General features: G+C 73.1%; 40 protein-coding genes. 36 read left to right on the plus strand and 4 right to left on the minus strand.

The genetic code is table 11. The features are described 5' to 3' along the window. Positions 1-41: 41 nt before the first annotated feature. Positions 42-2,438: an immune inhibitor A domain-containing protein gene (locus tag ACFUC1_RS07450; RefSeq protein WP_379118206.1), complete on the minus strand. Its 2,397-nt coding sequence runs from the start codon at positions 2,436-2,438 to the stop codon at positions 42-44. Positions 2,439-2,700: 262 nt separating this feature from the next. Here ACFUC1_RS07450 and ACFUC1_RS07455 point away from each other — a divergent pair, with 262 nt between their 5' ends. The 11 genes from ACFUC1_RS07455 (at position 2,701) to ACFUC1_RS07505 (ending at position 16,206) form a co-directional block, all read left to right on the plus strand. Further along, entirely contained in the window at positions 2,701-4,251 is a 1,551-nt protein-coding gene (locus tag ACFUC1_RS07455; RefSeq protein WP_379118208.1) for a phytoene desaturase family protein, read from the plus strand. Positions 4,252-4,304: 53 nt separating this feature from the next. Next, the gene (gene glnA / locus ACFUC1_RS07460) at positions 4,305-5,642 is read left to right on the plus strand and encodes a type I glutamate--ammonia ligase (RefSeq protein WP_379118210.1); all 1,338 of its coding nucleotides are present in this window, start codon (positions 4,305-4,307) and stop codon (positions 5,640-5,642) included. A 47-nt stretch (positions 5,643-5,689) separates the two neighbouring features. Further along, positions 5,690-8,719 (plus strand): bifunctional [glutamine synthetase] adenylyltransferase/[glutamine synthetase]-adenylyl-L-tyrosine phosphorylase, encoded by a 3,030-nt coding sequence (locus ACFUC1_RS07465; RefSeq protein ID WP_379118212.1) that lies wholly within the window; start codon positions 5,690-5,692, stop codon positions 8,717-8,719. Between the two features lie 18 nt (positions 8,720-8,737). After that, positions 8,738-10,141, plus strand: coding sequence for an MFS transporter (locus ACFUC1_RS07470; protein ID WP_379118214.1), 1,404 nt, complete (start codon positions 8,738-8,740; stop codon positions 10,139-10,141). Between the two features lie 44 nt (positions 10,142-10,185). Then, positions 10,186-11,517: a histidinol dehydrogenase gene (hisD, locus tag ACFUC1_RS07475; RefSeq protein WP_379118216.1), complete on the plus strand. Its 1,332-nt coding sequence runs from the start codon at positions 10,186-10,188 to the stop codon at positions 11,515-11,517. Then, positions 11,514-12,650 (plus strand): histidinol-phosphate transaminase, encoded by a 1,137-nt coding sequence (locus ACFUC1_RS07480; RefSeq protein ID WP_379118218.1) that lies wholly within the window; start codon positions 11,514-11,516, stop codon positions 12,648-12,650. Before hisD ends, ACFUC1_RS07480 begins: the two co-directional genes overlap by 4 nt. Continuing rightward, entirely contained in the window at positions 12,647-13,261 is a 615-nt protein-coding gene (hisB, locus tag ACFUC1_RS07485) for an imidazoleglycerol-phosphate dehydratase HisB (protein WP_379118220.1), read from the plus strand. Before ACFUC1_RS07480 ends, hisB begins: the two co-directional genes overlap by 4 nt. Further along, the gene (locus ACFUC1_RS07490) at positions 13,258-13,881 is read left to right on the plus strand and encodes a hypothetical protein (protein WP_379118222.1); all 624 of its coding nucleotides are present in this window, start codon (positions 13,258-13,260) and stop codon (positions 13,879-13,881) included. The genes hisB and ACFUC1_RS07490 overlap by 4 nt, the downstream gene beginning before the upstream one ends. Next, a complete protein-coding gene (gene hisH / locus ACFUC1_RS07495; protein ID WP_379118224.1) occupies positions 13,881-14,519 on the plus strand; it encodes an imidazole glycerol phosphate synthase subunit HisH in 639 nt (212 codons plus the stop codon). The genes ACFUC1_RS07490 and hisH overlap by 1 nt, the downstream gene beginning before the upstream one ends. A 107-nt stretch (positions 14,520-14,626) precedes the next feature. Continuing rightward, positions 14,627-15,364 carry a bifunctional 1-(5-phosphoribosyl)-5-((5-phosphoribosylamino)methylideneamino)imidazole-4-carboxamide isomerase/phosphoribosylanthranilate isomerase PriA gene (gene priA, locus ACFUC1_RS07500; RefSeq protein ID WP_379118226.1) on the plus strand — a complete coding sequence of 246 codons (738 nt, stop codon included), beginning with the start codon at positions 14,627-14,629 and terminating at the stop codon, positions 15,362-15,364. Further along, a complete protein-coding gene (locus tag ACFUC1_RS07505; protein WP_379118228.1) occupies positions 15,361-16,206 on the plus strand; it encodes an SseB family protein in 846 nt (281 codons plus the stop codon). Before priA ends, ACFUC1_RS07505 begins: the two co-directional genes overlap by 4 nt. A 15-nt stretch (positions 16,207-16,221) precedes the next feature. Here ACFUC1_RS07505 and ACFUC1_RS07510 read toward each other — a convergent pair whose 3' ends face one another. After that, complete coding sequence (locus ACFUC1_RS07510) at positions 16,222-16,560, minus strand: DUF952 domain-containing protein (protein ID WP_379118230.1); 339 nt, start codon at positions 16,558-16,560, stop codon at positions 16,222-16,224. 76 nt (positions 16,561-16,636) lie between these two features. Beyond that, positions 16,637-18,226: a catalase gene (locus ACFUC1_RS07515; protein ID WP_379118233.1), complete on the minus strand. Its 1,590-nt coding sequence runs from the start codon at positions 18,224-18,226 to the stop codon at positions 16,637-16,639. Between the two features lie 190 nt (positions 18,227-18,416). On the opposite strand from ACFUC1_RS07515, the gene ACFUC1_RS07520 reads away from it, so the two are divergent. From ACFUC1_RS07520 to ACFUC1_RS07530, 3 genes are all read left to right on the plus strand, one after another. Continuing rightward, positions 18,417-19,637, plus strand: a complete 1,221-nt coding sequence (locus ACFUC1_RS07520) for an MFS transporter (protein ID WP_379118234.1) — start codon at positions 18,417-18,419, stop codon at positions 19,635-19,637. Between the two features lie 10 nt (positions 19,638-19,647). Further along, on the plus strand, positions 19,648-20,457 hold the full coding sequence (locus ACFUC1_RS07525) for a GNAT family N-acetyltransferase (RefSeq protein ID WP_379118236.1): 810 nt from the start codon (positions 19,648-19,650) through the stop codon (positions 20,455-20,457). A 125-nt stretch (positions 20,458-20,582) separates the two neighbouring features. Continuing rightward, positions 20,583-21,188: a carboxymuconolactone decarboxylase family protein gene (locus tag ACFUC1_RS07530; RefSeq protein ID WP_379118238.1), complete on the plus strand. Its 606-nt coding sequence runs from the start codon at positions 20,583-20,585 to the stop codon at positions 21,186-21,188. Between the two features lie 15 nt (positions 21,189-21,203). Here the strand turns inward: ACFUC1_RS07530 and ACFUC1_RS07535 are convergent, their stop codons facing one another. Beyond that, the gene (locus ACFUC1_RS07535; protein ID WP_379118240.1) at positions 21,204-21,572 is read right to left on the minus strand and encodes a DUF1844 domain-containing protein; all 369 of its coding nucleotides are present in this window, start codon (positions 21,570-21,572) and stop codon (positions 21,204-21,206) included. A 293-nt stretch (positions 21,573-21,865) separates the two neighbouring features. Here ACFUC1_RS07535 and infC point away from each other — a divergent pair, with 293 nt between their 5' ends. The 22 genes from infC (at position 21,866) to tyrS (ending at position 43,613) form a co-directional block, all read left to right on the plus strand. Further along, positions 21,866-22,525 carry a translation initiation factor IF-3 gene (gene infC / locus ACFUC1_RS07540; RefSeq protein ID WP_379118279.1) on the plus strand — a complete coding sequence of 220 codons (660 nt, stop codon included), beginning with the start codon at positions 21,866-21,868 and terminating at the stop codon, positions 22,523-22,525. A gap of 64 nt (positions 22,526-22,589) precedes the next feature. Then, positions 22,590-22,784, plus strand: a complete 195-nt coding sequence (gene rpmI, locus ACFUC1_RS07545) for a 50S ribosomal protein L35 (protein ID WP_310157820.1) — start codon at positions 22,590-22,592, stop codon at positions 22,782-22,784. Positions 22,785-22,866: 82 nt separating this feature from the next. Beyond that, positions 22,867-23,244, plus strand: a complete 378-nt coding sequence (gene rplT / locus ACFUC1_RS07550) for a 50S ribosomal protein L20 (RefSeq protein WP_310157819.1) — start codon at positions 22,867-22,869, stop codon at positions 23,242-23,244. A gap of 32 nt (positions 23,245-23,276) precedes the next feature. Next, on the plus strand, positions 23,277-24,089 hold the full coding sequence (locus tag ACFUC1_RS07555) for a TrmH family RNA methyltransferase (RefSeq protein WP_379118244.1): 813 nt from the start codon (positions 23,277-23,279) through the stop codon (positions 24,087-24,089). 10 nt (positions 24,090-24,099) lie between these two features. Next, positions 24,100-25,218, plus strand: a complete 1,119-nt coding sequence (locus ACFUC1_RS07560; protein WP_379118246.1) for an ATP-binding protein — start codon at positions 24,100-24,102, stop codon at positions 25,216-25,218. Positions 25,219-25,508: 290 nt separating this feature from the next. Beyond that, complete coding sequence (gene pheS / locus ACFUC1_RS07565; protein WP_379118248.1) at positions 25,509-26,615, plus strand: phenylalanine--tRNA ligase subunit alpha; 1,107 nt, start codon at positions 25,509-25,511, stop codon at positions 26,613-26,615. Next, on the plus strand, positions 26,615-29,152 hold the full coding sequence (pheT, locus tag ACFUC1_RS07570; protein ID WP_379118250.1) for a phenylalanine--tRNA ligase subunit beta: 2,538 nt from the start codon (positions 26,615-26,617) through the stop codon (positions 29,150-29,152). Before pheS ends, pheT begins: the two co-directional genes overlap by 1 nt. Continuing rightward, complete coding sequence (locus ACFUC1_RS07575) at positions 29,149-29,880, plus strand: SDR family NAD(P)-dependent oxidoreductase (protein ID WP_379118252.1); 732 nt, start codon at positions 29,149-29,151, stop codon at positions 29,878-29,880. Before pheT ends, ACFUC1_RS07575 begins: the two co-directional genes overlap by 4 nt. A gap of 117 nt (positions 29,881-29,997) precedes the next feature. Then, positions 29,998-31,038, plus strand: a complete 1,041-nt coding sequence (argC, locus tag ACFUC1_RS07580; RefSeq protein WP_379118254.1) for an N-acetyl-gamma-glutamyl-phosphate reductase — start codon at positions 29,998-30,000, stop codon at positions 31,036-31,038. Then, a complete protein-coding gene (locus tag ACFUC1_RS07585; protein WP_379118256.1) occupies positions 31,035-31,445 on the plus strand; it encodes an ACT domain-containing protein in 411 nt (136 codons plus the stop codon). Before argC ends, ACFUC1_RS07585 begins: the two co-directional genes overlap by 4 nt. After that, a complete protein-coding gene (gene argJ / locus ACFUC1_RS07590) occupies positions 31,442-32,593 on the plus strand; it encodes a bifunctional glutamate N-acetyltransferase/amino-acid acetyltransferase ArgJ (RefSeq protein ID WP_379118258.1) in 1,152 nt (383 codons plus the stop codon). Before ACFUC1_RS07585 ends, argJ begins: the two co-directional genes overlap by 4 nt. Then, positions 32,590-33,549 (plus strand): acetylglutamate kinase, encoded by a 960-nt coding sequence (gene argB / locus ACFUC1_RS07595; protein WP_379118259.1) that lies wholly within the window; start codon positions 32,590-32,592, stop codon positions 33,547-33,549. Before argJ ends, argB begins: the two co-directional genes overlap by 4 nt. After that, positions 33,549-34,814 (plus strand): acetylornithine transaminase, encoded by a 1,266-nt coding sequence (locus tag ACFUC1_RS07600; protein WP_379118261.1) that lies wholly within the window; start codon positions 33,549-33,551, stop codon positions 34,812-34,814. Before argB ends, ACFUC1_RS07600 begins: the two co-directional genes overlap by 1 nt. Beyond that, complete coding sequence (argF, locus tag ACFUC1_RS07605; RefSeq protein WP_379118263.1) at positions 34,811-35,749, plus strand: ornithine carbamoyltransferase; 939 nt, start codon at positions 34,811-34,813, stop codon at positions 35,747-35,749. Before ACFUC1_RS07600 ends, argF begins: the two co-directional genes overlap by 4 nt. Before the next feature lie 43 nt (positions 35,750-35,792). Next, positions 35,793-36,308, plus strand: a complete 516-nt coding sequence (locus ACFUC1_RS07610) for an arginine repressor (protein ID WP_379118265.1) — start codon at positions 35,793-35,795, stop codon at positions 36,306-36,308. Continuing rightward, complete coding sequence (gene argH, locus ACFUC1_RS07615) at positions 36,305-37,729, plus strand: argininosuccinate lyase (protein WP_379118267.1); 1,425 nt, start codon at positions 36,305-36,307, stop codon at positions 37,727-37,729. The genes ACFUC1_RS07610 and argH overlap by 4 nt, the downstream gene beginning before the upstream one ends. 156 nt (positions 37,730-37,885) lie before the next feature. Beyond that, positions 37,886-38,176, plus strand: a complete 291-nt coding sequence (locus ACFUC1_RS07620) for a hypothetical protein (RefSeq protein WP_379118269.1) — start codon at positions 37,886-37,888, stop codon at positions 38,174-38,176. 1 nt (position 38,177) lies between these two features. Further along, positions 38,178-38,990: a hypothetical protein gene (locus ACFUC1_RS07625; protein ID WP_379118270.1), complete on the plus strand. Its 813-nt coding sequence runs from the start codon at positions 38,178-38,180 to the stop codon at positions 38,988-38,990. An 8-nt stretch (positions 38,991-38,998) separates the two neighbouring features. Further along, a complete protein-coding gene (locus ACFUC1_RS07630; protein ID WP_379118272.1) occupies positions 38,999-40,909 on the plus strand; it encodes a fumarate reductase/succinate dehydrogenase flavoprotein subunit in 1,911 nt (636 codons plus the stop codon). After that, a complete protein-coding gene (locus ACFUC1_RS07635) occupies positions 40,906-41,658 on the plus strand; it encodes a succinate dehydrogenase/fumarate reductase iron-sulfur subunit (RefSeq protein ID WP_379118274.1) in 753 nt (250 codons plus the stop codon). The genes ACFUC1_RS07630 and ACFUC1_RS07635 overlap by 4 nt, the downstream gene beginning before the upstream one ends. Continuing rightward, positions 41,622-42,293 carry a DNA-3-methyladenine glycosylase gene (locus ACFUC1_RS07640; RefSeq protein ID WP_379118275.1) on the plus strand — a complete coding sequence of 224 codons (672 nt, stop codon included), beginning with the start codon at positions 41,622-41,624 and terminating at the stop codon, positions 42,291-42,293. The genes ACFUC1_RS07635 and ACFUC1_RS07640 overlap by 37 nt, the downstream gene beginning before the upstream one ends. Positions 42,294-42,350: 57 nt before the next feature. Continuing rightward, positions 42,351-43,613 carry a tyrosine--tRNA ligase gene (gene tyrS / locus ACFUC1_RS07645; RefSeq protein WP_379118277.1) on the plus strand — a complete coding sequence of 421 codons (1,263 nt, stop codon included), beginning with the start codon at positions 42,351-42,353 and terminating at the stop codon, positions 43,611-43,613. The last annotated feature ends 525 nt before the right edge of the window (positions 43,614-44,138 follow it).

Genomic DNA, 44,138 nt, shown 5'->3' on the forward strand with positions numbered 1-44,138 from the left:
GTGCGTGCCGGCGGGGCCCTCCCTCTGCTGGTCGGACTCGGTTACTTCGGCGCCACCGTGATGTTGAGGTGGCCGCCGCTGGCCTTGCCGTTGACGGTGACCGTGGTCCCCGTCCTCGGCACGTCGACGCCGTACCAGCCCGGCTCGTACCGGCCCGCGTGGGCACCGGTGCAGGCGTGCTCGTCGCAGTTGCTCCACCACGACTTCGTGTCGTCGAAGACGCTCACCGCCGGCTTGGAGGCGATGCTGCCGGCGACACCGTTGTTGTGCAGCGTGACCGGGTCGGTCGGCTCGACACCGAAGGTCGAGTCGTAGGACAGGATCCGGTTGCGCATCAGCGTGCCGTCCGGCCAGTGGCTGAGCTGCGGGTGGGCGTCGACCGGCAGGACGAGCCCGCCGCCCGGGTGGTCACCGACGTTGTTGTCGCTGAACGAGTCGTCCCAGTACGACACGAGCAGGCCGTCCTGGTAGGGGTAGGACTCGACCCAGTCGGGACGGGTGTTGAGGGACCCGAAGTTGTACGCCGTCCTCAGCGAGGCGTCGTACCCGTCGTACTGCCGGTTCTCCAGCACGTAGGCATTGAAGAAGAACTGGTCCTCCGACCCGGTGGTCGAGACGAACCCGTCCAGCGTCCACGCGGAGTCGGCGATCGTCGTGCCGCCCACCGCCACGGCGTCGACCTGGAAGCCGGACTCGACCGCGGCCGCATCCGTCTCGTAGTGGAACCGCATCCGGGTGGTACCTGCCGGCAGGGTGGCCGTCAGGTCGACCCAGCTGCCCGCCGTGGAGCCCGTGATGCCGGTGCCGGAGTCGTTGAAGCCGCTCTGGTTGTGGCCGGTGTGCGGGCCGGTGTCGGAGCGGTTCGTCGGGACCTTGGTCCACGTGGTGCCGTCGGGCGACGCCTCGAGGAAGGCGTAGTCCCAGTCCTGCTCGATGGCGTACCGGACCTTGGCCGTCACCGCGGTACCGGCGACGAGGGCGGTCATGTACGTGTTGAGGTCGTTGCCGGCCGTCGACCAGAAGAAGGTCGAGCCCTCCGCCGGTGCGCCCAGCTGGAGCGGGACGTTCTTGTCCGGCAGGACGACGAACACGGCCTGCGGCGACTTCGTGGCGGGGGTGTTCGGCCCGAGCTTGTGCGTGGACTTCTGGCCGGCCCTCGCCACCTCGTAGAAGGGTCCGGTGTCACCCTGCGGCGAGAGCCACCCGAGCTGGAACCTCTCCCAGACGCCCATGTCGGTCGGTGCGTCGCCGATGCCGTCGGGGCCGCCGTCGCCGATGTTCGCGCCGGACGACATCAGGGTCCAGAACGCCGTGTTGTTCTCCGCGCCGCCGGTGTTGCCGGACGTGTCGTAGAGGTCCGGCAGGCCGAGGTCGTGGCCGAACTCGTGGGCGAAGACTCCGAGGCCGCCGTTCTCCGGCTGGATCGTGTAGTCGCCGACCCACACGCCGGTGGGGTTGTTCGGCACCTGCGCGCTGGACACGAGCCCGGTGTTCGAGCCGATGTTCACGCCCGGCAGGCCGCCGGGGCCGCCACCCTGCAGGTTGGCGTAGGAACGGTGGCTCCAGATCGCGTCCGACCCCTGGTTCGGGTCACCGGCGGCCTGGTCGCCACCCGCGTGGACGATCTGGAAGTGGTCGATGAAGCCGTCGGGCTCGGCGAAGTTGCCGTCGCCGTCGACGTCGTACCGGTCCTGCTGGTCGAACGTGCGCAGGTACGCCTGCACCTGCGCCATCGTCATGCCGCTGTCCAGCTGGTTCCGCGTCCACACGGCCAGGGCGTCGCGGATCAGCGCCTTGCTCGTGTTGCAGACGATGTCACCGCAGTAGTCCCGGCCGTACAGCGCCTCGTTGAAGGGGACCCTCACCCACTCGGTGACCGCACCGTCGACGGAGTACCGCCCCGAGGACTGGGCCTCGTAGTACTTCCGCATCCGGTTGAAGTACATGTCCTGGTAGTGCGCCCGGTCGTAGTCCGGCTGCCACAGCGTCGAGTTGTCGACGGAGCGGTCGGGGGCCGGGATCTCGTTGCGCCGCGGGCCCGTGACGTCGGTGGCGCTCCCGTCCGGCGGAGGCCCCTGGAACCTGGGGTCTGGATACTGCTGGTCCCCGAACTCCGCGAGCACGACGAAGATCTTGTCGGTGCCCTCGTTCTCGAGCTTGACGTACTGGCCGTTGCCGACCTTGGCGACCTTGCCCTGCATGGCCTTGTCGCCCTCGAGGCGTCGCTGGAGGGCGGCTTCCTTCTGGGCCGCCTTCTTCTGCGCGATGGGCAGCGGGTGGGGCCGGTTGTCCGACCCGCCCTTGCCCGTCCCCGCGGCCGTGTCCGTCGGTGGGACGGCGCTGGCCGGGCCGGTGGTGAGGAACGCCCCCACCACCAGCGAGCTTGCGGCGAGCAGGCTGTAGACCCGCCGCCGTCGTGCGCGGACTGCTTGTGTCACGTGGACCGTCCTTGTGTCGCTGGAACTCCTCCTGGTGACTCGGTCGGCCCCGTCGATCAGGTGCGGCTGACCGGGACGGGGACAGTGAACGCCCCGCAGCCACCGCTTGTGATCACCCGACAACCGTTTCGTTATGCACTCGTGACCTGCGATGCCGTCGTCCCGCACGGCGGATGGCGCACGGGCACCGACCCATGACATCGGTCATGGGTCCCGGTGCGCCGCCCGTGCCGCCCTCGCGCCCGCCCGTAGGCTTCCGGCCGTGGACTACGACGACGTCGTCATCGGTGCCGGGCACAACGGGCTCACGGCCGCGGCATACCTCGCCCGGGCAGGGCGACGCGTCCTCGTCCTCGAGGCGGCCGACCACGTCGGCGGCGCGGCCGTCTCGGCGCAGGCCTTCGCCGGGGTCGACGCCCGCCTCTCGCGCTACTCCTACCTCGTCTCGCTCCTGCCCCGGCAGGTCGTGAGCGACCTCGACCTGGACCTGCGGCTCATCCGGCGCCGCTTCTCCTCCTTCACGCCCGTCCCCGCCGACCCGGCGCGCGGGCTGCTGGTCGACAACGGCGACGACGCGGCGACCGCCGCCGGGTTCGCGTCTCTCACCGGCGGGCAGCGCGAGCACGCCGCGTGGCAGGACTTCTACGGACGCGTGCAGGCCCTGGCGGAGAGGGTCTTCCCGACGGTCCTGGAGCCGTTGCGCACGGAGGCCGACCTCGCCGCCCTCGTGGGCGACGACGAGCTCTGGGAGGCCCTCGTGCGGCGGCCGCTCGGCGAGGTGCTCGAGGAGCGCTTCGGCGACGACACCGTGCGCGGGGTCGTCGCAACCGACGCCCTCATCGGGACCTTCGCCGACCTGCGCGGCGACGACCTGCGCCAGAACGTCTGCTTTTTCTACCACCTCATCGGTGGCGGTACCGGTGACTGGGACGTCCCCGTGGGCGGCATGGGTGCGGTCACCGAGGGGCTGGCCCGCGCGGCCACCGCTGCGGGCGCCGAGATCCGCACCGGGACCAGGGTGCTCGCCGTGGACCCGGACGGCACGGTCGAGTGGCCCGGCGGCTCCGCCCGCGCCTCGAGCGTCCACGCAGCCTGCGCGCCGACCGTCCTGAACCAGCTCCTCGCCGCGGCCGGCGCCGACCCGGTCGAGACCGAGGCGCAGCCCGAGGGGGCCCAGCTCAAGGTCAACATGCTGCTCTCGCGCCTGCCCCGGCTGCGCGACGAGGCCGTGGACCCGCGCGCCGCCTTCGCGGGGACGTTCCACGTCAACGAGGGCTACGCCCAGCTGCAGGAGGCGTATGCCGCGGCCGCCGACGGGCGCGTGCCGCAGGTCCCGCCGTGCGAGATCTACTGCCACAGCCTGTCGGACCGGTCGATCCTGGGGCCGGGGCTCGCGGAGTCGGACGCGCAGACCCTCACCCTCTTCGGGCTGCACCTGCCCGCGCGGCTGTTCCGCGGCACGCAGGAGGAGCACGACCGGGTCAAGGACCTCGCCCTGGCGCGCACCCTCGAGTCGCTGAACTCGGTGCTCGCCGAGCCGGTCCAGGACGTGCTGCTGCGCGACGGCGACGGCGGCTACTGCCTCGAGGCGCGCACCCCGGTCGAGCTCGAGGCCGACCTCGGCCTGCCCGGCGGCAACATCTTCCACCGGTCGCTGCAGTGGCCCTGGGCCGAGCGGCCCGAGGAGGTCGGCACGTGGGGTGTCGAGACCCGGCACGAGCGGGTGCGGCTCGCGGGCGCCGGCGCGCGCCGCGGGGGCGGCGTGAGCGGCATACCGGGGCACAACGCGGCACGGTCGGTGCTCGAGGGCTGAGCGGCCCGCGGCAGGTAACCCCGGCGAAACACGACTAGGGCAGGATTCGTCACATGGATCGTCAGCAGGAGTTCGTCCTCCGCACCATCGAGGAGCGCGACATCCGCTTCGTGCGGCTCTGGTTCACCGACGTGCTCGGCACGCTGAAGTCGGTGGCGGTCGCGCCGGCCGAGCTCGAGGGGGCGTTCTCCGAGGGGATCGGCTTCGACGGCTCCGCGATCGAGGGCTTCGCCCGCGTGTACGAGGCCGACATGCTCGCCAAGCCGGACCCCTCCACGTTCCAGGTGCTGCCGTGGCGCGGCGAGAACCCCGGCACCGCCCGCATGTTCTGCGACATCACCCTGCCCGACGGCTCGCCGAGCTTCGCCGACCCGCGGCACGTGCTGCAACGGGCGCTGGGCAAGGCGGCAGACCTCGGCTTCACCTTCTACACGCACCCGGAGATCGAGTTCTACCTGCTCAAGCAGGGCTTCGCGCCGGGCGAGGTCCCCGAGCCCGTCGACCAGGCCGGCTACTTCGACCACGTTCCCCACGGCACCGGCCACGACTTCCGCCGCGCCGCCATCACCATGCTCGAGTCGATGGGCATCTCGGTGGAGTTCAGCCACCACGAGGGGGGTCCGGGCCAGAACGAGATCGACCTGCGCTACGCCGACGCGCTCTCGACCGCCGACAACATCATGACCTTCCGCACGGTCATCAAGGAGGTCGCGCTCGAGCAGGGCATCTTCGCCTCCTTCATGCCCAAGCCGTTCGCCCAGCACCCGGGGTCGGGCATGCACACGCACATGTCCCTGTTCGACGGGGACAGCAACGCCTTCCACGAGCCGGGCGCGCCGTACCAGCTGTCCAAGGTGGGGCGGCAGTTCATCGCCGGCCTGCTGCGGCACGGTGCCGAGATCACCGCGGTGACCAACCAGTGGGTCAACTCCTACAAGCGGCTCTGGGGCGGCGGGGAGGCCCCGGCCCACCTGACGTGGGGGCACAACAACCGCTCGGCCATGGTCCGGGTGCCGATGTACAAGCCCACCAAGGGGCAGAGCAGCCGGGTCGAGGTGCGCACGCTCGACGCCGCGTGCAACCCCTACCTCGCGTTCGCGCTCATGCTCGCCGCAGGCCTCAAGGGCATCGAGGAGGACTACCCGCTGCCGCCCGAGACCGAGGACGACGTGTGGGGCCTGACGTCGGGGGAGCGGCAGGCGATGGGCATCGAGGCGCTGCCCACCTCCCTGCACGAGGCGATCCGCGTCATGGAGCGCAGCGACCTCGTCGCCGAGACGCTGGGGGAGCACGTCTTCGACTTCTTCCTGCGGAACAAGCGCGCGGAGTGGGACGACTACCGCGGCGAGATCACCCGGTTCGAGCTGGAGCGCTACCTCCCCGGCCTGTGAGTGGACGCACCCCGCTGACGGGGGGAGCGCTCACTTAGGGTGGGCGCGTGAGCACCGGTCGGCCGTCGTCGCAGGCCGGCACGCTGGCCAGGCTCGGGTTCGCCGACGCCCAGCGGGCCGGGCAGCTGCTCGCCGACCCCGCGCTCGCCGGCCTCGTCGACCCGCTCGACGACGTGTTCCGCGACGGCCTGCCCGACGCCCTCGGCGCGGTCGCCGACCCCGACCTCGCCCTGCTGTCGCTCGTGCGGCTCATGGAGTCCCTGCGCGCCAGCGAGCCGCGCCGCCGCGACGAGGAGGACGGTCCGGGTGCCGAGGTCCGCGGCCTGCTCGCGGCCATGCGCCACCCGGGGCCCGCCCGGGACCGGATGCTGGCCGTGCTCGGCGCCTCGACCGCGCTCGCCGACCACCTCGTCGCCCACCCCGAGCACTGGCGCAGCGTCGCGCACGCGGCCCCGGTCGAGGCCGCCGACCGGGTGCGGGACGTCGTGGCCGCCGTCCGCGACCACGGCGCGGACACGGCATACGACGCCCTTCGCGTCGCCTACCGGCGGCACCTGCTGGGCATCGCCGCGCTGGACCTCACCGCGCCGGACGCGGTCGAGGAGCTGCCCCGCACGGCGGCGGCGCTGGCCGACCTGGCCCAGGCCGCCCTCGAGGGCGCCCTCGCCATCGCGCGCGAGCAGGTGGGGGAGCAGGCCGACGCCTGCGACTTCGCCGTCATCGGCATGGGCAAGACGGGCGGCCGCGAGCTCAACTACGTCAGCGACGTCGACGTGATCTTCGTGGCCGAGCCGCGCGAGGGCGTCGAGGAGGCCGTGGCCATGGCCGCCGGCACCGCGCTGGCGACCCAGCTGATGCGGGCCTGCTCGACGTCCACCGGCCAGGGCACCCTCTGGCCGGTGGACGCGGCCCTGCGCCCGGAGGGCAAGAACGGGCCGCTGGTGCGGACGGTGGAGTCGCACCGCGCGTACTACGAGCGCTGGGCCAAGACGTGGGAGTTCCAGGCGCTGCTCAAGGCGCGCGTCGTCGCCGGCGACCACGAGCTGGGGGAGGCCTACCTCGCCGCGGTCCGGCCGATGGTGTGGCAGGCCGCCTCGCGCGAGAACTTCATCGAGGACGTCCAGGCGATGCGACGACGGGTGGAGCAGCACGTCCCCGCCGCCGAGGCCGACCGCCAGCTCAAGCTCGGGCCGGGCGGGCTGCGGGACGTCGAGTTCAGCGTGCAGCTGCTCCAGCTCGTCCACGGCCGCACGGACGAGACGCTGCGCTCCGGGACCACCCTCGAGGCGCTCGACGCCCTGGCTCGCGGCGGCTACGTGGGCCGGGACGACGCGGCGGTCCTCGACTCCAGCTACCGGCTGCTGCGCACCCTCGAGCACCGGATCCAGCTCTACCGCCTGCGCCGGACCCACCTCATGCCCACCGGTGAGGCCGACCTGCGCCGCCTGGGACGTGCCCTCGGCCACCGGTCCGACGCCGCCAAGGCTGTCGAGGACCAGTGGCAGCGGCAGGCGCGCGAGGTCCGGCGCATCCACGAGCGCCTCTTCTACCGGCCGCTGCTCGCCGCCGTGGCGCGGCTCAGCAGCAGCGACGCACGGCTGGGTCCCGAGGCGGCGCGCGACCGGCTCTCGGCGCTCGGCTTCCGCGACCCGGCCGGGGCGATCCGTCACCTCGAGGCCCTGACGTCGGGCGTGAGCCGCCGGGCCGCGATCCAGCGGACCCTGCTGCCGGTCATGCTCGGGTGGTTCGCCGACGAGGCCGACCCCGACGGCGGGCTGCTCGCGTTCCGGAAGGTGAGCGAGGAGCTGGGCTCCACCCACTGGTACCTGCGCCTCCTGCGCGACGAGGGCTCGTCCGCCGAGCGGCTCGCGCACATCCTCGCGCGCAGCCGGTATGCCGCGGACCTCCTCGTGGGGGCGCCCGAGGCGGTGGCGATGCTCGGCGAGGCGGGCGGGCTGCGGCCCCTGCCGCGCGAGGACCTCGTCCGCCGGATGACCGCCGCGGCCGGTCGCCAGGACGACCCGGACAAGGCGGTCCGCACCGCGCGCGGCCTGCGGCGGCAGGAGCTGTTCCGGGTCGCGGCCGCGGACCTGCGCGGCGAGCTCGACCTGCAGGAGGTGGGGCTGGCGCTGACCGACCTCACGGCGGCGCTCGTCGAGGCTGCCCTCGCCGTGGCCCGGCGCGTCGTCGAGGAGCGGCACGGCGACCTCGTGACCCGGATCCTCGTCGTCGGCATGGGGCGCCTGGGTGGCCGGGAGGTGGCGTACGGCTCGGACGCCGACGTGCTCTTCGTCCACGAACCCCTCCCGGGCGCCGACGAGGGCGTGGCCCAGGACCAGGCCCTCGAGGTCGTGCAGGAGCTGCGCCGGCTGCTCGGCTCGGCCGGCCCGGACCCCCAGCTCGGGCTCGACGCCGACCTGCGGCCCGAGGGCAAGAACGGCCCGCTCGTGCGCAGCCTCGCCAGCTACCGCGCCTACTACGAGCGCTGGTCGCTGACGTGGGAGTCCCAGGCACTGCTGCGGGCCGACCCGATCGCCGGCGACACCGAGCTGGGGGAGGCGTTCGTCCGGCTCGTCGACCCGCTGCGCTGGCCCAGCGAGGGGCTCAGCGAGTCCCAGGTCCGCGAGATCCGCACCCTCAAGGCCCGGATGGAGGCCGAGCGGCTGCCGAGGGGCGCGGACCCCAAGGCCCACTTCAAGCTCGGCCGGGGCGGCCTCAGCGACGTCGAGTGGACCGTCCAGCTGCTGCAGATGAAGCACGCCCACGAGCTGCCCGGCCTTCGCACCACCAGCACGCTGCCCGCGCTCGCGGCGGTGGAGGAGGCCGGCCTGCTCCCGGCGGACCACGTGGCGGCGCTGCGCGAGGCCTGGACGCTCGCCTCGCGGCTTCGCAACGCGGCCGTGCTCTACCGCGGCAAGCCGGTCGACAGCGTGCCCTCCGACCTTCGGGTCGCCGACGGTGTGGGCCGGATCCTGGGCCTCGAACCCGGGTCCGGCGCCGAGCTCGCCCAGACGTACCGCAGGGTGGCGCGGCACGCCCGGACGGTCACCGAGCTCGACTTTTACGGGACCCGGTAGCGAGGTACGGTCGAGCGCATGGTCAGGGGCAGGGATGGCGCTGTCGTGGTGCCCTCGTACGCCGAGGTGCTCCGGGCTCCGTCGTTCCTGCCGATCTTCGTCGCCTCCACCCTGTCCACCTGGGGCGACTACATCGCGCGCATCACGATCGCGGCCGTCGTCTTCGGCTGGACCGGCTCGGCGCTGGCGACGGCGGCCACGTTCGCCGTCTCCCTCGTCCCCACCATCCTCGGGCGGGGGCTCCTCGGGCCGTTCTGCGACCGCTTCCCCCCGAGGCTGACCCTGATCGGCGCCCACCTCCTGCGGGCCGTCATCGTCGGCCTGCTCATCCTCACGGTCACCACGACCCGCTCGGTGGCCCTCGTGCTCGTGCTGGTGTTCGCGCTCGAGTTCGTCGGCGGTCCGGCCGCGACCGCGGGACAGATGCTCCTGACCGACGTCTTCCCCGACCGCCGCCTGTACGCCCGCGCCTTCGGCCTCAACACCCTGGCCACCCAGATCAACCAGGCGATCGGCCTCGCCGTCGGCGGCGCCGTCGTGGGCGTGCTCGGCGACACCAAGGCACTGCTGCTGGACCTGGCGACCTTCGTCGTCGGGGCCGCCGTCCTGGCCAGCATCCGGCCCCGGACCTCGGGGGTGGCGCGGGACGACACCTCGTTCGTCCGGGACCTCGTCGCCGGCTGGCGGCAGATCCGGGGCAACCGCGTCCTGACCCGGCTGCTGGCCCTCTCGCTCGTCAGCGGGCTCGGCATCGCCGCGCCCGAGGCGGTCGCCCTGCCCTACGCCAGCAGCCACACCGGCTCCTCGGCCTGGGGCGGACTGCTCATGGCCGCGCCGATCGTCGGGGCCGTGGCCGGGCTGCTGCTCATCGGCCGGTTGCCCGCGGAGCGCCAGTCGAGCCTCATCATGCGGCTCGCCCTGCTGATGCCGCTGCCGCTGCTCGTCACGGTCTTCGAGCCGCACCTCGGCGTGGTCTGGGTGGCGTGGTTCGTGTGCGGCGCCCTCCAGAGCTACATGCTGCCGCTGCAGGCGGCGTTCACGCTGCTCGTCCCCACCGCGATGCGTGGGCGCGTCTTCGGCCTCGCGGGTGCGCTGTCGGTCGGCGTCACGGGTCTGTGCTTCCTGGCCGCCGGGTGGGTGTCGGAGAAGACCTCACCCGCCGCGTCGGTCGGGGTCTGCGCCGTGGTGACGTTCGGCGCGCTGGTGCTGCTCGCCGCGCGCTGGCCGCGCGACGAGGTCGCCGGCCGCATCCACGACACCTTCGCCGGACCGGACGACCACGAGGCGGCGCACGAGGTGGTCGACACGACGACGCCGCCCACGAGCGCGCCCCCCGCCCGCATCGTCCTGGGCGACGCCGAGGAGGGGCCGGCAGCGAGCGCCGCGTCCGAGCGGCGCACCGGCACGGTTCCCGGGGGCTGAGACCGCCGCAGGGGCCCGTCGGCGGGCTCCGTAGAATCGTGACCATGATGGCCACGATCGACCTGCGCGGACGCGCGCTGGGAGCCCGCGAGCTGCGGGACCTCCTGCCGCGGGCGGACTTCGACGTGGCGGCCGCCGTCGAGACGGTGCGGCCGCTGTGCGAGGACGTGCGCCATCGCGGTGCCGAGGCCCTCTACGACCTCGGCCAGCGGTTCGACGGTGTCCGTCCGCCGCGCCTGCGCGTCCCCGCGGAGGTGCTGGCGGCTGCGCTCGAGCAGCTCGACCCGCAGGTCCGCGAGGCCCTGGACGAGGCGGTCCGCCGCACCCGCAAGGTGCACGAGCGCCAGCGCCCGACCGGGACGACGGTCGACGTCGTCGCCGGCGGCCGCGTCGAGAACCGCTGGCTGCCGGTCGACCGGGTCGGCCTGTACGTGCCGGGTGGCCGTGCGGTGTACCCGTCCAGCGTCGTCATGAACGTCGTCCCGGCGCAGGTCGCCGGTGTCGGCTCGCTGGCGGTGGCCAGCCCGCCGCAGCGGGAGAACACCGGCGTCTTCGAGGGCTACCCGCACCCGACCGTGCTCGCCGCGTGCGCGCTGCTCGGTGTCGACGAGGTGTATGCCGTGGGCGGCGCCCAGGCGGTGGCCGCCTTCGCGTTCGGCTTCACCGACGGCGAGGACTCCTGCGAGCCGGTCAGCCTCGTCACCGGACCGGGCAACATCTACGTCGCGGCGGCCAAGCGGTACCTCAAGGGCGTCATCGGCATCGACTCCGAGGCCGGTCCCACCGAGATCGCCGTCCTCGCCGACGACACCGCCGACCCCGTGCACGTCGCGTCCGACCTCGTGTCGCAGGCCGAGCACGACCCGCAGGCGGCGTCCGTCCTCGTGACCCCGAGCGCCGAGCTCGCCGAGGCCGTCACGGCCGAGGTCGAGCGCCGCGCGGCTGAAACCAAGCACTCAGGCCGCGTCACGGAGGCGCTGTCCGGCCAGCAGTCGGGCGTCGTCCTCGTCGACGACCTCGACGCCGGCCTCGCGGTCGTCAACGCCTACGGCGCCGAGCACCTCGAGCTCCAGGTCGCCGACGCCGAGGCGGCCAGCCGCATGATCCGCAACGCGGGCGCCGTCTTCGTGGGTCCCTTCTCGCCGGTGAGCCTCGGCGACTACCTCGCGGGGTCCAACCACGTGCTGCCGACGGGGGGCTGCGCCTGCCACAGCAGCGGCCTGTCGGTGACCTCGTTCCTCCGCTCGGTCCAGGTGATCTCCTACGACGAGGAGGCCCTGCGCGAGGTGGCGGACCGGGTCGTGGTGCTGGCCCAGGCCGAGGACCTGCCCGCGCACGGCGAGGCGGTCTCGGCCCGGTTCGGCGAGCGCTCGTGACCGGGCTGCAGGAGCTGCTGCGCGAGGACCTGCGCGGCAGCACGCCCTACGGCGCGCCGCAGCTCGAGGTCCCGGTCCGGCTCAACACCAACGAGAGCTCCTACCCGGTGCCGCCGGAGGTGGTCACCGAGATCACCTCCGCGGTCGCCGCGGTGGCGCCGGACCTCAACCGGTACCCGGATCGCGAGTTCACGGCGCTGCGGACCGAGCTCGCGGCATACCTCACGCGCACGACCGGCACCGCCGTGGACCCGGCGCAGGTGTGGGCCGGCAACGGCTCGAACGAGGTGCTCCAGCACGTCGTCCTGGCGTTCGGCGGCCCGGGGCGCACGGCGCTCGGCTTCACCCCTGCGTACTCCATGCACCCGATCATCAGCCGGTCCGTCGGCACGACGTGGGTCGACGGCCTGCGCGGGCAGGGGAGCAGCCAGGCGTTCGACCTCACCCCCGAGTCGGCGGTCGAGCAGGTGCGCGCGCACGACCCGCACCTCGTCTTCCTCTGCTCGCCCAACAACCCGACCGGCACGGCCCTCGGGCTCGACGTGGTCGAGCGCGTGTACGACGCCGCGCAGCGTGCGGTGGTCGTCGTCGACGAGGCGTATGCCGAGTTCGCCCGGCAGGGGACGCCAAGCGCCCTCGGGCTGCTCGACGGCCGGCCGCGGCTCGTCGTCACGCGCACCATGAGCAAGGCCTTCGCGTTCGCCGGTGGCCGGCTCGGCTACCTCGCCGCCGACCCGGCGTTCGTCGACGCGCTGCGCCTCGTACGGCTGCCGTACCACCTGTCCTCGCCGACCCAGGCGGTCGCGCTGGCCGCCCTGCACCACGCCGACACCATGCTGGCGACCGTCGAGGCCATCAAGCACGAGCGCGACCGGATGGTCCAGGGGCTGGCCGCGTTGGGGCTCGAGCCGGTGCCGAGTGACGCGAACTTCGTGCTGTTCGGCGGCCTCGCCGACTCCCGGGCGACCTGGCAGGCGCTGCTCGACCGGGGTGTGCTGGTCCGGGACGTGGGCATCCCGCACTATCTTCGTGTCACGGCCGGGACCCCGGCCGAGACCGACGCGTTCCTCGCCGCCATGGCGCAGGTCGTCGGTCAGGACGGTTTCGGGACGGACGACGGGAGCACGCGGTGACCGCAGGGGACCGCACGGCGACACTGAGCAGGACGACCTCGGAGTCCAGCGTCGAGCTCGAGCTGAACCTCGACGGCACGGGGCAGGCGGACGTCGACACCGGCGTCCGCTTCTACGACCACATGCTGGCCTCGCTGGCCAAGCACGCCCTCCTCGACCTGCGGGTCAAGGCCACCGGTGACGTCGACGTCGACGTGCACCACACCGTGGAGGACGTCGCGATCGTCCTGGGCGACGCGCTGCGCCAGGCGCTCGGCGACAAGAGCGGGATCGCGCGCTTCGGCGACGCCACCGTGCCGCTCGACGAGGCGCTGTGCCAGGCGGTCGTCGACGTGGCCGGTCGCCCCTACGTGGTCCACACCGGTGAGCCCGAGGGACAGCAGTACGCCCTCATCGGCGGCCACTTCACCGGCTCGATGACCCGTCACGTCTGGGAGTCCTTCGCCGGACGGGCCGGGATCGCCCTGCACGTGCGGGTGCTCGCCGGTCGCGACCCCCACCACATCGTCGAGGCGCAGTTCAAGGCCGTGGCTCGGGCGCTGCGGGCCGCCGTGGCCCGCGACCCGCGGGTGGTCGGCGTCCCCAGCGCGAAGGGCAGCCTCTCCACGTGAACGAGCGGTGGCAGCCGGCGCGGGAGATGCGCGGGCTGCTCCTGGTGCGGGCCGAGCCGCCCGCCGTGACGAAGTGGGTGCGCGGGGGCCTCGTGGCCTGCCAGCTCGTCCCGCTCGCGTCGTGGACCGCCGTCCTCCCGGTCGAGCCCGCATCCAGGGCCCAGGCGCCGTACGACGGTGCCACCTCCGTCCTCGTGGGGCGTCCGCTGCCGAGGCGGCTGCGTCCAGCCCTGGGCTTCGTGGTCGCCGACCACCGCGCTGCGGTCGTCGTCCGCTCGCGGGGGCTGCGCGACTCCCCGCGCTGGCTCCTCTGGGAGCCCGGCCGGGGCCCGGTGCGGACCCGCGAGCTCCTGCAGGCGGGGCCGCGGGAGCTCGCGGCAGCAGCCGGTCACCCGGCCGCAGCCCGTCAGGTAGCCGACGTCGTGCGCGACGGCTCGGGGGACGCCCAGCGGCTCATCACCGACCTGTTGACGGTGCTGGGCCTGCCGGGTGCCGACCTCATCGGGCCGCAGGTCGGCCTGCGCGGGCAGGTCGTCGCACCCACGGCCCAGGCCGTGGCGCGCTTCGACCGCCGGATGGCCGAGATCGCCCGCCACCACAGGGAACTGGAGGACCGCTGATGACACGGGTGGTCGTGTTCGACTACGGGAGCGGCAACGTCCGCTCCGCCGTCCGCGCGCTCGAGCACGTCGGCGCGCAGGTGGAGCTGACGGGCGACCGTGCGCTCGCGCAGGAGGCCGACGGCCTGCTCGTGCCCGGCGTGGGCAACTTCCACGCGTGCATGGCGGGGCTGCGCGCTGCCGACGGTCCCCGGGTCATCGAGAGCCGGCTCGCCGGCGGCCGCCCGGTCCTCGGGGTGTGCGTGGGCATGCAGGTCCTCTTCGAGGGGTCCGACGAGCCGGGCGGCTCGGTCGCGGACGGCATGGGCGAGTGGCCCGGGCGGGTCGAGCGGCTCAAGGCCGACGTCGTGCCGCACATGGGCTGGTCGACGGTCGAGCCAGGCGCCGGGTCGCGGCTGTTCGCCGGCGTCGAGGGTGAGCGGTTCTACTTCGTGCACTCCTACGCCGTGCAGGACTGGGTGCTTCCCGACCCGCACGGGCCCATGTCCGTGATGACGCCGACGGTGACGTGGGCCGAGCACGGCGGTCGCTTCGTCGCCGCGGTCGAGAACGGGCCCCTGTCCGCGACCCAGTTCCACCCCGAGAAGTCCGGTGACGCCGGCCTGGCGCTGCTGGAGAACTGGGTGCGCTCGTTGTGACGCCCCATCACGACCACGACCCCTGCACCTGCCCCGGACGCCCGCACCGACCCTGACGACCCACCCGTCCCGACCCCGACGCCGTACCCCGAGGAGAGAGCTTCCCCATGACCCAGACCCCCCGTCTCGAGCTGCTGCCCGCCGTCGACGTGCAGGGCGGCCGCGCCGTCCAGCTCGTGCAGGGCGTGGCCGGCAGCGGTGGCGAGTTCGGCGATCCGTGGGAGGCAGCGCTGGCGTGGCAGGAGCAGGGAGCCGAGTGGCTGCACCTCGTCGACCTCGACGCCGCGTTCGGCCGGGGATCGAACCGCGAGCTGCTCGCCGACATCGTCGGCCGGCTCGACATCAAGGTGGAGATGAGCGGCGGCATCCGCGACGCCGCGTCGCTCGAGGCGGCCCTCGCGAGCGGCTGCCGGCGGGTCAACCTCGGCACCGCGGCACTGGAGGACCCGGAGTGGACGGCTGCCGCGATCGCCGAGCACGGTGACCGGGTCGCGGTGGGTCTCGACGTCCGGGGCACGACGCTCGCGGCGCGGGGCTGGACCAAGGACGGCGGCGACCTGTGGGAGACGCTGGCCCGGCTCGACGCCGAGGGCTGCGCGCGCTACGTCGTCACCGACGTCAACAAGGACGGGATGCTCAAGGGTCCGAACCTCGAGCTGCTCCGCGAGGTCTGTGCCCGCACCGAGCGCCCGGTCGTCGCCTCCGGTGGCGTCTCCACGCTCGAGGACATCGCCGCGATCCGCGAGCTCGTGCCGCTCGGCATCGAGGGCGCGATCGTCGGGTCCGCCCTCTACCGGGGCGCGTTCACCCTGCCCGACGCCCTCGACGTGGCGGGCCGCCCGTGACCGGCCCGGCGAACCCGACCGGCGGTCCGGCGGATTCCGCAGGCGGCCACGCCGACCCGACAGGCGGGCACACCGAACACGCCGACCCGACAGGCGGGCACACCGAACACGCCGACCCGACAGGGGGCCACGCCGACTCCGCCGGCATCCCGTTCGGCGGCCGCGAGCTGACCGGCACGGGCTTCGACGGCGACACCGGTGCCGCAGACGCGGCCCTGGAGCAGGCCCTCCGTGACACGGGCGACGAGACCGCCCTGGTGTCCGCCGTCGCTTCGGCTCGGCTGCTCGTGCCGGTGGTGGCCGAGCCCGCCGAGGTCGACGAGACCGGCGCCCTGGCCGTCGAGAAGCAGACCGACATGGCCGCAGTCACGCTCGTGGCACCGGACGGCACCCGTGCCCTGCCGGTGTTCACGTCGATGGCCTCCCTCGCGTCGTGGGACCCCGCCGCGCGCCCTGTCCCGGTCACGGCGGCCCGGGCGGCCCAGGCTGCCGTGTCCGAGCGCTGCGACGTCATGGTCGTCGACGTGGCCGGCCCCACCACCGTGGCGCTGCGCCCGTCGATGGTGTGGGCGCTGGCGCAGCAGCGCGACTGGGTGCCCGCGCACGCGGACGACGTCGTCGCACGCGCGGTCGCGGCGGCTGTCCGGGAGCAGCCCGACGTCCTGGGCCACGAGCTGTCGGCGGGGGAAGCCGGTCAGGGCGTCCTGCGCGTCACCCTCGAGCTCACCCCGGGCCTGACGGCCGAGCGGGTTCAGGCGGTGGCGACGGCCGTGGGGGAGTGCCTGGCCACCGACGGCGAGGTCCGCGCCCGGATCGACGGGCTCGCGTTCTCGATCCGCTGACGCCCTGCCGGGGCGTTAGTCCCGCGCGGCGTGGGGCGGCAGCAGCTCGGTGACGCCGACGACGGCCGACACCGGCAACGGCCGATACAGGTGCGGGAACGTCTCACCGGTCTGCGGGTTGCCGACCTCCACCACTGGCGGCTCCGGCAGCAGCGACTCGTCGACCTCGAGCAGCAGCAGCGGGGTCGCGACGTCGGCGTAGAACGACCGCCGCACCAGCGGCCACTGCGCCGCCGAGGAGCAGTGGATGAACCCCTCGTCCTCGAGGGTCCGGCCCCGGGTCGACTGCGTGTAGCTGCCCGTCTCCCGGGCCCGCTCCCAGTGCTCCGGCTCGGCGAGGTGGTAGATCGTCACGGGGCCGAGCGTATGCCGCGTGCCCTGGCGCCGTGGCACGCGGCACACGTCGGGGCACGCGGCACACCGGATGCGGCTAGATGCCCGCCTGCGTGCGGGTCTCGACCACGGGCTCGTGCAGGTCCTTGGCGTCGTCCGCCTCCCCGCCGGGGTTGGTGCCCCCGGCGCCCGCGCGCACGGCCTCCTCGATCTGCTTGCCGGTGTCGGCGTCGACGTTCTTCCAGTACTCGAAGGCCCGCTCGAGCACGGGGCTGCGCACCCCGCCGAGGAGGTGCCCGGCGACCGTCTTGACGAACTGCTCGCGCTGGGCGTCGTCCCACACCTCGCGCACCAGTGTGCCGGCCTGGCCGAAGTCGTCGTCGTCCTCGCGCAGGGTGTACGCCTGGCGCACCATCGCCCCGTCCGACTCCCAGCTCTCCTCCGCCTCACCGACCTGGTCGGCGTAGCCGCGGCCCTCGCTGTTGGGCGCGTAGACCGGCTGGTCGCCGTGGTGGTCGTAGGCCATCGGCCCGTCCTGGACGTAGGTGTTGAGCTCGGCCACCGCCTTGGGCCGGTTCACCGGGAGCTGGTGGTAGTTCGGGCCGATGCGGTACCGGTGCGTGTCGGCATACGCGAACGCCCGCCCCAGCAGCATCTTGTCCGGCGAGAAGCCGATGCCCGGCACCAGCGCCGACGGCTCGAAGGCCGCCTGCTCGACCTCGGCGAAGAAGTTCTCGGGGTTGCGGTCGAGGGTCATCGTGCCGACCTTGATGAGCGGGTAGTCCGAGTGCGGCCAGACCTTGGTGAGGTCGAACGGGTTGAGGTGGTAGGTCCTGGCGTCCTCGTAGGGCATCACCTGGACCGACAGCGTCCAGCTCGGGTACTCGCCGCGCTCGATCGCCTCGTAGAGGTCGCGGCGGTGGAAGTCGGCGTCCTGCCCGGCGATCACCGCGGCCTCGTCGCCGGTCAGGCCCTGCACGCCCTGGTCGCTGCGGAAGTGGTACTTGACCCACGACTTCTCGCCGGCCGCGTTGACCCACATGTAGGTGTGGGAGCCGTAGCCGTTCATGTGCCGGAACGAGCGCGGGATGCCGCGGTCGCCCATGAGGTAGGTGACCTCGTGGGCCGACTCGGGGTTGAGGCTCCAGAAGTCCCACTGCATGTGGTTGTCGCGCAGGCCCGACCCGCCGCGGCGCTTCTGGCTGCGGATGAAGTGCGGGAACTTCATCGTGTCGCGGATGAAGAAGACCGGGGTGTTGTTGCCGACCAGGTCGTAGTTGCCCTCGGGCGTGTAGAACTTCAGCGCGAAGCCGCGCGGGTCGCGCCAGGTGTCGGGCGAGCCCTGCTCACCCGCGACGGTGGAGAACCGGGCCAGCATCTCGACGGTGCTGCCCTTCTGGAACAGCGCCGCCTTGGTGTGTGCCGAGACGTCCTCGGTGCACTCGAACGTCCCGAAGGCGCCTGACCCCTTGGCGTGCACGTTGCGCTCGGGGATGCGCTCGCGGTTGAAGTGGGCCATCTGGTTGAGGAAGTGCACGTCGTGCAGCACGATCGGGCCGTCGGGTCCGATCGTCAGGCTGTTGCGGTCGCTGGGCGCCGGGGCGCCGGTGTCGGTGGTCGAGCCGAGCCCGGCCTCCTCGCTGGGGGCGGTCGGGATGGACTCCCGGCTGGTCTGCTGGTCCGTCATCGCTGCTCCTTCGTGGTCGTGGGTGCGTCTCTCGTCCGGTCGTGGGCGCGAGCAGCCCTCCCACCCTCTCCCCGCGGGGGCCGGGGCGCATCCGCACGAACCGGGCGATACCGGTCGGGGCCGCCGACGTCCGTTCCGGCGCGCCGATATCGGGTCGACCAGCGTCGGTGGCCGCTGCGACAGTGGGGTGGTGCTCACCCGCTACCGCCGCGTCCTCGTCGTCCCCGCCCTGCGCCGGGCGCTGGTCCTCGGGTTCCTGGTGCGGATGCCGATCTTCGCCGGGGGCGTCGTCATCACGCTGCACGTCGTGGGCCACCTGCACCGGTCCTACGGCGCCGCGGGGCTGGTGTCGGCGGCGGCCACCGTGGCGATCGCGATCAGCGGTCCGTGGCGGGGGCGCCTGCTCGACCGGCACGGGCTGCGGCGCGTGGTCGTCCCGTCGATCGTCGTCGCCGCGCTGTGCTGGTCGGTCGCGCCGTTCGTCGGCTACTGGCCCCTCATGGCGCTCGCGGCGCTGGCCGGCCTGTTCGTGATCCCGTCGTTCGCGATCATCCGCCAGGCCATCATCGCCGCCGTGCCCCAGGACGACCGGCGCACGGCGATCTCGCTCGACTCCGTCGCCGTGGAGCTGTCCTTCATGATCGGCCCCGCGGCCGGGGTCTGGGCCGCCACCACGTGGTCCACCGACTGGGTCCTGTTCGCCATCGAGATGCTCGGCGTGGCCGCGGGCGTCCTGCTCTGGTTCGCCGACCCCGTGCTGCGCGAGGCGCCCGACGAGGACGACACCGATGGGGAGGTGGCCACCCCCGTGACCCGGGGGCAGTGGTTCCGGCCCGCCTTCGTCGTCGTGTGCGTCGGCGCGGCTGCCACGACGTTCGTCCTCGGCGGCACCGACATCGGGATCGTCGCCGCCCTGCGCGACTTCGACGCCCAGTCCTCGATCGGCTGGGTGCTGGCGCTGTGGGGCTTCGGCTCCCTGCTCGGCGGCCTCGTCTACGGCGGGCTGCACCGGTCGGTGTCCGCCTTCTGGCTGCTGGGCGCCCTCGCGCTCGTCACCGCCCCCATGGCCTTCGGCGGGGGCCCGGTGTCGCTGGGGGTGCTCGGCTTCGTCGCCGGCCTCTTCTGCGCGCCGACGATCACCGCCACCGTCGACCAGGTCAGCCGCGTCGTGCCGTCGGCCGCGCGGGGCGAGGCGATGGGGTGGCACGGCTCGTTCATGACCGCCGGCATGGCCGTCGGCGCTCCGGTGGCGGGGTTCGCGATCGACCACCGCGGGTGGTCCAGCGGCTTCGTAGCCGTGGCGGTGGTCGGGGCACTGGTCGCGGTCGTCGGCGGCATCGGCACCTCGGCGCGGGCGCGGGAGCGCCGGGCCAGGGCGGTCGTCCCGCACGAGGTCCCGGCCGGGCGATAGCCTCCCGCCCGTGCCGACCCGCCCCGATCCCGCCGACCCTGGTCCCGACGGGCGTGCCGCGGCGACCACGCGCGACCCTGGCACCGGCCCACGCCACACCAACGAGTTCGGCCAGCCCGTCGGGCGGCCTGTGCCCGGCTGGGTCCCACGGCCGCCGGTGGCGCCCGTGACGCTCGTCGGCCGCACCTGCCGCCTCGAGCCGGCTGCCGCGCACGCCGAGGGCCTGCACCGGGCCCTGGACGTGGAGAGCCACCCCTCGACCTGGGCGTACTACCCCCAGGGGCCCCTCGAGGACGCGTCGGCCATGGCGGCGTGGGTGTCCTCGCTGGACGCCTCGCCGACCTCGGTCCCGCTCGCGGTGCTCGACCCGGACGGGACCGCCCTGGGCATCGCGAGCTACCTGCGGATCGACCCGCCGAACGGCTCGGTCGAGGTCGGCGGCATCGTCCTGTCCGACGCGCTGCAGCGCACCACCGCCGCCACCGAGGCCATGTACCTCATGATGAGGCACGCCTTCGACGACCTCGGGTACCGCCGGTACGAGTGGAAGTGCGACTCGGCCAACGGGCCCTCGCGTCGCGCCGCCGGCCGGCTCGGCTTCTCCTACGAGGGCACGTTCCGCAACGCCGTCGTCTACCGCGGCCGCAACCGCGACACCGACTGGTACTCGATCACCGTCGAGGAGTGGCCGGCGATCCGGGCCGAGCTCGAGCGCTGGCTCGAGGCCGGCAACTTCGAGGCCGAGGGCAGGCAGCGCACGCGGCTCGACACGGCAGCGGCGCTCGGCCACGACCCGGTGCGGGCGCCGCAGGACCGCTGAGCCCGGGCACCCCCCGGGGCAGGAGCGACAGGGCCGGGACACCGGTCGGCGGTGCGGCCTCCGTCGAAGGGCCGAGCCCACACCGGCGGTACGGCGGGCATGCTGGGCCGCGGAGGTGGACCGCCATGTCCTTCATCGAACCAGCGGCGGCGGGGGAGTCCGACCCGCAGGTGGCCGCGATGTATGCCGACGAGCGCGCCTCGTGGGGGTACCTGCCCAACTACGCGGAGCTGTTCAGCCACGAGCCGGCGGTGATGGCCGCCTGGCGCCAGCTCGTCGGCTCGATCCGGGGCAACCTGGACCGGCGCCGGTTCGAGCTGGTGACGCTGGCTGCGGCGCAGGCCCGTGGGTCGAGCTACTGCTCGCTGGCCCACGGCAAGTTCCTCGCCGACCTGTTCCACTCGCCGGACGAGGTCGCCGGGCTGGCCGGGGCCGCCGACGAGCCGGTCCCGGCCGACGAGGTCGACCTGGCCCTGATGGAGCTCGCCCGGCACGTCGCGCAGGACCCCTCCACCGTGGACCGGTCGGAGGTGCGCCGGCTGCAGGAGCTCGGGCTGGAGGACCGCGAGATCTTCCTCGTGGTGGCCGCCGTCGCCGCGCGGTGCTTCTTCGCCACCGTCCTCGACGGGCTGGGGGCGGAGCCGGACCGGCAGCTGGGCGCCCTGCCCCAGCCGATGCAGGCGGCCCTCACCGTCGGTCGCCCGGTCGCCGGAGCCCGGTTCGAGGAGTGAGGCCGCCTCGCCGGGTCAGACGACCGAGCCGGTGAGCTTCTCGCCCGGCCCCTGCCCGGGCGGGTCCGGGATGACCGAGGCCTCACGGAAGGCGAGCTGCAGCGACTTCAGCCCGTCGCGCAGGGGGGCGGCGTGCTGGCTGCCGAGGTCGGGGGCCGAGGCGGTGATGAGGCCGGCGAGGGCGTTGATCAGCCTGCGGGCCTCGTCGAGGTCGAGGTGCTCGGCGGCGTCCGGCCCCTCGGCGAGCCCGCACTTGACCGCGGCCGCCGACATGAGGTGGATGGCGGCGGTGGTGATGACCTCGACCGCCGGCACCTCCGCGATGTCGCGGGTGGCCTGCTCGGTGGGGTCGGCGCCGTCGGGATTGGGAGATTGCGTGCTCACGCTGGTAGCCTTGCAGATCGACCGGCCGTACCCAGCGCCGGGGGACTCCGACGGAGGCCTCCACGAGGGGGACGGTGTGCAAGTGAAGCAGCACCTGCTTCCACCCGCGACGACCACCAGGTCGCCGGGTTCCCGAGGTCGCCGAGGCGTGTGCCGCGGGGCGCGAGCTCCACGGCATACCGGCCCTTGGTGGACCCCGAGACCGATCAGGTGAGGCTTCCCGCGCAACGGCGACGGGAAGCCTTTCTCGTTGTCGCGGACACGACCCTGGATCCCAGCACAAGGAGACACCCATCAGCGAGCCTCGCATCAACGACCGCATCCGGGTACCGGAGGTGCGGTTGGTTGGTCCCAACGGAGAACAGGTCGGCATCGTGCGCGTCGAGGACGCGCTGCGGCTGGCCGCCGAGGCCGACCTCGACCTCGTCGAGGTGGCCCCGATGGCCAAGCCTCCCGTCGCCAAGCTCATGGACTTCGGCAAGTTCAAGTACGAAGCCGCCATGAAGGCCCGGGAAGCCCGCAAGAACCAGGTCAACACGGTCATCAAGGAGATCAAGCTCCGCCCGAAGATCGACCCGCACGACTACGGCACCAAGAAGGGCCACGTCGAGCGGTTCCTCAAGGGCGGCGACAAGGTCAAGGTGACGATCATGTTCCGCGGCCGCGAGCAGTCGCGCCCCGAGCTGGGCTTCCGGCTGCTGCAGCGCCTCGCCGAGGACGTCATCGAGCTCGGCACCGTGGAGTCGGCCCCCAAGCAGGACGGCCGCAACATGATCATGGTGCTGGCACCGACCAAGAAGAAGTCCGAGGCGATGGCCGAGCAGCGCCGCGCCCGCAAGACGCCGGCCGCCGAGCAGGCCGCACCGGCCGCGAACGCACCGGCCGCCGAGGCGCCGGTCGCCGAGGCCCCGGCCCCCGACGCACCCGCAGCGGAGCAGGCCCCGGCCGAGTAGGCCCCCGAACCACCCGAGCACCACCCACCAGACGAACACGTCGGACAGAAGGAGATCGGCAGCCATGCCGAAGAACAAGACGCACTCTGGCGCCAAGAAGCGCTTCCGGATCACCGGCAAGGGCAAGGTCATGCGCGAGCAGACCAACGGCCGCCACCTGCTCGAGCACAAGTCCTCGAAGTACACGCGCTCGATCGCCAACGACGTCGAGGTGTCCAAGCCGGACGCCAAGAAGGTCAAGAAGCTCCTCGGCCGCTGAGCCGAGCCCACCCCTGACAGCAGCACCGGGCTCAGCACAGCAGCAGCCTCGGATCGTCTAGAACCAAGCAAGGAGAACTCACGTGGCACGCGTGAAGCGGGCGGTCAACGCCCAGAAGAAGCGCCGGGTCGTCCTCGAGCGGGCCAGCGGCTACCGCGGTCAGCGCTCGCGCCTGTACCGCAAGGCCAAGGAGCAGGTCACCCACTCCCTCGGGTACGCCTACCGTGACCGCCGGGCCAAGAAGGGCGACTTCCGTCGCCTCTGGATCCAGCGGATCAACGCCGGCGCCCGCGCCAACGGCATGACCTACAACCGCTTCATCCAGGGCCTGAAGGCCGCGGAGATCGAGGTCGACCGTCGCATGCTGGCCGAGCTGGCCGTCAACGACGAGGCTGCCTTCGCCGCCCTCGTCGAGATCGCCCGGGCCAACGTGCCGGCGACCGCCGACGCCACCGCCTGAGCTCCACCTCAGCGCACACCGAGCGCCGGGACATGCCCCCGCTGAGCGCCCCCCTGACCAACCCCAGGTCGGACCGGGTCAAGGCGGTGCGGGCGCTGTCCCGGCGCTCGGTGCGTGAGCGGTCCGGCCGGTTCCTCGCCGAGGGCCCCCAGGCCGTGCGCGAGGCGGTGCAGCACCGCCCCGACTGCGTCGTCGACGTCTACGCCACCCCGGCCGCCGCGCAGCGGTACGCCGCGGACATCCTCGAGCCCGCGCTGGCCGCGGGGCTGCATGTGCACGAGGTCGACGAGGAGGTCCTCGCGGCCATGTGCGACACCGGGTCGCCCCAGGGGGTGGCCGCGGTGTGCCGGGTCCTGGCAGCGGGCCTCGACGAGGTCCTCGACCGGCGGCCCCGTCTGCTCGTCCTCCTCACCCACGTGCGCGACCCCGGCAACGCCGGCACGGTCATCCGCGGGGCGGACGCCGTCGGCGCCGACGCGGTGCTGGTGACCGACGCGTCGGTCGACGTGTTCGGCCCCAAGGTCGTCCGGTCGACGGCCGGGTCGCTGTTCCACCTGCCGGTCGTGACCGGGCTCGCCTTCGAGCCCACCGTCGAGCGGCTGCGCGCTGCCGGCATACGCACGCTCGCGGCCGACGGCGCGGGCGACCGACTCCTCGGCGACGTCGACCTGCTCGGCCCGCACGCGTGGGTCATGGGGAACGAGGCCTGGGGACTCCCCGAGGAGACCCGGGCCCAGTGTGACGAGGTGGTCCGCGTGCCCATCTACGGGCGGGCCGAGTCGCTCAACCTGGCCATGGCCGCGACCGTGTGCCTCTACGCCTCGGCGAGCGCCCAGAACGGCTAGGGTCGCCGCCATGGAGTTCACGCCCGGGATGCTCATGGACAACGAGTCCGCAGGCATCGCAGCCGAGCTGATCCCCGACGGGCTGGTCGCCGCCGACGGCGACGCCCGGATCCTGTTCCTCAACAGCCGCGCCGGTCGCATCCTGGGCCGTCCGCGTGAGGAGCTCGTGGGCGCCGACATCCGGGAGGCCGTCGACCTCCAGGACAGCGACGGCAGCTCATGGTGGGAGACCACGAACCCGTGGGGGGGCCTGCGGATCCGCACCGGCCACCGCGAGAAGATGCTCATGCTGCGGCACAACGGCCGCGAGGTCCTCGTGACGGCCAAGTACCTGCGCCCCGGCCGCAACGAGCCCGTGAACCGGGTCAACATCCTCATGCGCGACGCCCTCTACCGGCGCCGCCAGGAGGCCGAGAACGCCGCCGTCATCTCCACCGTCGCGCACGAGCTGCGCTCACCCCTGACCAGCGTCAAGGGGTTCTCCTCGACGCTGCTGCGGCGCTGGGACCGGTTCACCGACGAGCAGAAGCGGCTCATGCTGGAGACGATCGAGGCCGACGCCGACCGCGTCACCCGGCTCATCACCGAGCTGCTCGACGTGTCCCGGATCGACTCCGGGCGGCTGCAGATCCGGCCGCTGCCCCTCGACGTCTCCTCGGTGTTCCACCGCCACGTGGAGCGCGCCGTCGCCAGCGGCCTGGAGCGCGACCGGTTCGCCATTGAGGTCGCCGAGGACCTGCCCGAGGTGTGGGCGGACCCCGACCGGCTCGACCAGATCCTGTCCAACCTCCTCGAGAACGCCGTCCGCCACGGCGACGGCCTCGTCACCCTGGCGGCCGTGACCGCCGGTCCCGAGGCCCGGGCTGCCATGGTGGCCAAGGGTCGTGGCGACGACGGGGTCGAGATCGTCGTCAGCGACGAGGGCCCCGGCATCCCGGAGGACCACCGCGCCCTGGTGTTCAGCCGGTTCTGGCACGGCTCGGGCCGGGGAAGCACGGGCCTCGGGCTCTACGTCGTCCGTGGCCTCGTCGAGGCGCACGGCGGCCAGGTCGTCGTCGGCTCCGCGCCGTCGGGTGGGGCGCAGTTCCGGTTCAGCCTGCCCTCGACCGCGCCCGAGTACCTCGCCTGAGGCCGCGGCCACCTCGCGGAACGCGGTTGCGCCGGCTGGCGGTCCCCGCCACGCTGGTGCCATGACCTGTCGCACGATGCGATTTACCGCGCCTTCGGACGCGGTCGCCGTGCTGCGCTGAGGGCGCCCCACCACCGGCCCGCGGTACGCCGCGCGGCAGTTCCCCGGCACGCCTCGCCGCCGTCCGGCGGCCGCCTCCGAAGGCACCTCCACCACCCGCCCCACGTGGGAAGGTCGCGCGCGGGCGCCCCTAGACTCGGGGAGCCGCGCCCCCAGCAGAGATGAAGGACATGTCCGGACCCAACAAGCAGTACGACCCCGTCGAGGTGGCCGCGCTGGACCCGGCGGCCGTCGAGCAGGCCGTGGACGAGGCCCTCGCCGCGATCGCCGCCGCCGGCACCCTCGAGGAGCTCAAGGCCGCGCGCCGGGCCCACCAGGGTGAGAAGAGCGCCCTGGCCCTGGCCAACCGCGAGATCGGCGCCCTGCCGCCGAGCGCCAAGGCCGAGGCGGGCAAGCGCGTCGGACAGGCCCGCGGACGCGTCGGGCAGGCGCTGGCGGCCCGGCAGGCCGAGCTCGAGGCGGAGCGCGACGAGCGGATCCTCGTGGAGGAGGCCGTCGACGTCACCGTCCGCGTGCCGCGCCGCCCGCTGGGCGCGCGCCACCCGATCAGCCTCGTCTCCGAGCGGGTCGAGGACATCTTCGTCGCCATGGGCTGGGAGATCGCGGAGGGGCCCGAGGTCGAGGCCGAGTGGCTGAACTTCGACGCCCTCAACATCGGCGCCGACCACCCGGCCCGCCAGGAGCAGGACACCTTCTTCGTCGAGCCTGCGGGCTCCGGGCTCGTCCTGCGGACCCACACCTCGCCCGTCCAGGTCCGCACGATGCTCACCCACGAGCCGCCGGTCTACGTCCTGTGCCCCGGCAAGGTGTTCCGCACCGACGACCTCGATGCGACGCACACCCCGGTCTTCCACCAGTTCGAGGGACTCGTCGTCGACGAGGGCATCACGATGGCGCACCTCAAGGGCACGCTCGACGCGTTCGTGCAGCGGCTCTTCGGCGACGGCATCGAGACGCGCCTGCGCCCCAACTACTTCCCCTTCACCGAGCCGAGCGCCGAGATCGACTGCCGCTGCTGGGTCTGCGGCGGGTCGGGCACGCTCGACGGCGCCTCCTGCCGCACCTGCGGCGGCACCGGGTGGATCGAGCTGGGCGGATCCGGCATGGTCAACCAGCGGGTCCTGCGCGCCGCCGGCGTCGACACCGACCGCTACACCGGCTTCGCCTTCGGCCTCGGCGTCGAGCGCTCGCTGATGCTGCGCCACAACGTCGCCGACATGCACGACATCGTCGAGGGAGACGTGCGGTTCTCCCAGCAGTTCGGAATGGAGATCTGATGTACGCGCCCGTGTCCTGGCTGCGCGAGCTCACCGACGTGCCCGCCGACGCCACGGGCGCCGACGTCGCGGCGTCGCTCGTGCGGGTCGGCCTCGAGGAGGAGGGGCTGCACGGCGGCGACATCTCCGGGCCCCTCGTCGTCGGCCGCGTCCTGACGGTCGAGCCCGAGCCGCAGAAGAACGGCAAGACGGTCAACTGGTGCACCGTCGACGTCGGCGAGCACGGCCAGCGCGTCACCGAGGGCAAGGCCCAGGAGATCGTCTGCGGCGCCCACAACTTCGGCCCGGGCGACCTCGTCGTCGTCGTGCTGCCCGGCGGTGTGCTGCCCGGCGGCTTCGAGATCTCCGCGCGCAAGACCTACGGCCACGTCAGCAACGGCATGATCTGCTCGGCGAAGGAGCTGGGCCTGGGCGAGGACCACAGCGGGATCATCGTCCTCTCGCAGCTGCTCGGCGAGGAGGCCGCCGCGGCACTGCAGCCCGGCGACGACGCCATCACCCTGCTCGGCCTGGCCGACGAGGTCGTCGAGGTCAACGTCACCCCGGACCGTGGGTACTGCTTCTCGATGCGCGGCATCGCCCGCGAGTACGCCCTGTCCGAGGGCGTCGCCTTCCGCGACCCGGCCGACCTCGACGTGGCCGAGCCGGGCGACGGCGGGTATGCCGTGCACCTCACCGACGAGGCGCCGATCGACGGCCGGGAGGGCTGTGACCGCTACATCGCGCGAGTCGTCCGGGGCGTCGACACCTCGGCGTCCAGCCCGCAGTGGATGCAGAAGCGGCTCACCCAGGTCGGAATGCGACCCATCTCCCTGGCGGTCGACGTCACGAACTACGTGATGATGCTGCTCGGCCAGCCCCTGCACGCGTTCGACCTCGACACCCTCTCCGGCTCGGTCGGCACGCGCCGCGCCCGCGCGGGGGAGAAGCTCACCACCCTCGACGACGTCGAGCGCGCGCTCGACCCCGAGGACCTGCTCATCGTCGACGGCTCCGACACCCCGCTCGCGATCGCGGGCGTCATGGGTGGCGCCTCCTCGGAGGTCTCCGGCAGCACGACGAACGTGCTCGTCGAGGCGGCCCACTTCGACCCGGTCACCGTCGCCCGGTCCGCACGCCGGCACCGGCTCACCACCGAGGCGTCGCGCCGGTTCGAGCGGGGCGTCGACCCGGACGTGGCCGCAGCCGCGGCGCAGCTGGCTGTCGACCTCCTCGTCGAGCACGGCGGCGGCACGGCCGACCCGGCATACACCGACGTCGACCACCGGGTGGCCCGCGAGCCGTTCGCCTTCGACACCACCCTGCCGACCCGGTACGTCGGCCTCGAGTACCCCCGCGAGGAGGTCCTCGCGACGCTCGCGGCCATCGGCTGCGAGGTGGAGCAGCGCGACGGCGACACCGTGGTGGTGCGGGCACCCTCGTGGCGGCCCGACCTCACCGACGGCCCCGAGCTGGTCGAGGAGGTCGCCCGCGTGCGCGGCTACGACCAGATCCCCTCGGTCCTGCCGCAGCCGAAGTCCGCGGGTCGCGGCCTCACGCACGGGCAGCGCGTCCGTCGGCTCGTCGCGACGACCCTCGCCCACCAGGGGCTCACCGAGGTCCTCAGCTACCCGTTCGTCGCGCCGGGGCTCTTCGACGCGCTGGCGTATGCCGCGGACGACTCCCGCCGGCGCGCGGTCCGGCTGGCGAACCCGCTGTCGGACGAGGCGCCGCTGATGCGCACGTCGGTGCTCGACTCCCTGCTCGACACGCTGCGGCGCAACGTGGCCCGGGGTACGCGCGACGCCGCGGTCTACGAGATGGGCCTCGTGACCCTGGCGCCCGAGACGCCGGTGACGGCCCCTGTCCCCGCTACCGACTCCCGGCCCGACGACGCCACCCTCGCCGCGATCACCGGTGCGGTGCCCGCCCAGCCGCGGCACGTGGCCTACGCCGCCGCGGGCGACGCCGAGCGCGGTGGTCCCTGGGGCCCGCCCCGCACGGTCGACACCTCGGACGCCGTGGCCTGGGCCCTGGCCGTGGGGCAGGCGCTCGGGCTCGAGCTGCGGGTGCGCGCCGGCGAGCGCGCGCCGTGGCACCCGGGCCGCTGCGCCGAGCTCCTCCTCGAGGACGGCACGGTCGTCGGCCACGCCGGCGAGCTGCACCCCAAGGTCGTCGCGGCGCTCGAGCTGCCGGCCCGCACGGTGGCCGGCGAGCTCGACGTCGACGTCCTCGTCGCCGCGAGTGGCACGCCGCACGACGCGACGGCCCTGTCGACGTTCCCCGTGGCCCACACCGACGTGGCGCTCGTCGTCGACGAGACGGTCCCGGCCGCGGACGTCGAGTCGGCGCTGTCGGCCGGGGCGGGACCGGACCTGGAGTCGCTCGTGCTGTTCGACGTCTACCGGGGGGAGCAGGTGGGCGACGGGCGCAAGTCCCTCGCCTACCGGCTCACGTTCCGTCCCACGGCCCGCACCCTCACCACCGAGGAGGTGTCCGCCCTGCGCGACGCCGCCGTGGCCGAGGCGGGCCGTCGCACGGGCGCGGTCCAGCGGTGAGCGCTCGGGTCGCGGTCGTCACCGGCGCCTCCCGGGGCATCGGCCGCCACGTCGCCGACGCCCTCGAGGCGGCCGGGTGGGTCGTCGAGCGCGGCTCCACGGCCGTGGCGCCGGTGACCGACCGGGCAGCGGTCGAGCGCTGGGTCGGCGACGTCGTCGCGCGGCACGGTCGGCTCGACCTGCTGGTCAACAACGCCGGGGTCATCGACGCCGAGGTGCCACTGGCCGAGAGCGACCCCGAGCAGTGGTGGCACACGGTCGAGGTCAACGTGCGCGGCCCGTACCTCATGACGCGCACCGCACTCCCGCACCTCGCGGCGACGGGAGGGCGGATCGTCAACGTCAACTCCGGCGCCGCCTACCGCAACTACGACATCGCGACCGCCTACAACGTCAGCAAGGGCGCGCTCGCCCGGCTGACCGCGGCCACCGGCATCGGCGGCCAGCACGGCGTCAGGGCCTTCGACCTCGCACCCGGCGTCGTCCGGACCGACATGACGCTGGCCATGAAGGCGCACGAGGACCGCACCGAGTGGACCGCCCCCGAGGAGGTCACCGCGCTGCTCCTCGCCCTGGCGGACGGGCGGCTCGACGCGTGGTCGGGCCGCATGGTTCGCGCCGGCGTCGACACGGTCGAGTCGCTGCGGGCTCGAGCGGAGCAGGGGATCGGCGAGGGCGACCGCACCCTGGGGTTGCTGCGCTGGGGCGAGGACGACCCGCTCACCTGAGCCCGGGGGTTCTGGCCTGGCGCCGCGGCGGCGCCGGCCCCCCAGCCCACCCCTGGCGTCGTCGTCCGCAGTTCGGATGGTGGTGCATGAGCATCCATAACGTGTATGTTCATGCACATGCGGAGAGTGGCGGTTGCCGGGGCGAGCGGGTATGCCGGGGGCGAGGTCCTGCGGCTGCTGCTCGGACACCCCGAGCTGGAGGTGGGGGCGGTCACGGCCGCCTCGAGCGCCGGTCAACGCCTGGGCGCGGTCCACCCGCACCTGACGCCGCTGGCCGACCGGGTCGTGCAGGACACGACGACCGAGGCGCTCGCCGGCCACGACGTCGTGGTGCTGGCCCTCCCGCACGGCCACTCCGCCCGCATCGCGGCCGAACTGCCGGACGACGTGGTCGTGGTCGACTGCGGCGCCGACTTCCGCCTGCGGGACGCCGAGGCGTGGACGACCTACTACGACACGCCCTGGGCGGGCTCGTGGGCCTACGGCATGCCCGAGCTGTGCGTCCCCGGGGGCAAGCAGCGGGCGGCCCTGGTGGGCACCCCGCGAGTGGCCGTGCCCGGGTGCTACCCCACCGCGGTGAGCCTCGCGCTCGCGCCCGGCTACGCGGCCGGGGTGCTGGCACCCCACGACGTGGTCGTCGTCGCGGCCTCGGGCACCTCGGGCGCCGGCAAGTCCGCGAAGCCGCACCTGCTCGGCAGCGAGGTGATGGGCGCGATGTCGCCGTACGGCGTCGGTGGGGTGCACCGGCACACACCGGAGATCGAGCAGAACCTGCGCGGCGTGGCCGGCGACGACGTCACCGTCTCGTTCACGCCGACACTCGCGCCGATGCCGCGCGGCATCCTGGCCACCTGCACGGCACCCGTGGTGGCCGGCGCGTCCGCGCAGTCCGTGCGTGCGGCGTGGGTGGAGGCGTATGCCGACGAGCCGTTCGTCCACGTGCTCCCCGAGGGGCAGTGGCCCTCCACGGCCAGCGTCCTCGGCAGCAACTGCGTCCACGTCCAGGTGACGCTGGACGAGCGGGTCGGTCGCGTCGTGGTCGTCGCGGCCGTCGACAACCTCACCAAGGGCACGGCCGGGGCGGCAGTCCAGTGCACCAACCTCGCCCTCGACCTCCCCGAGACCACCGGGCTTCCCATCGCTGGAGTCGCACCATGAGCCTGCCGTTGCACCTGATGAAGCACGACGTGGACGTCGCGTTCGTCCGCCTCCCCGCGGGCGAGGAGCCGGACTTCGACTGGCGAACGGGTCCGCTGGCGTCGGTGACGTACACCGACAGCGAGACCTCCGTCGTGTGCGCGCACGACGCCGTTCCCGAGGGGGCGCGGGCGCAGGGGCCGCTCGCTGCGTTCGAGATCGCCGGTCCGCTCGACTTCTCGACGGTCGGTGTCCTCGCCGGGCTGCTCGACCCGCTGGCCAAGCAGGGCATCAGCATCCTGGCGATGTCGACCTTCGACACCGACTGGATCCTGGTGGACGCCAAGCACGCCGACGAGGCGATGGCCATCTGGAAGCGCGACGGCAACACGGCCGCACCCGCCCGGCTCTCCGGCGGTGCCTCGTGAGCGTCACGGCACCCCGCGGCTTCCGCGCGGCCGGGGTGACGGCCGGCCTCAAGGCGTCCGGCACCCCCGACCTCGCCCTCGTCGTGAACGACGGCCCCGACCACCACGCGGCCGCCGTCTTCACGAGCAACCGGGTCGAGGCCGCACCGGTCACGTGGTCCCGGCAGGTCGTCGGCGACGGCCGGGTCGACGCGGTGGTGCTCAACTCCGGCGGTGCCAACGCGTGCACCGGCCCCCAGGGGTTCGCCGACACGCACGCCACCGCCGAGCACGTCGCCAACGCGCTGGGCGTCTCGGCGGGCGACGTCGTCGTCTGCTCGACCGGCCTCATCGGCGAGCTGCTGCCGATGCCCAAGGTCCTGGCCGGGGTCGTTGCCGCGGCGGCGGCCCTGTCGACGGACGGTGGCGAGGACGCGGCGGTCGCCATCAGGACGACCGACACCATCCACAAGCAGGCCACGGCCGCCCGTGCCGGCTGGTCCGTCGGCGGCATGGCCAAGGGCGCGGGGATGCTCGCGCCGGCACTGGCGACGATGCTCGTGGTCGTGACCACCGACGCCGTGGTCGAGCCGGGCGAGCTCGACGGCGTGCTGCGTGCGGCCACCGCCGTCAGCTTCGACCGGGTCGACTCCGACGGGTGCCAGTCGACCAACGACACGGTGCTGCTCATGGCGTCCGGCGCCTCCGGGCAGCGCCCGTCCACGGCGGACCTCACCGCCGCTGTCACCGAGGTCTGCGCCTCCCTGGCGCGCCAGCTCGTCGCCGACGCCGAGGGCGCCCACCACGACATCGCGATCGAGGTCGCGGGAGCCGCGTCCGTCGAGGACGCGCTCGAGGTCGGGCGCGCGGTCGCACGCAACAACCTGTTCAAGTGCGCGGTCTTCGGCAACGACCCCAACTGGGGACGCGTGCTCGCTGCGGTCGGCACCACCCGGGCCGCCTTCGAGCCGCACCAGCTCGACGTCACGATCAACGGCGTGCAGGTGTGCCGGGCCGGCGGCGTCGGCGAGGACCGCTCCCTCGTCGACCTCACCGGTCGGGAGGTGCACGTGCTCGTCGACCTGCACGCCGGCGACGAGACCGCGACGATCTGGACCAACGACCTCACCCACGACTACGTCCACGAGAACTCGGCCTACTCCACATGACCGCGACCCAGCCCCCCGCAGGCACCCGGGCCGCCAACACCGTCCGCGGCCACATCGGCGCCGCCGCGCTGCGCGTCGCCCAGGGCAAGGCCCAGACGCTGGTCGAGGCCCTGCCGTGGCTCGAGCGCTTCCGCGGCGCCCTCGTCGTGGTCAAGTACGGCGGCAACGCCATGACCGACGACACCCTCAAGGCTGCCTTCGCCCAGGACGTGGCGTTCCTGCGGTACGCCGGGCTGCGGCCCGTGGTCGTGCACGGCGGTGGTCCGCAGATCGCCTCGATGCTCGACCGCCTCGGCCTCGAGAGCGAGTTCCGCGGCGGGCTCCGGGTGACCACGCCCGAGGTGATGGACGTCGTCCGCATGGTCCTCACCGGGCAGGTCGGCCGTGAGCTGGTCGGGCTGCTCAACCAGCACGGCCCGGTCGCCGTCGGCCTCTCCGGGGAGGACGCCGGCCTCTTCGGTGCCCGGCGACGGGGGACCACCGTCGACGGCGAGGACGTCGACCTCGGCCTGGTCGGCGACGTCGTCGAGGTCGACCCCGGCGCCGTGCAGGACATCCTCGACGCCGGGCGCATCCCCGTCGTCTCGACCGTGGCGCCCGACCTCGACGTCGACGGCCAGGTGCTCAACATCAACGCCGACACCGCCGCCGCGGCGCTCGCGGTCGCGCTGCGGGCGCGCAAGCTCGTCGTCCTCACCGACGTCGAGGGCGTGTATGCCGCGTGGCCGGACCGGGACTCGCTGCTGTCCTCGCTGACGGTGAGCGGCGCCAAGGAGCTGCTGACCCGCGTCGACGCCGGCATGATCCCCAAGCTCGAGGCGTGCGTGCGCGCGGTCGAGCAGGGTGTCCCGCAGGCCCACGTGGTCGACGGCCGCCAGCCGCACTCGCTGCTGCTCGAGGTGTTCACCTCCGAGGGCATCGGCACGATGATCGTCCCCGACGAGGAGAGGTCCTGATGGGCACCCACAACGACGAGCTCCTCGACCGCTACCAGCGCTCGGTCCTCGGCGTCTTCGGCCGGCCCCCGCTGGTGCTGTCGCACGGCGACGGCTGCTGGGTCTGGGACGTCGACGGCAACCGCTACCTCGACCTCGTCGGCGGCATCGCCGTCAACGCCCTCGGCCACGGCCACCCGGCGCTCGTCGCCGCCGTGAGCAAGCAGGCGGCAGAGGCGATCCACGTCTCCAACCTCTTCACCTCCCCGGCCCAGGTCGAGCTGGCCGAGCGCATCCTGCGGGTCGCCGAGGCGCCCGAGGGGTCCGCGGTCTTCTTCGCCAACTCCGGGGCCGAGGCCATCGAGGCCGCGATCAAGCTCTCCCGCCGCACCGGTCGCTCGGGCATCGTCGCGGCCGAGGGCGCCTTCCACGGCCGCACGACCGGTGCCCTCGCCCTCACCCACAAGGCCGCCTACCGCGAGCCGTTCGAGCCTCTCATCCCCGGCGTCACGCACGTGCCCTACGGCGACGAGGACGCCCTGCGCGCGGCCGTCACCGACGAGACGGCCGCCGTCGTCCTCGAGCCCGTGCAGGGTGAGGCCGGCGTCCTGAGCCCGGGCCCGGCATACCTGCGGCTCGCCCGCGAGCTCACCACCGCCCACGGCGCGCTGCTCGTGGTCGACGAGATCCAGACGGGGGTCGGCCGCACCGGCACCTGGTTCGCGTTCCAGCAGGCGGGGGTCGTCCCCGACGCGATGACCCTGGCCAAGGGGCTCGGTGGGGGAGTGCCGATCGGGGCGCTGGTCACCTTCGGCCTCGAGGTGTCCGGGCTGCTCACCGTCGGCCAGCACGGCTCGACGTTCGGCGGGAACCCGCTGGCGGCCGCGGCCGGGCTCGCAGTGCTGGAGACCATCGAGTCGCAGGGCCTGCTGGCGCACGTCCGCGAGGTCGGCGAGCACCTCGCCGAGGCCGTCACGGCGCTCCACCACCGGCTCGTCACCGGGGTCCGGGGAGCGGGACTGCTGCGGGCGATCACCCTCGCCGCCGACGTCGCACCCGCCGTCGCCGCGGCCGCGCGTGAGGGCGGGTTCATCGTCAACCCCGTCGCGCCGAACGCCCTGCGGCTGGCCCCGCCCCTCGTCATCACCACCGAGCAGGTCGACCTGTTCGTCGCCGCCCTGCCCGCCTTCCTCGACGCCGCGTCCACCCCGGCCGCCTCGACCCCGGCCGCCTCGACCCCGGCCGCCTCGACCCCGGCCGCCTCGACCCCGAAGGAGACCGCGTGACCCTCCGCCACTTCCTGCGCGACGACGACCTCAGCGCCGAGGAGCAGGCCCTGGTCCTCGCCCGCGCGGCCGAGCTCAAGGCAGCCCCGTTATCCCGGCAGAGCCTCGCCGGCCCGCAGGTCGTCTCGGTCGTCTTCGACAAGCCGACGCTGCGCACGCAGGTGTCCTTCACCGGCGCCATCGCCCAGCTGGGGGGACACCCGCTCGTCGTCGACGGCGCCCTGGCCCAGATCGGCGTCCGCGAGTCGGTGGCCGACACCGCGCGGGTCCTCGGCCGCCAGTCCGCCGCGATCGTGTGGCGCACCTACGGCCAGGACCGGATCGAGGAGATGGCCGCGTTCGCCGGGGTCCCGGTGGTCAACGCCCTCACCGACGACTTCCACCCCTGCCAGATCCTGGCCGACCTGCTGACCGTCAACGAGCGCAAGGGCGTGCTCGCGGGCCTGACCCTCGCCTACGTCGGCGACGGCGCCAACAACATGGCCCACTCCTACCTGCTGGGCTGCGCGCTGGCCGGCATGCACGTGCGCGTCGGCACGCCCGCGTCGCACCAGCCGCAGGCCGCCGTCCTCGCGCGGGCCGAGGAGATCGCCGCCGAGCAGGGCGGGTCGGTGGCGGTGCTCGACGACGCCGGTGCCGCAGTGGCCGGAGCCGACGTCGTCGTCACCGACACGTGGGTGTCCATGGGCATGGAGGCGCAGAAGGGCGAGCGGCAGGGCAGCGCCAGCCCGTTCGTCCCGTTCGCCGTGACCGAGTCGCTGATGGCCCGGGCCGACCCCGACGCGATCTTCCTGCACTGCCTGCCCGCCTACCGCGGCTTCGAGGTCGAGGCTGCCGTCATCGACGGGCCGCAGTCGGTCGTGTGGGACGAGGCGGAGAACCGGCTGCACGCCCAGAAGGCCCTGCTCTCCTTCCTCGTCGAGGAGTCCGCGTGACCTCGCGCCCCGGACCCCTGGGCCGCCCCGTGGCGGGGCGCCGGTGAGCATCGCCGGCACCCGGACCGCACGGCACCAGCGGATCGTCGAGATCCTGGGGCGCACCGAGGTCCGCTCGCAGACCGAGCTGCTCGACCTGCTCGCCCAGGACGGCGTCGAGGTCACCCAGGCGACCCTGTCGCGCGACCTCGTCGAGCTCGGCGCCGTCAAGGTCCGCTCGGGGCGCGCGCTCGTGTATGCCGTGCCGGGGGAGGGCGGCGACCCCACGGCCCGCCCGGCCCAGGGGTCGCAGGCGGTGAGCACCCGGCTGCGCCGGGTCTGCTCCGAGCTGCTGGTCACGGCCGAGCCCTCGCACAACCTCGTCGTCCTGCGGACCCCTCCCGGTGCGGCGAACTTCCTCGCCTCGGCGATCGACCACGCCCGCATCGAGGGCCTGCTCGGCACCATCGCCGGGGACGACACCATCATGGTCATCACGACCGGCACCGCCGCCTCGCGGCGGATCGCCGACCACCTGCTCGCGCTCGCGGGCACCACGACCAACGAGGAGCAGCGGTGAACGAGCGGGTCAGCCTCTGGGGCGGACGCTTCGCGGGAGGCCCGGCCGACGCGCTGGCCGCCCTGAGCAAGTCGACGCACTTCGACTGGCGGCTCGCGCCGTACGACCTGGCGGGGTCGCGCGCCCACGCGCGGGTGCTGCACGCCGCCGGGCTGCTCGACGACGCGTCGCTCGAGGCGATGCTGGACGCGCTGGCCCGGCTGGCAGCCGACGTCGAGTCGGGCGCCTTCGGGCCGGCCGAGGACGACGAGGACGTCCACACCGCCCTCGAGCGTGGGCTGATCGAGCGGGCGGGCGCGGACGTCGGCGGCCGGCTGCGGGCCGGGCGCTCGCGCAACGACCAGGTCGCCACGCTGTTCCGGATGTACCTGCGTGACCACGCGCGCTCGGTCGCAGCCCTCGTGCTCGACGTCGTCGACGCCCTGCTGTCGCAGGCGCGGCGGCACCCCGACACGGCGATGCCCGGTCGCACGCACCTCCAGCACGCGCAGCCGGTGCTGCTCGCCCACCACCTGCTCGCCCACGGCTGGGCCCTGCTGCGCGACGTGCAGCGGCTCCAGGACTGGGACGTCCGCGCGGCCGTCTCGCCCTACGGCTCGGGCGCCCTCGCAGGGTCCTCGCTCGGCCTCGACCCCGAGGCCGTCGCCGCCGACCTCGGCTTCGACACCTCCGTCGAGAACTCCATCGACGGCACCGCGTCGCGCGACTTCGTCGCCGAGTTCGCCTTCGTCGCGGCGATGACGGCAGTGGACGTGTCGCGCCTCGCCGAGGAGGTCGTCCTCTGGGCGACCAAGGAGTTCTCCTTCGTCACGCTCGACGACGCCTACTCGACCGGGTCGAGCATCATGCCGCAGAAGAAGAACCCCGACGTCGCCGAGCTGGCGCGCGGCAAGGCCGGCCGGCTCGTCGGGGACCTGGCCGGACTGCTCACGACCCTGAAGTCGCTGCCGCTCGCCTACAACCGCGACCTGCAGGAGGACAAGGAGCCGGTCTTCGACGCCGTCGACACCCTCGAGGTCCTCCTGCCCGCCTTCAGCGGCATGGTCGACACCATGGTCTTCGACACCGACCGGCTCGCCTCCCTGGCGCCCCAGGGCTTCTCGCTCGCGACCGACGTGGCCGAGTGGCTGGTGCGCGAGGGCGTGCCGTTCCGGGTCGCCCACGAGGTGGCCGGCGCCTGCGTGCGCGCGTGCGAGGAGCGGGGCATCGAGCTGTGGGACCTCACCGACGAGGACCTCGCGGCCATCTCGCCCCACCTCACCCCGGGCGTACGCAGCGTGCTCACGGTCGAGGGCTCGCTCGCCTCCCGCGACGCCAAGGGAGGCACCGCCCCCGCCCGCGTGGCCGAGCAGGGGGAGCGGCTGGCCGAGGCCGTCGCCCGGGCCCGGGCCTGGGCCGACCATCCCGTCGAGGTGCGCTGACCCCTGGGCGCCAGCCGCGCAGGGGACGCCGGCGCCCAGGGTGCCGCGCCCGCGGCATACCGGATCGCGTGGATGCGGGACATCGGACCGCGCATTCGCTAGGTTCGGTGACGTGGGTCACAGTGGACCCGCTCCGGCGTTCGAAGGGATGACGGCATGGGTGTCAGCGACGACCTCACCGCGGCAGCAGGGCACGTGGCGGGCCTGCGACGGGCGGTGACCGCCCTGTCCAAGGAGCTCGGCAACACCATCGACATCCAGCGGCTGCGCGACGACGTCGTGCGGCTCGCCGACGACGTCGACCTCCTGGCCCGCGCCGCGGGGGTCGGCTCCCAGGACCGGGCAGGTGGGCCCGGCGAGATCGTGTTCATCCCGGACGAGGACTACGACCCCTCGATGTGGTCGGACGTCGAGGACGAGGGCGTCGGCTACCGCCGGGGCCAGTGACGTGAGCGCACCCTTCGGCGGAGGCGTCCACGCCCCCGGACGCGCCCGCATCGCCGCCCGCACCCTGCGCGAGGACCGGTGGTGGCTGCAGCCCCTGGTGACCTTCGTCTGCTTCACGGCCTGGCTGCTCTACGGGCTCATCAGGGCTTCGACGCAGAAGGACTACTTCGTCGCCGACTACGGCTACCTCACGCCGTTCGCCTCGCCCTGCCTGTCGACCTCGTGCGTGCCGGGCTCGACGCACTTCGGCACGCCGTTCGGCCAGTGGCCGCCGCTCATCCCGTTCGCGGTGCTGACGCTGCCGTTCCTGCTGCTGTTCCGGCTGACCTGCTACTACTACCGCAAGGCGTACTACCGCTCGTTCTGGCTCTCGCCTCCGGCGTGCGCGGTACCCGAGGCGCACCGCGAGTACTCGGGTGAGACGCGGTTCCCGCTCATCGCCCAGAACCTGCACCGGTACTTCTTCTACGCGGCGGTCATCGTCAGCCTCATCAACACCTACGACGTGCTGCACGCGTTCCGTGGCAAGGACGGCGGGTTCGGAATCGGGCTCGGGACGCTGATCCTGCTCGCCAACGTCGTGCTGCTGTGGTGCTACACCCTCGGCTGCCACTCCTGCCGCAACATCGTCGGCGGACGGCTCAACCACTTCTCGAAGCACCCGCTGCGCTACAAGGCCTGGGGCTTCGTCGGCAAGCTCAACGCGCGGCACATGCAGTTCGCCTGGGTGACCCTCGGCAGCCTCGTCGTCACCGACGCGTACATCGCGCTCGTCTCGTCCGGCACCATCTCCGACCTGCGCATTCTCAACTGAGGAGCCCCGTGACCGACCTCGAGACGCACGACGTCGACGTTCTCGTCATCGGTGCCGGTGGCGCCGGCCTGCGTGCCGCCATCGAGGCGCGCGAGCAGGGGCTGCGCACGGCTGTCGTGTGCAAGAGCCTGTTCGGCAAGGCGCACACCGTGATGGCCGAGGGCGGGATCGCCGCGTCGATGGGCAACGCCAACGCCAAGGACAACTGGGAGGTCCACTTCCGCGACACGATGCGCGGCGGCAAGTTCCTCAACAACCCGCGGATGGCCGAGCTGCACGCCAAGGAGGCGCCGCAACGGGTGTGGGAGCTCGAGACGTACGGCGCGCTGTTCGACCGCACCCCCGAGGGCAAGATCAGCCAGCGCAACTTCGGCGGCCACGAGTACCCGCGCCTCGCCCACGTCGGCGACCGCACCGGCCTGGAGCTGATCCGCACGCTCCAGCAGAAGATCGTGAGCCTGCAGCAGGAGGACCGGCGCGCCACCGGCGACTTCGAGGCCCGGCTGCGGGTCTTCGCCGAGTGCACGGTCACTGACATCTTCAAGGACGACTCCGGCGCTGTCTGCGGCGCGCTGGCGTACTGGCGCGAGAGCGGCGAGTTCGTGCTGTTCCGCGCGCCGGCGGTCGTCCTGGCGACGGGTGGCATCGGCAAGTCCTTCACGGTCACGAGCAACTCCTGGGAGTACACCGGCGACGGCCACGCGCTGGCCCTGCGCTCCGGCGCGGCCCTCATCAACATGGAGTTCATCCAGTTCCACCCGACGGGCATGGTGTGGCCGCCGTCGGTGAAGGGCATCCTCGTCACCGAGTCGGTGCGCGGCGACGGAGGAGTCCTGCGCAACTCCGAGGGCAAGCGGTTCATGTTCGACTACGTGCCCGACGTGTTCCGGGCGCAGTACGCCGACACCGAGGAGGAGGCGGACCGCTGGTACAAGGACGCCGACAACAACAAGCGCCCGCCCGAGCTGCTGCCCCGTGACGAGGTGGCGCGAGCCATCAACAACGAGGTCAAGGAGGGGCGCGGCTCGCCCCACGGCGGCGTCTTCCTCGACGTGTCGAGCCGGCTGCCGGCCGAGGAGATCATCCGGCGGCTGCCGTCGATGCACCACCAGTTCAAGGAGCTCGCCGACGTCGACATCACGGCCGAGCCGATGGAGGTCGGCCCGACCTGCCACTACGTCATGGGCGGTGTCGAGGTCGACGCCGACACGGCGGCGACCAGCGTCCCCGGCCTGTTCGCGGCGGGCGAGGTCGCGGGCGGCATGCACGGCTCGAACCGCCTCGGCGGCAACAGCCTGTCCGACCTGCTCGTGTTCGGCCGACGGGCCGGGGTCGGGGCCGTCGACTACGTTCGCGGCCGTGGTGTCGAGGGCGGTGGGCACCCCGCCCCGGCGGAGGCCGACGTGGCGGCCGCGACGCGGGCGGCGCTGTCCCTGTTCGACCCCAAGGACGGCGGCCAGAGCCCGTACGGGCTGCACCACGAGCTCCAGGGGAAGATGAACGAGCTGGTCGGCATCATCCGGCGCGAGCACGAGGTACGGGAGGCGCTCGAGGTCCTCGACGAGCTCGACGCCCGGGCCCGCAACGTCGTCGTCGCCGGGGGCCGGCGGTTCAACCCGGGCTGGCACCTGGCCATGGACCTGCGCAACATGCTCGCCGTCTGCCGCTGCGTGGCGATGGCGGCGCTGGAGCGCACCGAGTCCCGCGGCGGCCACACCCGCGAGGACTTCCCGGCCATGGACCCGGAGTGGCGCCGGCTCAACCTCGTCGAGACCATGACCGACGACGGGCGGATCGAGATGCGGCGCCAGCCCGTCCCCGAGATCCGCCAGGACCTGCTCGAGCTGTTCGAGCGCTCCGAGCTGTCGAAGTACCTCACCGAGACCGAGCTGCAGCGGCACGGAGGGAGCGGATCATGAGCTACCAGGGGAGCTTCCGGGTGTGGCGCGGCGACGCCGACGGGGGAGCGCTGGAGGACTTCACCGTCGAGGTCAACGAGGGCGAGGTCGTCCTCGACATCATCCACCGGTTGCAGGCGACGCAGGCCCCGGACCTCGCGGTCCGCTGGAACTGCAAGGCCGGCAAGTGCGGCTCCTGCTCCGCCGAGGTCAACGGCCGGCCGCGGCTGCTGTGCATGACGCGGATGAGCACGTTCGAGGAGGGCGACACCGTCACGGTGACGCCGCTGCGCACCTTCCCCGTCGAGAAGGACCTCGTCACCGACGTGTCGTTCAACTACGAGAAGGCGCGCGAGGTGCAGGCGTTCAGCCCGCCCGAGGGCGTGGCGCCGGGCGAGTACCGCATGCAGCAGGTGGACGTCGAGCGCAGCCAGGAGTTCCGCAAGTGCATCGAGTGCTTCCTCTGCCAGGACGTCTGCCACGTCGTGCGTGACCACGAGGACAACAAGGCCGCGTTCTCCGGCCCGCGCTTCCTCATGCGCATCGCCGAGCTCGACATGCACCCGCTCGACTCCGCCGACCGGCGCCCGGCCGCCCGGGCCAAGCACGGCCTCGGTTTCTGCAACATCACCAAGTGCTGCACCGAGGTCTGCCCCGAGCACATCAAGATCACCGACAACGCCCTCATCCCGCTCAAGGAGCGCGTCGTCGACCGCCACTACGATCCCCTCGTGTGGCTGGGCAACACGATCCGACGGCGCAAGGGCTGACCGGCCCGGGGCGAGGGCCGCGCCTCGAGCGGTCCTTCTTCGCCGAGGACGTCCTCGACGTCGCCCCCGCCCTGCTCGGGACCTTCCTGACCGTGGGCCCGGTGACGGTCCGCCTCACCGAGGTCGAGGCGTATGCCGGGGAGTCCGACCCCGGGTCCCACGCCTTCCGCGGGCCGACGCCCCGCACGCAGGTGATGTTCGGCCGCGCCGGTCACCTCTACGTCTACTTCACCTACGGGATGCACTGGTGCGCCAACGTCGTGACCGGGACCGAGGGCCACGCCAGCGCGGTGCTGTTGCGCGCCGGCGAGGTGGTGGGCGGTGAGGAGGTGGCCGCCGGGCGACGTGCGGGGATCGCGCGACGCGACTGGACGAGGGGCCCCGCCCGGTTGGCGACGACGCTCGGGCTGCGCGGCGAGGACTCGGGCGCAGACGCGTGCGGAGGCGACCGCATCGCCTTCCACGCACCGGTGGACCACGTGCCCGCGAGCCGCATCCGGACCGGCCCGCGGGTCGGGGTGAGCGGCGCCGGTGGCGACGCCGCGGCATACCCCTGGCGCTTCTGGCTGGCCGACGAGCCGAGCGTCTCGGTGTACCGCGCAGCGAAACCCCGCAGCCGTCGCCGCGGTGCATAGGGCAGGCTTGGCCCGGGCCGCGTGGTGCGGCTCACCGACCGAAGGAGACCGACGACCGTGACGAACGTTCTCGACGAGCTGCAGTGGCGAGGCCTGGTGGCGCAGACCACCGACGAGGCCGCGCTGCGCCAGGCCCTCGGCGACGGACCGATCACGGCCTATTGCGGGTTCGACCCGACCGCCCCGTCGCTGCACTTCGGCAACCTCGTCCAGCTCGTGGTGCTGCGCCACCTCCAGCGGGCCGGGCACCGGGTCATCTGCCTGGTCGGCGGCTCGACCGGTCTCATCGGCGACCCACGGCCGTCGGCGGAGCGGGTGCTCAAGACCAAGGAGCAGACCGCCGCGTGGGTGGCGAACATCCAGCGTCAGGTGCGCCCGTTCCTCGCGACGGACGGGGACAACCCCGCGATCTTCGTCAACAACCTCGACTGGACACAGGGCCTGTCGGCGCTGGACTTCCTGCGTGACATCGGCAAGCACTTCCGGGTCAACCAGATGGTCAAGAAGGAGGCGATTGCCGCGCGGCTGAACTCCGACGAGGGGATCTCCTACACCGAGTTCAGCTACCAGCTGCTGCAGGGGCTGGACTACCTGCAGCTGTACCGCGACCACGGGTGCACGCTGCAGACCGGTGGCAACGACCAGTGGGGAAACCTCACGGCGGGCTCGGACCTGATCCACCGGGTCGAGGGGAAGTCGGTGCACCTGCTCACGACCCCGCTGCTCACCGACAGCTCGGGGGAGAAGTTCGGCAAGAGCGCCGGCAACGCGATCTGGCTGTCGCCGGAGATGACGAGCCCGTACGCCTTCTACCAGTACTGGATCAACGTCGAGGACGCCTCGGTGGTGACCCTGCTCAAGGTGTTCACCGACCGCACGCAGGGGGAGGTCGCCGAGCTGGAGAAGTCCCTGGCCGAGAAGCCGTTCCTGCGGGAGGCACAGAAGGCCCTGGCGGCGGACGTGACCACCCTCGTCCACGGCGCTGAGGCGACGGCTGCGGTGCAGGCGGCGTCCGAGGCACTCTTCGGCAAGGGGGACGTGGGTGCCCTCGACGAGGCCACGCTGCTCGACGCCACGGCGGAGCTGCCCGGTGGACAGGTGGACGTCGGCACCTCGGTCGTGGACGCCTTGGTGGCGGTGGGCCTGGTCGACTCGCGCAACGCCGCCCGGAGGGCGATCTCCGAGGGCGGGGCCTCGCTCAACAACGTCAAGCTCGCCGACCCCGAGCAGGTGCTGGGGGAGGAGGACTTCCTCCACGGCCAGGTCGTCCTGCTCCGTCGCGGGCGCAAGTCCCTCGCTGCAGGCCGCCGGTCGGGCTGAGGCACACGAGGCCGGTCGCCCTGCGGCGCCCGACCCCACCGACGGATCCGCTGGTCCGGCGCCGCAGGGCGCTGACCAGCGGATTTGTCTTTTCGGCGAGGGCCCGTCTAATGTTCTCGACGTCAGCCCGACAGGGAGGAACGGACACCACCGCGGTCACCACCGCGAAGAAGGCCGGTCCCGCGGGTTGGAACCCCCGAAGAACAGCTCGGACGCCTCACCGCGTCCGAAGCCAGGAACGGGGAGTCTCCAGACCGGATTCCACCGCCGAGAAGCGGATTTGGGAAAAGGAAACGGAGAGCATAAGATTGAAGGGTTGCCCCGGACGCCGGCCGAAAGGTTTGCGAAAGGTGCGCGTCCGATCCTTGAGAACTCAACAGCGTGTCAAAAATCGATGCCAATTACCTCGTCTCGGGGTGGCTCGTGGCCGGGCTTTGATGGTTTGGTTGTGGGTTGCTTCGAACGAATTTTCCTTTGGTTGACAATGAATTTCTGGCAATTTTGCTAGTTGTTCTTGCTCAGTCA

Origin of the sequence: Pedococcus sp. NPDC057267, from assembly GCF_042668795.1 — a bacterium.
In the GTDB taxonomy this organism is placed as follows: domain Bacteria; phylum Actinomycetota; class Actinomycetes; order Actinomycetales; family Dermatophilaceae; genus Pedococcus.

Coding starts and splice junctions, on each gene's coding strand:
- ACFUC1_RS07470 (WP_379118214.1), top strand. CDS start 8,738: ATGGTCAGGGGCAGGGATGGCGCTGTCGTGGTGCCCTCGTACGCCGAG.
- ACFUC1_RS07560 (WP_379118246.1), top strand. CDS start 24,100: ATGGAGTTCACGCCCGGGATGCTCATGGACAACGAGTCCGCAGGCATC.
- argB (WP_379118259.1), top strand. CDS start 32,590: ATGACCGCGACCCAGCCCCCCGCAGGCACCCGGGCCGCCAACACCGTC.
- ACFUC1_RS07620 (WP_379118269.1), top strand. CDS start 37,886: ATGGGTGTCAGCGACGACCTCACCGCGGCAGCAGGGCACGTGGCGGGC.
- rpmI (WP_310157820.1), top strand. CDS start 22,590: ATGCCGAAGAACAAGACGCACTCTGGCGCCAAGAAGCGCTTCCGGATC.
- ACFUC1_RS07585 (WP_379118256.1), top strand. CDS start 31,035: ATGAGCCTGCCGTTGCACCTGATGAAGCACGACGTGGACGTCGCGTTC.
- hisH (WP_379118224.1), top strand. CDS start 13,881: ATGACACGGGTGGTCGTGTTCGACTACGGGAGCGGCAACGTCCGCTCC.
- pheT (WP_379118250.1), top strand. CDS start 26,615: ATGTACGCGCCCGTGTCCTGGCTGCGCGAGCTCACCGACGTGCCCGCC.
- hisD (WP_379118216.1), top strand. CDS start 10,186: ATGATGGCCACGATCGACCTGCGCGGACGCGCGCTGGGAGCCCGCGAG.
- ACFUC1_RS07555 (WP_379118244.1), top strand. CDS start 23,277: ATGCCCCCGCTGAGCGCCCCCCTGACCAACCCCAGGTCGGACCGGGTC.
- argC (WP_379118254.1), top strand. CDS start 29,998: ATGCGGAGAGTGGCGGTTGCCGGGGCGAGCGGGTATGCCGGGGGCGAG.
- ACFUC1_RS07600 (WP_379118261.1), top strand. CDS start 33,549: ATGGGCACCCACAACGACGAGCTCCTCGACCGCTACCAGCGCTCGGTC.
- ACFUC1_RS07635 (WP_379118274.1), top strand. CDS start 40,906: ATGAGCTACCAGGGGAGCTTCCGGGTGTGGCGCGGCGACGCCGACGGG.
- priA (WP_379118226.1), top strand. CDS start 14,627: ATGACCCAGACCCCCCGTCTCGAGCTGCTGCCCGCCGTCGACGTGCAG.
- ACFUC1_RS07530 (WP_379118238.1), top strand. CDS start 20,583: ATGTCCTTCATCGAACCAGCGGCGGCGGGGGAGTCCGACCCGCAGGTG.
- pheS (WP_379118248.1), top strand. CDS start 25,509: ATGTCCGGACCCAACAAGCAGTACGACCCCGTCGAGGTGGCCGCGCTG.
- ACFUC1_RS07515 (WP_379118233.1), bottom strand. CDS start 18,226: ATGACGGACCAGCAGACCAGCCGGGAGTCCATCCCGACCGCCCCCAGC.
- glnA (WP_379118210.1), top strand. CDS start 4,305: ATGGATCGTCAGCAGGAGTTCGTCCTCCGCACCATCGAGGAGCGCGAC.